The organism is Streptomyces sp. NPDC029164 (assembly GCF_055563995.1).
Genome location: NZ_JBVHWW010000014.1, coordinates 1 through 57,671 on the forward strand (window position 1 = coordinate 1; position 57,671 = coordinate 57,671).

General features: G+C 73.1%; 43 protein-coding genes (1 of these 43 running past the window's edge). 27 read left to right on the top strand and 16 right to left on the bottom strand.

The window, feature by feature from the left end:
- Together ACZ4VT_RS15405 and ACZ4VT_RS15410 are read right to left on the bottom strand one after the other, a co-directional pair.
- Positions 1-9,853, bottom strand: a 9,853-nt coding sequence (locus tag ACZ4VT_RS15405) for an SDR family NAD(P)-dependent oxidoreductase (protein WP_467949821.1), incomplete at its 3' end; no start/stop codon positions are given.
- Positions 9,854-9,962: 109 nt separating this feature from the next.
- Positions 9,963-11,153 carry a cytochrome P450 gene (locus tag ACZ4VT_RS15410; protein WP_467949823.1) on the bottom strand — a complete coding sequence of 397 codons (1,191 nt, stop codon included), beginning with the start codon at positions 11,151-11,153 and terminating at the stop codon, positions 9,963-9,965.
- Positions 11,154-11,622: 469 nt separating this feature from the next.
- Between ACZ4VT_RS15410 and ACZ4VT_RS15415 the strand changes: the two genes are divergently transcribed.
- The gene (locus ACZ4VT_RS15415) at positions 11,623-12,387 is read left to right on the top strand and encodes an LmbU family transcriptional regulator (protein ID WP_467949825.1); all 765 of its coding nucleotides are present in this window, start codon (positions 11,623-11,625) and stop codon (positions 12,385-12,387) included.
- A gap of 78 nt (positions 12,388-12,465) precedes the next feature.
- Here the strand turns inward: ACZ4VT_RS15415 and ACZ4VT_RS15420 are convergent, their stop codons facing one another.
- The gene (locus ACZ4VT_RS15420; RefSeq protein WP_467949827.1) at positions 12,466-13,173 is read right to left on the bottom strand and encodes an FMN-binding negative transcriptional regulator; all 708 of its coding nucleotides are present in this window, start codon (positions 13,171-13,173) and stop codon (positions 12,466-12,468) included.
- Positions 13,174-13,347: 174 nt separating this feature from the next.
- On the opposite strand from ACZ4VT_RS15420, the gene ACZ4VT_RS15425 reads away from it, so the two are divergent.
- On the top strand, positions 13,348-14,706 hold the full coding sequence (locus tag ACZ4VT_RS15425) for a lysine N(6)-hydroxylase/L-ornithine N(5)-oxygenase family protein (RefSeq protein WP_362799787.1): 1,359 nt from the start codon (positions 13,348-13,350) through the stop codon (positions 14,704-14,706).
- Positions 14,707-14,816: 110 nt separating this feature from the next.
- Here the strand turns inward: ACZ4VT_RS15425 and ACZ4VT_RS15430 are convergent, their stop codons facing one another.
- Positions 14,817-15,053: an MbtH family protein gene (locus tag ACZ4VT_RS15430; RefSeq protein WP_327416917.1), complete on the bottom strand. Its 237-nt coding sequence runs from the start codon at positions 15,051-15,053 to the stop codon at positions 14,817-14,819.
- 418 nt (positions 15,054-15,471) lie between these two features.
- Here ACZ4VT_RS15430 and argB point away from each other — a divergent pair, with 418 nt between their 5' ends.
- Together argB and ACZ4VT_RS15440 are read left to right on the top strand one after the other, a co-directional pair.
- A complete protein-coding gene (gene argB / locus ACZ4VT_RS15435; protein WP_362799784.1) occupies positions 15,472-16,380 on the top strand; it encodes an acetylglutamate kinase in 909 nt (302 codons plus the stop codon).
- A 438-nt stretch (positions 16,381-16,818) separates the two neighbouring features.
- Entirely contained in the window at positions 16,819-19,068 is a 2,250-nt protein-coding gene (locus tag ACZ4VT_RS15440; protein ID WP_467949830.1) for an MMPL family transporter, read from the top strand.
- Positions 19,069-19,293: 225 nt separating this feature from the next.
- Here ACZ4VT_RS15440 and ACZ4VT_RS15445 read toward each other — a convergent pair whose 3' ends face one another.
- A complete protein-coding gene (locus ACZ4VT_RS15445; RefSeq protein ID WP_030722766.1) occupies positions 19,294-19,752 on the bottom strand; it encodes an Lrp/AsnC family transcriptional regulator in 459 nt (152 codons plus the stop codon).
- Between the two features lie 139 nt (positions 19,753-19,891).
- Between ACZ4VT_RS15445 and ACZ4VT_RS15450 the strand changes: the two genes are divergently transcribed.
- Positions 19,892-20,893: an asparaginase gene (locus tag ACZ4VT_RS15450; RefSeq protein WP_467949833.1), complete on the top strand. Its 1,002-nt coding sequence runs from the start codon at positions 19,892-19,894 to the stop codon at positions 20,891-20,893.
- Positions 20,894-21,073: 180 nt separating this feature from the next.
- Here the strand turns inward: ACZ4VT_RS15450 and meaB are convergent, their stop codons facing one another.
- Genes meaB through ACZ4VT_RS15465 form a run of 3 tightly spaced genes read right to left on the bottom strand, consistent with a single transcriptional unit; the run spans position 21,074 to position 26,113 of the window.
- Positions 21,074-22,057, bottom strand: a complete 984-nt coding sequence (gene meaB, locus ACZ4VT_RS15455; RefSeq protein ID WP_467949836.1) for a methylmalonyl Co-A mutase-associated GTPase MeaB — start codon at positions 22,055-22,057, stop codon at positions 21,074-21,076.
- 10 nt (positions 22,058-22,067) lie between these two features.
- Positions 22,068-24,251: a methylmalonyl-CoA mutase gene (scpA, locus tag ACZ4VT_RS15460; RefSeq protein ID WP_467949838.1), complete on the bottom strand. Its 2,184-nt coding sequence runs from the start codon at positions 24,249-24,251 to the stop codon at positions 22,068-22,070.
- The gene (locus tag ACZ4VT_RS15465) at positions 24,248-26,113 is read right to left on the bottom strand and encodes a methylmalonyl-CoA mutase family protein (RefSeq protein WP_467949840.1); all 1,866 of its coding nucleotides are present in this window, start codon (positions 26,111-26,113) and stop codon (positions 24,248-24,250) included. The genes scpA and ACZ4VT_RS15465 overlap by 4 nt, the downstream gene beginning before the upstream one ends.
- A gap of 398 nt (positions 26,114-26,511) precedes the next feature.
- On the opposite strand from ACZ4VT_RS15465, the gene ACZ4VT_RS15470 reads away from it, so the two are divergent.
- Complete coding sequence (locus ACZ4VT_RS15470; protein WP_467949842.1) at positions 26,512-27,009, top strand: hypothetical protein; 498 nt, start codon at positions 26,512-26,514, stop codon at positions 27,007-27,009.
- Positions 27,010-27,046: 37 nt separating this feature from the next.
- Here ACZ4VT_RS15470 and ACZ4VT_RS15475 read toward each other — a convergent pair whose 3' ends face one another.
- Entirely contained in the window at positions 27,047-28,153 is a 1,107-nt protein-coding gene (locus ACZ4VT_RS15475) for a DNA polymerase III subunit beta family protein (protein ID WP_467949844.1), read from the bottom strand.
- Between the two features lie 1,347 nt (positions 28,154-29,500).
- On the opposite strand from ACZ4VT_RS15475, the gene ACZ4VT_RS15480 reads away from it, so the two are divergent.
- The 7 genes from ACZ4VT_RS15480 (at position 29,501) to ACZ4VT_RS15510 (ending at position 35,834) form a co-directional block, all read left to right on the top strand.
- Positions 29,501-30,439 carry a TauD/TfdA dioxygenase family protein gene (locus tag ACZ4VT_RS15480; protein ID WP_467949846.1) on the top strand — a complete coding sequence of 313 codons (939 nt, stop codon included), beginning with the start codon at positions 29,501-29,503 and terminating at the stop codon, positions 30,437-30,439.
- Positions 30,440-30,567: 128 nt separating this feature from the next.
- On the top strand, positions 30,568-31,125 hold the full coding sequence (gene ssuE / locus ACZ4VT_RS15485) for an NADPH-dependent FMN reductase (protein WP_467949848.1): 558 nt from the start codon (positions 30,568-30,570) through the stop codon (positions 31,123-31,125).
- 40 nt (positions 31,126-31,165) lie between these two features.
- A complete protein-coding gene (locus tag ACZ4VT_RS15490; protein WP_467949850.1) occupies positions 31,166-32,200 on the top strand; it encodes an ABC transporter substrate-binding protein in 1,035 nt (344 codons plus the stop codon).
- Between the two features lie 17 nt (positions 32,201-32,217).
- Positions 32,218-33,012, top strand: a complete 795-nt coding sequence (locus ACZ4VT_RS15495) for an ABC transporter ATP-binding protein (RefSeq protein ID WP_467950072.1) — start codon at positions 32,218-32,220, stop codon at positions 33,010-33,012.
- Complete coding sequence (locus ACZ4VT_RS15500) at positions 33,009-34,250, top strand: ABC transporter permease (RefSeq protein WP_467949852.1); 1,242 nt, start codon at positions 33,009-33,011, stop codon at positions 34,248-34,250. The genes ACZ4VT_RS15495 and ACZ4VT_RS15500 overlap by 4 nt, the downstream gene beginning before the upstream one ends.
- A 73-nt stretch (positions 34,251-34,323) precedes the next feature.
- Entirely contained in the window at positions 34,324-35,658 is a 1,335-nt protein-coding gene (locus ACZ4VT_RS15505) for an LLM class flavin-dependent oxidoreductase (protein ID WP_467949854.1), read from the top strand.
- Positions 35,655-35,834: a hypothetical protein gene (locus ACZ4VT_RS15510; RefSeq protein ID WP_467949857.1), complete on the top strand. Its 180-nt coding sequence runs from the start codon at positions 35,655-35,657 to the stop codon at positions 35,832-35,834. Before ACZ4VT_RS15505 ends, ACZ4VT_RS15510 begins: the two co-directional genes overlap by 4 nt.
- 43 nt (positions 35,835-35,877) lie before the next feature.
- On the opposite strand, the gene ACZ4VT_RS15515 is transcribed toward ACZ4VT_RS15510, so the two are convergent.
- Positions 35,878-36,798, bottom strand: coding sequence for an NADP-dependent oxidoreductase (locus ACZ4VT_RS15515; RefSeq protein WP_467949859.1), 921 nt, complete (start codon positions 36,796-36,798; stop codon positions 35,878-35,880).
- 37 nt (positions 36,799-36,835) lie between these two features.
- Positions 36,836-37,543 (bottom strand): DUF2470 domain-containing protein, encoded by a 708-nt coding sequence (locus tag ACZ4VT_RS15520; protein WP_467949861.1) that lies wholly within the window; start codon positions 37,541-37,543, stop codon positions 36,836-36,838.
- Between the two features lie 157 nt (positions 37,544-37,700).
- Between ACZ4VT_RS15520 and ACZ4VT_RS15525 the strand changes: the two genes are divergently transcribed.
- From ACZ4VT_RS15525 to ACZ4VT_RS15540, 4 genes are all read left to right on the top strand, one after another.
- Complete coding sequence (locus tag ACZ4VT_RS15525) at positions 37,701-38,096, top strand: cell division protein SepF (protein ID WP_030721444.1); 396 nt, start codon at positions 37,701-37,703, stop codon at positions 38,094-38,096.
- Between the two features lie 385 nt (positions 38,097-38,481).
- Entirely contained in the window at positions 38,482-39,663 is a 1,182-nt protein-coding gene (locus ACZ4VT_RS15530) for an AAA family ATPase (RefSeq protein WP_467950073.1), read from the top strand.
- Entirely contained in the window at positions 39,660-40,073 is a 414-nt protein-coding gene (locus ACZ4VT_RS15535) for a nucleotide pyrophosphohydrolase (RefSeq protein WP_467949863.1), read from the top strand. The genes ACZ4VT_RS15530 and ACZ4VT_RS15535 overlap by 4 nt, the downstream gene beginning before the upstream one ends.
- 123 nt (positions 40,074-40,196) lie before the next feature.
- Entirely contained in the window at positions 40,197-40,682 is a 486-nt protein-coding gene (locus tag ACZ4VT_RS15540) for a DUF6099 family protein (protein WP_467949865.1), read from the top strand.
- A 67-nt stretch (positions 40,683-40,749) separates the two neighbouring features.
- Here the strand turns inward: ACZ4VT_RS15540 and ACZ4VT_RS15545 are convergent, their stop codons facing one another.
- A complete protein-coding gene (locus ACZ4VT_RS15545; protein WP_362799813.1) occupies positions 40,750-41,004 on the bottom strand; it encodes a hypothetical protein in 255 nt (84 codons plus the stop codon).
- A gap of 202 nt (positions 41,005-41,206) precedes the next feature.
- Between ACZ4VT_RS15545 and ACZ4VT_RS15550 the strand changes: the two genes are divergently transcribed.
- The 9 genes from ACZ4VT_RS15550 to ACZ4VT_RS15590 all read left to right on the top strand — a co-directional run bounded on the left by ACZ4VT_RS15550 (position 41,207) and on the right by ACZ4VT_RS15590 (position 53,495).
- On the top strand, positions 41,207-42,133 hold the full coding sequence (locus tag ACZ4VT_RS15550; RefSeq protein ID WP_467949868.1) for an LLM class F420-dependent oxidoreductase: 927 nt from the start codon (positions 41,207-41,209) through the stop codon (positions 42,131-42,133).
- An 11-nt stretch (positions 42,134-42,144) separates the two neighbouring features.
- Positions 42,145-43,077 carry a homocysteine S-methyltransferase gene (gene mmuM / locus ACZ4VT_RS15555; protein ID WP_467949870.1) on the top strand — a complete coding sequence of 311 codons (933 nt, stop codon included), beginning with the start codon at positions 42,145-42,147 and terminating at the stop codon, positions 43,075-43,077.
- 18 nt (positions 43,078-43,095) lie between these two features.
- Positions 43,096-44,574, top strand: coding sequence for a 3' terminal RNA ribose 2'-O-methyltransferase Hen1 (locus tag ACZ4VT_RS15560; RefSeq protein WP_467949872.1), 1,479 nt, complete (start codon positions 43,096-43,098; stop codon positions 44,572-44,574).
- The gene (locus tag ACZ4VT_RS15565) at positions 44,571-47,207 is read left to right on the top strand and encodes a polynucleotide kinase-phosphatase (protein ID WP_467949874.1); all 2,637 of its coding nucleotides are present in this window, start codon (positions 44,571-44,573) and stop codon (positions 47,205-47,207) included. The genes ACZ4VT_RS15560 and ACZ4VT_RS15565 overlap by 4 nt, the downstream gene beginning before the upstream one ends.
- Before the next feature lie 178 nt (positions 47,208-47,385).
- Positions 47,386-47,892: a hypothetical protein gene (locus tag ACZ4VT_RS15570; protein WP_467949876.1), complete on the top strand. Its 507-nt coding sequence runs from the start codon at positions 47,386-47,388 to the stop codon at positions 47,890-47,892.
- A gap of 46 nt (positions 47,893-47,938) precedes the next feature.
- On the top strand, positions 47,939-49,165 hold the full coding sequence (locus ACZ4VT_RS15575) for an arginine deiminase (protein ID WP_467949878.1): 1,227 nt from the start codon (positions 47,939-47,941) through the stop codon (positions 49,163-49,165).
- Positions 49,166-49,305: 140 nt separating this feature from the next.
- Complete coding sequence (argF, locus tag ACZ4VT_RS15580; protein WP_467949880.1) at positions 49,306-50,325, top strand: ornithine carbamoyltransferase; 1,020 nt, start codon at positions 49,306-49,308, stop codon at positions 50,323-50,325.
- 85 nt (positions 50,326-50,410) lie between these two features.
- The gene (locus ACZ4VT_RS15585) at positions 50,411-51,238 is read left to right on the top strand and encodes an enoyl-CoA hydratase family protein (RefSeq protein WP_467949882.1); all 828 of its coding nucleotides are present in this window, start codon (positions 50,411-50,413) and stop codon (positions 51,236-51,238) included.
- 4 nt (positions 51,239-51,242) lie between these two features.
- The gene (locus ACZ4VT_RS15590) at positions 51,243-53,495 is read left to right on the top strand and encodes a bifunctional salicylyl-CoA 5-hydroxylase/oxidoreductase (protein ID WP_467949884.1); all 2,253 of its coding nucleotides are present in this window, start codon (positions 51,243-51,245) and stop codon (positions 53,493-53,495) included.
- Positions 53,496-53,766: 271 nt separating this feature from the next.
- Here the strand turns inward: ACZ4VT_RS15590 and ACZ4VT_RS15595 are convergent, their stop codons facing one another.
- Genes ACZ4VT_RS15595 through ACZ4VT_RS15610 form a run of 4 tightly spaced genes read right to left on the bottom strand, consistent with a single transcriptional unit; the run spans position 53,767 to position 57,529 of the window.
- Positions 53,767-54,606 carry a GNAT family N-acetyltransferase gene (locus ACZ4VT_RS15595; protein ID WP_467949886.1) on the bottom strand — a complete coding sequence of 280 codons (840 nt, stop codon included), beginning with the start codon at positions 54,604-54,606 and terminating at the stop codon, positions 53,767-53,769.
- A 41-nt stretch (positions 54,607-54,647) separates the two neighbouring features.
- Positions 54,648-55,049, bottom strand: a complete 402-nt coding sequence (locus tag ACZ4VT_RS15600) for a hypothetical protein (protein ID WP_467949888.1) — start codon at positions 55,047-55,049, stop codon at positions 54,648-54,650.
- Between the two features lie 25 nt (positions 55,050-55,074).
- Positions 55,075-55,875, bottom strand: coding sequence for a PaaX family transcriptional regulator (locus tag ACZ4VT_RS15605; protein ID WP_467949890.1), 801 nt, complete (start codon positions 55,873-55,875; stop codon positions 55,075-55,077).
- A 4-nt stretch (positions 55,876-55,879) separates the two neighbouring features.
- Positions 55,880-57,529 (bottom strand): AMP-binding protein, encoded by a 1,650-nt coding sequence (locus tag ACZ4VT_RS15610; protein WP_467949891.1) that lies wholly within the window; start codon positions 57,527-57,529, stop codon positions 55,880-55,882.
- Positions 57,530-57,656: 127 nt separating this feature from the next.
- Here ACZ4VT_RS15610 and ACZ4VT_RS15615 point away from each other — a divergent pair, with 127 nt between their 5' ends.
- Positions 57,657-57,671, top strand: the start of a protein-coding gene (locus ACZ4VT_RS15615) for an acyl-CoA dehydrogenase family protein (protein ID WP_467949893.1). Its footprint extends 1,179 nt past the window's final position; the window shows 15 of its 1,194 coding nt (coding positions 1-15); the start codon lies at positions 57,657-57,659; the stop codon falls past the right edge of the window.

A 57,671-nucleotide genomic window follows, 5' to 3' on the forward strand; every position in this document is an offset into this window, starting at 1 on the left:
GGTGGGTGGGGAGGGTGTGCAGGATTTCGGTTTCGGTGGCCTCGATGGCGATCATGGCGCCGCCGGTGGGGGCGGACTGCATCAGCCGGCCACGGGTGGCGACGAGGAGAGCCGCGTCGCCCAGGGTGAGGACCCCGGAGACGTGCGCGGCCGTGAGTTCCCCGAGGGAGTGGCCGAGCAGGTAGTCGGGGGTGAGGCCGTGGTGTTCGAGGGTGCGGAAGAGGGCGACCTCCGTGGCGAACAGCGCTGCCTGCGTCCACATCGTCTGGTGGAGGGGAGAGGTGGCGGGGTCCTCGTCGCTGAAGAGGAGGGACTTGAGGGAGACGTTCTGCTGGAGGTGCTCGTCGAGGTGGGCACAGACCTCGTCGAGGGTGCGGGCGTAGACGGGGTGGGTCTCGTACAGCTCGCGGCCCATGCCGGGACGCTGGCTGCCCTGACCCGTGAAGAGGAACGCGGTCTTGCCACCGCCACGGCCCGCCGGCGGACCGGCGATCACCTCCGGCGCTTCCTCACCGGCGGCCAGCGCGGCGAGCGCCCGCAGAACGCCGTCGCGGTCCTCCGCGACGACGGCCGCGGAGTGCGCCAGCAGCGCGGGCACATCGGCCAGCGACCGGCCGATGTCGGCCAGTGAGACCTGCGGCCGACCGGCCGGATCGGGCTGCTCCGCACGCTCGGAGACGAAGGAGAGCAGCCGGCTCGCCTGGGCCCGCAACGCGGCCTCGGTGTGCCCCGACAGCAGCCAGGGCGCCGACGGCAGGGGAGCCTGGACCTCGGTGACGGCCGTGGGCTCGGCCACGGGGGCCTCTTCGAGGACGACGTGGGCGTTGGTGCCGCTGATCCCGAAGGAGGAGACACCGGCCCGGCGCGGCCGGTCCGTCTCCGGCCACGGGGTCGCCTCCGTGAGGAGCGACACCGCTCCCGTGCTCCAGTCCACGTGCGAGGTCGGCCGGTCCACGTGCAGGGTGCGGGGGAGCGTGCCGTGGCGCATGGCCATGACCATCTTGATGACGCCGCCGACGCCGGCGGCGGCCTGGGAGTGCCCGATGTTCGACTTGAGGGAGCCGAGGTGCAGCGGACGCTCCGTGTCGCGGTCCTGGCCGTAGGTGGCGAGGATGGCCTGGGCCTCGATGGGGTCGCCGAGGGTGGTGCCGGTGCCGTGCGCCTCGACCGCGTCGACGTCGGAGGGTGAGAGTCCGGAGGCGGCGAGGGCCTCGCGGATCACCCGCTCCTGCGAAGGACCGTTCGGCGCGGTGAGACCGTTGCTCGCGCCGTCCTGGTTGACGGCGGAGCCGCGGACGACGGCGAGGACCTCGTGGCCGTTGCGGCGGGCGTCGGAGAGCCGCTCCAGGAGCAGGACGCCGACACCCTCACTCCAGGCTGTGCCGTCCGCCGCGTCCGCGAACGACTTGCAGCGGCCGTCCGTCGCCAGCCCGCGCTGGCGGCTGAACTCCACGAACAGATCGGGCACCGCCATCACGGTCACGCCGCCCGCCAGAGCGAGGGTGCACTCGCCCTGGCGCAGGGCGTGCGATGCCAGGTGCAGGGCGACGAGGGAGGAGGAGCATGCCGTGTCGACGGTGAGGGCCGGGCCCTGGAGGCCCAGCGTGTACGAGACCCGGCCGGAGGCCACGCTCAGCGTGTTGCCGGTCGTACGGTAGGCCTCCACGGCCTCCGGCGCGTTGCGCAGGTGGGAGGCGTACTCGCTGTACATGGCACCGCTGAACACACCGGTACGGGTGCCGCGCAGCGTGGCCGGGGCGATGCCCGCGTTCTCCACCGCCTCCCAGCTGGCCTCCAGCAGCAGGCGCTGCTGCGGGTCCATGGCCGCGGCCTCGCGCGGGCTGATCCCGAAGAACTCGGCGTCGAACCGGTCGGCGTCGTAGAGGAACCCGCCATTGCGGGCGTACGAGTGGCCGGCGCGGTCCGGGTCGCCGTCGAAGAGCCGGTCCAGGGCCCAGCCGCGGTTGGTGGGGAAGGGGCCGATGGCGTCGGTGCCGTCGGCCACGAGCCGCCACAGGTCCTCGGGGGAGCGGGTCTCGCCCGGGTAGCGGCAGGCCATGCCGACGATCACGATCGGGTCCTCGTGATCGGAGGTGCTGCGCACCGCGATCGGCCCGCCAGGACGCACGACTTCGATCTCGCCCGCCAGCTTGGACAGCTCGCCCGTCAGGAACTCGGCGAGGGCGGCCGGGGTGGGGTGGTCGAAGACGGCCGTCGCCGGCAGGGTGACCCCGGTGACCGCCACGACCCGGCGGCGCAGCTCCAGGCCGGTCAGCGAGTCCATGCCGAGGGTCTTGAACGCCGTGTCCTCGTCGACGGCGTCGGGGCCGGCGAGGCCGAGGACGGCGGCGACGGTGGTGCGCACGAGCTCACCGACGGTACGCCGGCGGTCGGCCGAGGGGAGCGCGGCGGTGCGCTCGGCCCATGAGGAACCACCCGTACCGGAGACGGCGGTGGCCGCGGCGGCGCGTCGGCGGGGGGCGCGGACCAGGGTGCGCAGCAGGGCGGGCGCGGACTGGTCAGGGGAGCGCAGGGTCGGCAGGTCCAGATCGGCCGCGGCGAGCAGCGGCTCCGGCGAGACGAGGGCCGCGTCGAAGATCTCCATGCCGCGCTCGGCGGAGATCGGCAGCACGCCCTTGCGCGCCCACCGCTTGACGTCGAGCTCGCTGAGCCCGCTCGTCATCGTGCTCGCGGTGTCCCAGAGTCCCCAGGCGAGGCTGGTGGCGGGGAGGTGGTGGTGGTGGCGGTGGTGGGCGAGGGCGTCGAGGTAGGTGTTGGCGGCGGCGTAGTTGGCTTGGCCGGGGTTTCCGATGAGGCCGGCGATGGAGGAGAAGAGGATGAAGTGGGTGAGGGGGAGGTGGTTGGTGAGTTGGTGGAGGTTCCAGGCTGCGTCGGTTTTGGGGTGGAGGACTTGGGTGACGTGGTGGGGGGTGAGGTTGTCGAGGGTGGCGTCGTTGAGGGTGCCGGCGGCGTGGATGACGGCGGTGAGGGGGTGTTCGGTGGGAATGGAGTCGAGCAGGTGGGTGAGTTGGGTGGGGTCTGCGGTGTCGCAGGCGGTGATGGTGATGTGGGCGCCGGCTGTGGTGAGTTCGGCGGCGAGTTGGGTGGCGCCGGGTGCGTGGGGGCCGGTGCGGCTGGTGAGGAGGAGGTGTTTGGCGCCGTGGTGGGTGACGAGGTGGCGGGCGAGGATGTGGCCGAGTCCTCCGGTGCCGCCGGTGATGAGGATGGTGCCTTCGGGGTCGAGGGGTGTGGTCTGGGTGGGGTTGGTGGGGGTGTTTTCGAGGCGGGGGGTGTGGAGTTGGCCGTTGCGGAGGGTGAGTTGGGTGTCGGGGGTGGTGGCTGCGGTGTGAGCGGCGGCGGCCAGGTTGTCTGTGGTGCTGATGTCGAGGTGGGTGAGGCGGCCGGGGTATTCGTTTTGTGCGGTGCGGATGAGTCCGGTGAGGGCTGCGGCGGGGAGGTTGTGGATGTCCTCGTCGGTGGTGAGGGCGGTGGCGCCCTGGGTGAGTACGACGATGCGGGTGGAGTCGAGGGTGGTGTCGGCGAGGAGTTCCTGGAGGGCGGCCAGAGTGCCCTGAACCGCCGCGTGCACCTCGGTGAGTTCTTCTGACAGGGCAATGAACGACGGCAGTTGGGCGCCGTCGCCCAGCGCGGTCCGCAGTTCGGCGACGTCGGCGTACGTGTCGCCGGAGACGGCCGCGGCCAGACCGTGCGGGTCCGAGCCCAGTACGGCCCAGAGCCCGGCCGTGGTCTCCGCGGCCGTCTGCGGCAGGGGCTTCCAGCCCAGCCGGTGCAGCCCGGAGTGCCGGCCCGCGTTCGTGGCCGCGCGGAGGTCGCCGGCCGGGCGCAGAGTGAGGGAGTCGACCGTGATGACGGGCTGTCCGTCGGGGTCGGTGGCCGTCAGCGAGGCGCTGTGGGCATCGGTGGGCACCACGTGCACCCGCAGCGCGGTGGCACCCGTGGCGTGCAGGGTGACCCCGTTGAAGGAGAACGGGATGGCCAGCTCGGTGCCGTCGCCGAGCAGCATGGCGTGCAGGGCCGCGTCGAGGAGCGCCGGGTGGAGGGCGAAGGCGGTGGCGTCGGCGTGCTGCTCCTCGGGGAGGGAGACCTCCGCGAACCGCTCCTCGCCCGTCTGCCAGACCCGGCCGAGGCCCTGGAAGACCGGCCCGTACTCGTACCCGCGGTCGGCGAGCCGGTCGTAGGTGTCCTCACGGGTGACGGACCGCGCGCCCTCCGGCGGCCAGGTCCGCGTGGCGGCGGGCACCGGGTGTTCACCGGTGGCCAGCAGGCCCGAGGCGTGCCGGGTCCACTCCTCCTCCGCCGCGCCCTCGGGACGCGAGTGGACGGTGACGGAGCGGGTGCCCGACTCCTCGGCGGGGCCGAGGGCGACCTGGAGGTGGATGCCGCCTTCCTCGGGGACGAGCAGCGGTGCCTCCAGGACGAGCTCCCGGAGCTGGTCGTATCCGAAGCGGTCGCCGGCGGAGACGGCCATGTCGACGAGGGCGGTGCCGGGCAGCAAAACCGTACCGACGACCGCGTGGTCGACGACCCACGGGTGGGTGCGCCGGGAGACGCGGCCCGTGAACAGCACGCCCTCGCGGTCGGCGAGGCTGGTCATCGCGCCGAGCAGCGGGTGCTCCGCGGAGGCGAGGCCGAGGCCCGCCGGGTCCTCCGCCGTGACCGGGGTGTCGAGCCAGAACCGGCTCCGCTGGAAGGCGTACGTCGGCACCTGGACCCGTCGGGCGTCGGTGGCGTCGAACGCGGCGGACCAGTCGACGCGGACGCCGTGGCAGTGGGCCTCGCCGAGCGAGAGCAGCAGGCGTGCGGCCTCGTCCTCGTCGCGGCGCAGGGTGCCCAGGGCGGTGCCCCGCGTGCCGGCCTCGTCGAGGGCCGCCTGCACGCCGATGGTGAGGACCGGGTGCGGGCTGACCTCGATGAAGGTGTGGTGGCCGGCGGCGAGCAGCTCGCCGATCGCCTGCTCGAACTGCACGGTCTCGCGCAGGTTCTGGTACCAGTACCCGGCGCCCATCAGGCCGGTGTCGGCCAGCAGTGCGCCGGTCAGCGAGGAGTACACCGGGACTTGGCCGGGGCGCGCCTCGATTCCTTCGAGGACCCGCGCCAACTCGCCTTCGATTTCCTCGACATGGGCCGAGTGGGAGGCGTAGTCCACGTCGACGAGACGGGCCCGCGCCCCCTCCTCCTTGGCCTGGGCGAGGAACTCGGCGAGGGCCTCCGGATCGCCGGAGACCACGGTCTGGGACGGGCCGTTGACCGCGGCGATCGAGATCCGGCCCTCCCAGGCGCCGATCCGCTCCCGTACCCACGCGGCGGGCTGGGCCACGGACATCATTCCGCCCCGGCCCGACAGCACGGTCAGCGCGCGGCTGCGCAGGGCCACGACCCGGGCCGCGTCCTCGACGCTGAGCACGCCCGCCACGCAGGCCGCGGCGATCTCGCCCTGCGAGTGGCCGACGACCGCGGCCGGTTCGACGCCCAGCGAGCGCCAGACCTCGGCCAGGGACACCATCACGGACCACAGCACGGGCTGGACGACGTCCACCCGCTCGAAGCCCGGAGCGCCCTCGGCACCGCGTACGACGTCGAGGAGGGACCAGTCCACCAGCGGCTCCAGGGCCGCGGCGCACTCGGCCATCCGGCGGGCGAACACCGGGGAGGACTCCAGCAGGCCGGCCGCCATGCCCACCCACTGCGCGCCCTGACCGGGGAAGACGAACACGGGACGGGCCGCGGGCCGGCTCTGCCCGGTGACCAGGCCGCGGTCCGTGGCGCCGTCGGCCAGGGCCCGCAGGCCCTGCTCCAGACCCGCGAGGTCCTCGGCGACCACGGTGGCCCGCCGGTCGAAGTGGGCGCGGCCGACGGCGAGCGAGTACCCGATGTCCGCGAGGCGGTCGCCCGGGTGGTCCCGGAGGCGGTCGAGCAGCTTGCCGGCCTGGGCGCGCAGCGCCTGGTCGCTCTTGGCGGAGAGGAGGAAGGGGACGGGCGCGGGCGCCCGCGTTCCGGCCGGCGCGGGCTCGGCCGGTACGGGCTCGGCGGCCTGCTCCAGGACCAGGTGGGCGTTGGTGCCGCTGACACCGAAGGAGGAGACACCGGCCCGGCGGGGACGTTCGGTCTCCGGCCACGGGGTGGCCTCGGTGAGCAGCGAGACCGCGCCGCCGGCCCAGTCCACGTGCGAGGTCGGGGCGTCCACGTGCAGGGTGCGCGGCAGCAGGCCGTTGCGGATCGCCATGACCATCTTGATGACGCCGCCCGCGCCGGCGGCGGCCTGGGTGTGCCCGATGTTCGACTTGAGGGAACCGAGGAACAGCGGGCGGTCGGCCGTGCGGCCCTGACCGTAGGTGGCGAGCAGGGCCTGGGCCTCGATGGGGTCGCCGAGCCGGGTGCCCGTACCGTGCGCCTCGACGGCGTCGACGTCGGCCGCCGACAGCCCGGAGGCGGCGAGGGCCTCGCGGATCACCCGTTCCTGCGAAGGGCCGTTGGGGGCGCTGAGCCCGTTGCTCGCGCCGTCCTGGTTGACGGCCGATCCCCGGATGACCGCGAGGACCTCGTGGCCGTTGCGGCGGGCGTCGGAGAGCCGCTCCAGGAGCAGCATGCCGACGCCCTCGCCCCAGCCGGTGCCGTCGGCCGCCTCCGCGAAGGACTTGCAGCGCCCGTCGACGGACAGGCCGCGCTGGCGGCTGAACTCCACGAACATGCCGGGGGTCGCCATCACCGTCACACCGCCGGCCAGGGCCAGTTCGCACTCGCCGGCGCGCAGCGCCTGCGCCGCCATGTGCAGCGCCACCAGCGAGGCCGAGCAGGCGGTGTCGACGGTGACGGCGGGACCCTCCAGGCCCAGGGTGTAGGACGCACGGCCGGAGACCACGCTGGTGTAGGTGCCGGTCAGCAGGTACCCGCCGACGCCCTCGCCCGCCTCGTGCAGGCGCGGGCCGTAGTCCTGCGCCATGGCGCCGACGTACACGCCGGTGCCGCTGCCGCGCAGCGCGGCGGGATCGATCCCGGCCCGCTCCACGGCCTCCCACACGGTCTCCAGCACCATGCGCTGCTGCGGGTCCATGGCGGTGGCCTCGCGCGGGCTGATCCCGAAGAACTCGGCGTCGAACTGGTCGACGTCGTGCAGGAACCCGCCCTGCCGGGTGTACGAGCGGCCCGCGCGGTCGGGGTCGCCGTCGAACAGGGTCTCCAGCGCCCAGCCGCGGTTGCCGGGAAACTCGGTGACGGCGTCCCGCTCCTCCACGAGGAGCCGCCACAGGTCCTCCGGGGAGGCCACGCCACCCGGGAAGCGGCAGGCCATGGAGACGATGGCGATGGGCTCGTCGGAGCCGGGAACCCGGCGCGCGACCGCGCGGGAGACGGGCTCGTGCGCGGAGACGGCCCCGGAGAGCTCGGCGAGCCGCGCGACCAGCTTCTCGGGGGTGGGCCGGTCGAAGAGGAGGGTGGTCGGCAGCTTCAGCCCGGTGGCGGCGGCGAGCCGGTTGCGCAGTTCCACGGCGGTCGCCGAGTCGAAGCCGAGTTCCTGGAAGGAGCGGGTGGGGTCGATGTCCCCGCCCTTCTCGCGGCCGAGGACGAGGGCCACCTCGGAGCGCACCAGATCCATGAGGAAGCTGGCCGTCCGCTCGGGGTCCCCGCCGGTTCCGAAGGGGTCGGTGGCGGTCGCCCCGGGGGCGCCGCGCCGGAAGGCGTACGTGGGCAGGGCGACGACCGCGGCGTCCGCCGGGAAGACGGGGCTCCAGTCCACGGGGGCGCCGTGCACGTACGCCTGTGCCACGGAGGACAGGAAGCGGTGCGGCCCGTCCGCGCCGCGGCGCAGCGAGCCGACGACGAGCGCGGTGGAGTCGGTGGTCTCCAGGGTCTGCTCGACGGGCAGGGTCATCACCGGGTGGGGGCTGATCTCGACGAAGAGGTCGTGGTCGGCGAGGCAGCGGATCGAGCTCTCGAACAGCACGGGCTCGCGCAGGCTGCGGAACCAGTACGAGGCGTCCAGCGAGCGGGTGTCGAGCAGGGCGCCCGTCAGCGCGGAATAGAAGGGGATGCTCCCCTTCCGAGGCCGCAACGGGGCCAGGACGGTGAGCAGCTCCTCGTGGATCTCGTCCATGTGGGCGCAGTGCGGCGCGTAGTCGATCGCGACCCGGCGGGCCCGCACCCCTTCGGCGGTGAACTCCTCCTGGAGGCGCTCGATGGCGTCGATGTCGCCGGCGACGGCGATCGACCGCGGCCCGTTGACACCCGCGACGGCCAGCTTCCCGCCCCACGGCTCCAGGCGCGCCCGCACCTCGTCCAGCGGCAGCAGCACCGAGAGCATGGAGCCCCGCCCCGCGAGCCGGGCCTGCGCCGTGCCCCACAGCGCGGAGGCGCGGGCGCCGTCCTCCAGGGAAAGCCCGCCCGCGACGACGGCCGCGGCGAGCTCGCCGATGCTGTGCCCGACGACCGCGGCGGGCTCGATGCCGAAGGAGCGCCACAGGGCGGCGAGGCCGAGCGCGGTCGCGAACAGGGCGGGCTGGATGACGTCGATGCGGTCCAGCGCGGGCGCGCCGGGCACCTCGCGCAGGACGTCCTCCAGGGACCAGTCGACGTACGGACCGAGCGCCGCGGCCGTGGCCCGGATGCTGGTGCGGAAGACGTCCGAGGTGTCGAGCAGGTCGGCGGTCATGCCGGGCCACTGCGAACCGTGGCCGGGGAAGACGAAGACGGCCCGGCCGCGCGCCGAGGCCGTGCCGCTCACGCGCCCGGAGCCGCGGCGGCCCTCGGCGAGCGCGGCCAGCTCCTCGGTGAACTCCGCCTCGGTGCCGGCCAGCAGGACCGAGCGGTGGGCGAACGCGGTGCGTGACACGGCCAGGGAACGGCCGATGCCGGCGAGGCCGGGGCGTGCGGTGCTCGCGATGCCCTCGGCGCGCTCGGCACCCGTGGCGCTCGTCGTGAGCCGGGCCAGGAGCCGCCCGGCCTGCGCGCGTTCGGCGGCCGCGCTCGGTCCGGAGATCAGCCACGGCAGCGTGCCGCCCCGGAAGGCGGCCGGGCCGGCGGAAGGTTCCCGCTCGGTACGGGGCGCCTCGGCGACCTCCACCGACCAGGTGGTGCCCTCGGCGTCGGCGGAGGAGACGCTGACCGGCTGCCCCGGGGAGGCGGGGGAGCGCAGGGCCTCGATCAGCCCGGCGGTACCGGCAGTACGGTCGGGCCCGCCCTCGGCCGGCGCGGCGGCCGGCCCGGTGCCGTACAGGACCCCGCGTACGAGGTCGCCGTCGGCCAGGGCCCGCGCCAGGGGCTTGAGTACGAGAACGGCCCCGCCCGCGGGTTCGGCGTCGAGGCCGCCGGCGAGCGCGATCCCGCTCTCGCCGGCGCGCAGGCTCTCGCACGCCAGGTGCACCGCCCGCAGCGTGGCCGGGGCGCCGCCGGTCACGGTCCGGCCCGGTCCGCTCAGACCGAGTACGGCACGGACGCCCTCGGCGCGGTCCACGTCCGGGACGGTGTCCACGACGGCATCCGCGTCGGCATCCGCGGCCGGGGCGTCGCCGGGCGCGCCGAGGAAGACGCCCGTGCGGCCGCCGCGCAGGGAGCCCGGCACGATGCCGGCCTCCTCCAGCGCCTCCCAGCCCAGTTCCAGCAGGAGCCGCTGCCCCGGGTCCAGCGACGCGGCCGCGTCCGGCGCGATGCCGAAGACCTCCGAGTCGAAGCCCTCGGAGTCCTCGTGGCCCTGGAAGCCCGCGGAGTCCTCGGAGCCCCCTGCCCCGTCGGAGCGCGCGCCCGGGTAGCGACAGGACAGCCCGATGACGGCAACGGGCTCCCCGGCATTCCCGGCGTCCCCGACGGGCTCGGCATCGCGGCGGGTGGTCTCGACAGACATGCGGATCCTCACTCCAAGTCCAAAGGTGTTCCGGGGAGCAGCACTTGAGGGGGGACGCCCGGAACACCCGGGAGGCGACCCGCCTGTACGAGCGGCCTGCGCGGAGCGGCTACCACTCCACCCGCAGCCGGGACAGCCCGCGCGTGCCGAGGCCGTCCTTCCAGACCACGGCGTCGGGGCCGGGGGCCAGGCGGAGGGTGGGGAACCGCCGCAGCAGGCGCTCCAGGACGATCTGCAGCTGGAGCCTGGCCAGCGGCGCGCCGAGACAGCGGTGCACCCCGTGACCGAACGTCAGGTGCGCGGCGTCGTGCCCCTGCGGATCCATCAGTTCGGGATCCGCGAACGTCTTGCCGTCACGGTTCCCGTGCAGCAGGGAGACGATGACGCCTTCCCCGGCCTGGACCGTGACGCTGCCGAGCGGCACCGGCTCCACCGCGACGCGGGGGAAGCTGATGGGGGTGGAGGGGGTCAGCCGCAGCAGCTCCTCGACCGTGGGGGCCAGCCGGTCGGGCTGCTCGCACAGCTCCCCGTACGCGGCGGGGTCGCGGAGCAGGGCGTGGGCCGAGGTGCCGATCTGCCCGACGACGGTCTCGTAGCCGGCCATCAGGAGGGTCAGTCCCATGGTGAGCAGCTCGCCCATGGACAGGTCGCCCTGCTCGTGCGCCCCGATCATGGAGGTGAGCAGGTCGTCCTCCGGCCGGCGGCGCTTGCGGTCGATCAAGTCGGCCATGTAGTCGATGAGTTCGAGCCGGCGTCGGGCCTTCTCCTGCGGGGTGCTGGCGGAGATGTCGAAGAGCACCTCGACCCAGTCGCGGAACCGGGCGCTGTCCTCGGGCGGAACGCCCAGCAGCGAGCACAGGACGGCCAGCGGCAGGGGCGCCGCGAGCGCCTCGATCAGATCGGTGCCCGGGCCCGACGCGGCCATGGCGTCGAGGTGCCGGTCGGCGAGCTCCTCGACGGCCGGGGCCATCGCGCTGGTCCGTCCGGTGGTGAACGCCCGGGTCACGACGCGCCGCAGCCTGGAGTGATCGGCCCCGTCCATGCTCATCATCGAATTCGGCACGGGCTGGGCGTCGTTGAGCTTCGGGGCGTGCGGCGTGACGGCCTCGGCCCGGCTGAACCGCTTGTCCGTCAGGACCTTGCGGGCCAGCGCGTAGTCGCACACGAGCCACATCTTGTCCCCGGCGGGCGTGAAGAACGGGACGACGTCGATGCCGTCCGGGACCTGCCCCTCCCCGGCCATGTACTGCCCAAGGAACTCCGGAAGCGGGCCCAGCGGGCCGGCGCTGCGGTGCTTCATGCGTGTCCTCCCCGTGGTGTTCGGCGGTCAGGTGATCAGAAGCCGGTGCCCGGCCCCGCGCTGCGTCATTTCCGATCCTCCTGCTCCTGCTGAATTGACTGGATGAGCTGAATGGGGGGAGGCGCGGTGCAGGCGCGTGGATATACGGACAAGACCGCCCCGCTTTTACCTCTGAATGCCTCGCGAACAAGCCGAGCCGGCGGCGGTGGGAATTCTGATGTGCCGCAGCGAAGAAACTCTGGCCGAGAATGAACATACCCTCCGCCGGGGAGGCGGAGAACAGAAAGCAGCCGACAACGTCCGGCGGCTGTTCAATTGTTCGATGGACTCCGTGACGCCGTCCCGTCGACGGGACGGCCCGCAGGGCCCGCGCCGGCGGGACGGGCCGTCGTCCGGCCGCTTTGGCCTGCCTTTAGCACGGGCTGGGAGCCTCCACACCTGTTCTGTGGACCCTTCACATGGAGGCATGATGGCGATTCAGGCCAGCGACATCGAGGGATCGAGAATCGGGCAGATCCGTACGAGCCCCGACCTGGCGCCGAGGCAGCGGCGGGCCATGGGCGAGGATCCGCGTCGTGGCCAGGTGCTGACCACGAAGGTGGGCCTGCAGATGCCGGCGGGGATGTCCTTCGACGACTGGGAGAAGGCCGGACGCCAGCTGTCCGGAATCGTTGATTCCTCCTCGTGGTGGCTGGGCGACTGGCTCGTGTACGGCAAGGACCACTACACCGACCGCTATCAGCGCGGCATCCGCGCCGCCGGGCTGCAGTACCAGACCCTGCGCAACTACGCCTGGGTCTCCCGCCGGTTCGACTTCAGCCGGCGGCGGGGCGCCCTCAGCTTCCAGCACCACGCCGAACTGGCCTCCCTGCCGCACGAGGAGCAGGAGGCCTGGCTGGACCGGGCCGAGCAGCGGAAGTGGACGACCAAGCAGCTGCGCAGCGCCATCCGCGCCGCGCGCGAGGACGAGGCGCAGGTCAGGATGCCCGCCGAGCCGACGCGGCGGCTGGAGGTGCCCGGCAGCAGGCTCCAGTGGTGGCACAAGGCCGCGGAGCAGGCGGGCGTCGACTTCGAGCGCTGGGTGCTGGTGACCCTGGACAGCGCGGCCAAGGAGGCCTTGGAGGCCCTGGAGGAGCTCGGGGAGCGGGAGGGCGGCCATGGGTCCGCGGAACTCGAAGGGACGGCGGAGCCCGTCGGACCGGCGCGGTCCGACCGGCCGGCCATCACCGCCTGACCGCTTCGGCGGTGGGCGTCACAGGGCCCGCACTCCGTCAGGAGTGGGGGCCCTGAAGGCTGGGGCCGGCCGTGCCGGTCAGGGCAGCTGGCGCATCAGGTCGGCCGTGTCGCGCTGCCGGGTGCAGGGGCTGTGCGCGAACGAGTCCAGTACGCGGCCACGGACCTCGGAGGGCTGCTCCTGGCTGAGCTTGAACATGCCCTCGGCCCCCGAGACGATGACCCGGAAGGCGCCGACGGCGGGCACGATCTGCCGGAAGTAGCCGATGGAATCGGACATGTCCCAGCCGGTGCCGAACTTCGAGCCCTCGAAGGCGCGCACGGTCGCCTGCACCACTCCCATCGACTCCTCGATCGAGTCGATCTTCTCCACCACACCGCGCACGTGCACCGAGGTGAAATTCCACGTCGGAGCGGCCGGCGACTTCTCGTACACCGTCGGCGAGACATAGGAGTGCGGGCCGGTGAAGGTCAGCAGGACCAGGCTTCCGCTTTCCAGCGCGGCCCAGTGCGGATTGGCCCTGTTCATGTGCCCGAGCAGAATGCCGCCGGACAGGTCGTCCGCCCATTCCTCATTCGCCTGCGGGTCCGCGATGACCGGCAGGTGTGTGGCGAAGGGGCCGTCTTCCGCCGTCCCGTTGGTCACCGCCATGGCCAGTGGATTGTCTCGTATCAGATCGGTCATCCACGAACCGTCCGGTTCGCGATAGTTACTGGGGACGAACATCCGGAATTCACCCTTTCGGTCGGCGCAATGCGCGAGGACATGGAAATCCGGACCGACCATACCGCTGTCCCGTCGGCCGGGACAGGGGCATTCGGTATTCGGCCCGCACAGGGCCCCCGGGATCGTCTTCTTGACGTCTTCAGGTTGGCGCCGGGGCGTTCTCCGGCGCAATACTGAATAGAGGTCTCCCGGATCACCGGTCGAGATTCCAAGACGCTAGCGGGAGAATTGTCTATGGGTACAACGGGTACGCATAACCACGAGATATACGACGTGGTCGGCATCGGCTTCGGCCCGTCCAACCTGTCGCTCGCGATCGCTCTGGAAGAGCACCGGGCCAATGTTCCGGAGCATCCGGTCAAGGCCGCGTTCTTCGAGCGGCAGGCCGCCTTCGGCTGGCACCGCAACATGCTGCTGCCGTCGACGACGATGCAGATCTCGTTCCTGAAGGACCTGGCCACCTTCCGCAATCCGGTGTCCCGGTTCAGCTTCGTGTCGTATCTGCACGCCGCGGGCCGACTGGTTCAGTTCGTGAACAACCAGGACTTCTTCCCGACCCGGCAGGAATTCCACCAGTACCTGGAATGGGCCGCGTCGGGCCTTTCCGACCGCGTCTCCTACGGCTCCGAGGTCACCGCGATCCGGCCTTCGCACGACGACGGGTCCGGCACCCCCGAGCACCTGCGGCTCGAGGTCCGCGACGCGGCCGGCGGCGTCCGCCACGTCCGCGCGCGCAACGTGACCATCTCGACGGGCCTGGTGCCGCGCATGCCGGCCGGGGTCGCGCGCGACGAGCGGGTGTGGCACAGCTCCGAGTTCCTGGAGAAGTTCCACGCCCTCGACCCCGAAGGGCTGAGGAGCGTGGCGGTGGTCGGCGCCGGCCAGAGCGCGGCCGAGATCACCAGGTTCCTGTACGACAGGCTTCCGCACGCGCGCGTCTCGGCGGTCATCCCGTCCTACGGGTACTCCGTCGCGGACGACACGCCCTTCGCCAACCAGGTGTTCGACCCGGCCGCGGTCGACGAGTACTACTTCGGCACCGACCAGGCGCGGGAGGCCTTCTGGCACTACCACCGGAACACGAACTACTCGGTGGTCGACGACGAGGTGATCCGCGACCTGCACCAGCGCTCGTACGAGGAGGAGGTGCGCGGCAGCAAGCGGCTGCACTTCCTCAACCTCACCCGGGTCGCGGAGGTCACCCGGGCCGGCAGCGACACGCGGATCACCCTGAACTCACTGCTCGACAGCGAGCCCCAGGAACTGCACGTCGACGCGCTCGTCTTCGCCACCGGCTACGAGGGCATGGACCCGGCCCGCCTGCTCGGCGACTTCGACCGCCACTTCCTGCGGGACGTGAGCGGCCGCCACCGGGTGGAGCGCGACTACCGGCTCGTCACCGCGACCGGACCGTCCTGCGGGATCTACCTCCAGGGCGGCACCGAGCACACCCACGGGCTGTCCTCGTCCCTGCTGTCGAACATCGCGGTGCGCAGCGGCGAGATCGCCGACTCCATCGTGCTGCGGCGGGCCGAACAGGAGCAGGCCCTGGCCCGTACCGTCGAGGTCGCGGGCGCGGCCGGCCGGGCCTGACCCCGCGTTCCGCCCCACCACGCCGAAGGGTGGGCCCCGGTGCTGTTCGTCCAGCACCGGGGCCCACCCTTCGTCCGTCTTCGGCCATTCCGTGGAACGCCGCAATCACCTCACGCGGCGCCGGCGGAAACCGAGTCGGCGGCCATCGCGTCGCGCAGGCTCTTCGGGCGCAGATCGGTCCAGTTCGCCTCGACGTGCTCCAGGCACTGCTGGCGGCTTTCCTCGCCGAATACGATGCGCCAGCCGGCCGGGATCTCGGCGAACGAAGGCCACAGCGAGTGCTGCTCCTCGTCGTTGGCCAAGACGTAGAACCGGCCGTCGGCGTCGTCGAACGGGTTGCTGCTCATGAATGCACTCCAATTCAAGCCGTTCACGATCCGTTTCCCGGCCGGGAAACGGATCGTCATCCGTTAGTGGGGATGGAGTTGGCGAGACCGCCATGCCCGATCATGGCATCTTTCGGACGCCCCGTGGAGACCGCTGCGCCCATGAGGCGCTCCACCGGCCGTCGATGCTCTTCCCCCCGCCGTCCTGTTGACGGGACAGCGGTAACACACTGCCCCGAATCTTCTCCGTTCTGCACCGAGTTCCGCGGAATGGGCTTCCGGTGGGCCCTTCCGCCGCGCGATGCTGGGCCGGTGACCGCGGCCTGTACCCGCGGGAATTCACGTTTTCCGGGAGCACTGAGTCCTCCACAGAAGGAGTTGTGCCGATGAGCGTCACCAACGCGGCCTGCGTTCTCTTCACCCTGCGCGCGAGGTTCTCATGACGACCCGTCTGCATCCCGCCCTGGCCAAGGCGCAGTCCGTGGGCGATGCGCTGCCCTGGCTGACCAGCCGTCAGGACCGGACGGTCGTCATCAAGCTGGGCGGGCACGCCATGGTCGACGAGGCGCTGACCGCCGCCTTCGCCCGCGACGTGGTCTTCCTGCGCTATGCCGGACTGAAGCCCGTGGTCGTCCACGGAGGCGGCCCGCAGATCGGCGCCGAACTCGAACGGCGCGGCCTGGCCAGCGAGTTCAAGGCGGGGCTCAGGGTCACCTCGACGCCCGCCATGAACGTGGTCCGGATGGTGCTCGCGGGGCAGGTGCAGCGCGAACTGGTCGGCCTGATCAACGCGTACGGCCCGCTCGCCGTCGGCATCACGGGCGAGGACGCGGACACCCTCACCGCGACCCGGCACGTGCCGTGGATCGACGGGGAACCGGTGGACATCGGCAGGGTCGGCGACATATCTCGGGTGGACACCGGAGCCATCGAGGCCCTGCTGGCGGACGGCCGCATTCCGGTGGTCTCGCCCGTGGCCCGGAGCGCGGAGGACGGTCACGTCTACAACGTCAACGCCGACACCGCGGCCGCGGCGCTCGCCACCGCCCTGGGCGCCCAGGAGCTGATCATGCTCACCGACGTCGAGGGCCTGTACGCGGGCTGGCCGCTGAGCGACGAGGTCATCGACCGGCTCACCGCCCGCGAACTGGAGAAGCTGCTGCCGGAACTCGCCGACGGCATGGTCCCCAAGATGACCGGCTGCCTGCACGCGGTGCGGGGCGGCGTCGAGATGGCGCGGGTGATCGACGGGCGGGTCCCGCACGCGGTGCTGCTGGAGATGTTCGCGGACGAAGGGGTCGGCACGGTGATCGTGCCGGACCTGGAAGAGGCGGAGGTACCGCTGTGAGCCGCTCGATGGCGCCATGGTGGCGCCACTCCGGCTGGGCCGGTGCCACTGCCCCCGGCCGGAGGGCCGGATGGGCGCCGACCTGAACGTGATGGCTCGTAGGGCCCTGCCCGTACCGGGATGTGGGGCCGGCGCCGACCGATGCGGCCCAGGTGGGCGCGGTGCGGGTGGGCGCGCCGGAGGATCCGCCACCCGACCGAACGGGCAGCGCATTTTCGGCCAGACCGCCGCTCTGGCTCAGATGTGGCGCGACAGTGGCGCCATGTGTGTGCCATGATGGCGTCATCGATTCGGCGTCGCAGGAACCGCGCCGCTGACGCTTCGTCTTCCTCGCCTTCCTCGCCTTCTTCGTCTCCCTCGCACTGACCGGCTGTCCGTCCCCACCGGAAACACCCGCCGCCGCTCGCGGTACCGATTCAAACAGGAGTTCTTTTCGCTATGGCCACCTTCCTTTACAAAGTGGGCCGATTCGCCTTCAGGCGACGAGGCCTGGTGACGCTGCTGTGGCTCGCCGTCGTCGTCGGGGCCGGTTTCGCGGCCTCCGTCGCTCCGCCGCCGCCCACCGATACGTTCTCGATGCCGGGTACGGAGTCGCAGAAGGCCTTCGACCTGCTGAAGGAGAAGTTCCCGGCCATGAGCGTGGACGGCGCGACCGCCCGCGTGGTGGTCCGTGCCCCCGCCGGCGAGAAGCTCACCGATCCGGCCCAGAAGGCCAAGGTCGAGAGCCTGGTCGGCGCGCTCGCCAAGGCGCCCGACGTCGTCGCCGCCTCCGACCCCTTCAAGACCAACACCGTCAGCCAGGACGGCACCACGGCCTACGCCGTGGCCACCTACAGCGTCACGGCCCTCAAGGTGAGCGACGAGGCGCACGACGGCCTCGACAAGGCACTCGACGACTCCCGGGCCACCGGCCTGACGGTCGAGGCCGGCGGTGACGCCGTCAAGGTGGACGGAGCCCCGGGCGGTGGTGCGGAAGGCATCGGCATCCTGGTCTCGGCGATCGTCCTGGTCCTCACCTTCGGCTCGATGATCGCGGCGGGCATGCCCCTGCTCACGGCCATCTTCGGCGTGGCCATCGGCGGCGCGGCCATCACCGCGCTCGGTACCACCTTCGGTCTCTCCAGCACCACGTCCACCCTCGCGCTGATGATCGGCCTCGCGGTCGGCATCGACTACGCCCTGTTCATCGTCTCCCGCTACCGCTCCGAGATGGCCGAGGGCCGCGAGCGCCAGGACGCCGCGGGACGGGCCGTCGGCACGGCCGGCTCGGCCGTCGTCTTCGCCGGTCTCACCGTCATCGTGGCCCTCGCCGGTCTCAGCGTGGTGAACATCCCGATGCTCACCAAGATGGGCCTCGCAGCCGCCGGCACGGTCGCCGTCGCCGTACTGATCGCCATCACCTTCGTCCCGGCGCTCCTCGGCTTCGCGCCGATCAAGGTCATGCCCCGCAAGGAGCGCAAGAAGTACTACGGCAAGCCGCTCTCCGAGCGTCAGCAGCGCAAGGCCGACAAGCGGGCCGCCCACCAGAAGCCGAACCTGGGCACCCGCTGGGCGCGGTTCGTCGTACGCCGTCCCCTGGTCGTCCTCCTCTTCGGCGTCGTGGGCCTCGGTGCCATCGCGGTACCCGCCGCCAGCCTCCAGCTCGGCCTGCCGGGCGAGGGCACCATGGCGCCGGACACCACCCAGCGCAAGGCGTACGACATGCTGTCCGAGTCCTTCGGGGCCGGCTTCAACGGACCGCTGACGGTCACCGTCCAGGCCAAGGACGCGGCGACCGCCGCCGCAGGCGTGGGCAAGGAGCTCGGCACCGTCGAGGGCGTCGCCACGGTGACCCCCGCGACACCCAACGACAAGGGCGACACCGCGGTCCTCACCGTCATCCCGAAGACCGGTCCCACCGAGACCGAGACCGAGGAACTGGTCGCGCACATCCGGGAGATCGCCGGAACCCTCGGGGCGGCCAACGGTGGCGCCGAGATCCTGGTGACCGGTCAGACCGCCCTGTTCATCGACTTCTCGCAGACCCTCGACGACGCGATGCTGCCCTACCTGGGCCTGGTCGTCGGCCTCGCCTTCCTGCTGCTGGTGCTCGTCTTCCGGTCGCTGCTCGTCCCGCTCAAGGCGGCCCTCGGCTTCCTGCTCTCCGTGAGCGCGGCCCTCGGCGCGGTCGTGGCCGTCTTCCAGTGGGGCTGGCTCGGTGACTTCTTCGGAGTCGAGCAGCCCGGCCCGATCATGAGCACCCTGCCGATCTTCATGATCGGTGTGGTCTTCGGTCTCGCGATGGACTACGAGGTCTTCCTCGTGACCCGGATGCGGGAGGCCTACGTCCACGGGGCGCAGCCCTCCGAAGCCGTGGTCACCGGATTCCGCTACGGCGGACGGGTGGTCGGCGCCGCCGCGATCATCATGGTCAGCGTCTTCTCCGGCTTCATCATGGAGGACAACGTCTTCGTCAAGATGGTCGGCTTCAGCCTCGCCATCGCCGTCCTCTTCGACGCCTTCGTCGTCCGCATGGCCCTCGTGCCCGCCCTGTTCGCCCTGCTCGGCAGGTCGGCCTGGTGGCTGCCCCGCTGGCTCGACCGGCTGCTGCCGAACATGGACGTCGAGGGGGAGAAGCTGAACCACGTGCTCGGCGCCCCGATCCCGTCCCAGCAGCGCCGGGAGCAGGAGGTCCACATCTCCGGCTGATGACCGTCCGACCCGAATCCCGTACGCCGACGGCCCCCAGAGCCGCCGGCGTACGGGCGTTCGCGCCTCCGCCGGCCCCGGCCGGGCGGCCTACGCCGTCGGGAGGGCCCCCCCGGCCGTCGTCCCGGCCGAAGTGGCCGAAGTAGACCTTGCCCACGCCGCCCTCGCCGAGCACGCCGCGGACGCGGTACGGGCCGAGCCGGATGGGGTCACCGGCGCCGAGGGTCAGCGGAAGTCGACGGGCAGGCCGTTCGGTTCCTTGATGCGCTTCATGATGATCTGCGAGTTGACCTCGGTGATGCCGGAGAGGGCCGTCAGCTTCTCGATCCACAGCCGCTCGTACGCGCGCAGGTCCGCGACGGCGATGCGCAGCAGGCAGCCGGGGCTGCCGAAGAGGCGGTAGGCCTCGATGACGTCGGGAATGTCCTGGAGGGCGGCCTCGAAGGCCTCGACCGCTTCGCGGTCGCGGCGCACCTCGATCGAGACGAGCACCTCGAAGCCCCGGCCCACCGCCTCGGGGGAGATCACGGCGCGGTAGCCCTGGATCACCCCGTCCTGTTCCAGCTGGCGCACCCGGCGCATACAGGGGGAGGGGGTCAGTCCCACGCGCTGGGCGAGCTCCTGGTTGCTGAGGCGACCGTCGGCCTGGAGCTCGCGCAAGATATCCCTGTCAATGGCGTCCATGACGCAATTATCACCCACGCTGTGTGACAGGTCGGGCGGAAGACGCAATCACATTGCGAGTAGATCGCTCTATCATTGCTGCTTTGAGCACATATGTGCGAGTGACCATGAGTGAGTACGAGAAGGGCGGCCACGGCCAATGGGACGGATCGTCGTCATCAGCACCGGCGGAACGATAGCCAGCCGCTGGCAGGGCTCCGGCTTCGCCGCGGACGCCGACGGGAGCGAGGTCATCGCGACCGCGCCGCTGCCCGAGGGCGTCACGGTCGAGGTCGTGGACCTGTTCAGCGTGAACAGCCCCCGGCTCACCACCGCCCACCAGCTCACGCTGCTGCGCACCGTGCACGAGGTGCTCGCCGACCCCGACGTGGACGGCATCGTCGTCACGCACGGCACCGACACCCTGGAGGAGTCGGCGTTCCTCGTCGACCTCCACCACCACGACCCGCGCCCCGTCGTGTTCACCGGATCGCAGCGGCCCATGGGCACCGCCGACGGGGACGGGCCGGGCAACCTCTACGACGCCCTGCTCACCGCCGCGAACACCCGCGGCCTCGGCGTGCTGATCGCCTTCGCCGGGCGGGTCCACGCCGCGCGGGGCACCGTGAAGACCCAGGCCGTGGAGCTGGACGCGTTCGCGGACCCCTCGAAGGAACTGCTCGGGAAGATCGGCTTCGGCAAGGTCACCATCCTGCGCACCCCGCAGCGCCCGGCCCCGCTCCCGCTGCCCGCGATGCCGGAACTGCCGCCGCGCGTGGACGTCGTGGTCCACCACGCCGACGGCGACCCGCTCCTGCTGAACGCCGCCGTCGAGGCGGGCGCGCGCGGCATCGTCCTCGTCGGCACCGGTGCGGGCAACGCCACCCCGGAGATCGTGACCGCGGTCGAGGCCGCCGTCGCGCGCGGGGTGCTGGTCGCGCTGAGCACGCGGGTCATGGCCGGGCCGGTCACCGAGATCTACACGCACGGCGGCGCGGTGGACCTGGTGGCCGCGGGAGCCGTCCCGACGGGCACCCTCCGAGCCGGCCAGGCCCGCATCGCGGTCCTCTCCGCCCTCCTCGCCACCGACAACCCGGTGGAACAGACCCGCATCCTCCGCCTCGCCCTCAACGCGGCAAGCCCGATCCTGGCCGAGGTCTAACCCCGCCCCCGCCTGCCGGTGGCCGCCTGCGGCTGCGTTTCCCGGGGCTCCGCCCCAGACCCCGCGCCTCAAACGCCGGCGAGGCTGAAATTGCGCTCCGGCCAAATCCAGCCCCGCCGGCGTTTGAGGCGCGGGGGTTCGGGGGCAGCGCCCCCGCAACGGCGCCGCACGCCCGCACGGTCAGGCCCGGCCGAACGCCGCCAGGATCTGGTCCGCCGCAGACGTGGCCGTGACCGTGCCCGCGCGGACCGAGGCTTCCAGGGCCGGGGAGACATCCCGTACGGCGGGATCCGCCCGCAACCGCTCCAGCAACTCCTCGCGCACCATCGACCACGTCCACTCCACCTGCTGCGCAGCCCGCTTCGCCGCCAGCCGGCCCCCCGCGTCCAGCAGGGTCCGGTGCTGTTCGAGGCGGTTCCACACCTCGTCCAGCCCGGCCGACTCCCGCGCACTGCACGTCAGGACCGGCGGCGTCCAGGCCGCGTCCACCGGGTGCATCAGCCGCAGCGCGCCCGACAATTCCCGCGCCGCCGCCTTCGCGTCGCGCTCGTGCGGGCCGTCCGCCTTGTTGACCGCCAGTACGTCGGCCAGTTCCAGGACGCCCTTCTTGATGCCCTGCAACTGGTCGCCCGTACGGGCCAGGGAGAGCAGCAGGAAGGAGTCGACCATGCCCGCCACCGTGGTCTCCGACTGGCCCACGCCGACCGTCTCGACGAGGACCACGTCGTAGCCCGCCGCCTCCATCACGATCATCGACTCGCGGGTGGCCTTGGCGACCCCGCCCAGCGTTCCCGCCGAGGGCGACGGCCGTACGAACGCCGCCGGGTCCACCGCCAGCCGCTCCATCCGGGTCTTGTCGCCCAGGATGGAGCCGCCCGTACGCGTGGACGACGGGTCCACCGCGAGGACCGCGACCCGGTGGCCCAGGCCCGTCAGCATGGTGCCGAACGCGTCGATGAAGGTGGACTTGCCCACCCCCGGGACACCGCTGATGCCGATCCGGCGGGCCCGGCCCGCGTGCGGCAGCAGCTCCGTCAACAGCCCCTGCGCGAGCACCCGGTGAGCGGGGAGGGTGGACTCGACGAGGGTGATCGCGCGGGCGATGAACGCGCGCTTCCCGTCGAGCACCCCCTTCGCATAGGCCTCGATGTCGATCTTCGGCACCGGCGGCCGCCTACAGCTCGTGGCCCAGGTCCGCGGCCAGCCGCGTCACCAGGTCGTGGGCCGCGTCCGGGATCACCGTGCCGGGCGGGAACACGGCCGTCGCGCCCATCTCCAGCAGCGTCGGGACATCCGCCGGCGGGATCACCCCACCCACGACGATCATGATGTCCTCGCGGCCCTCCTCCGCCAACTGCTCGCGCAGCGCCGGTACGAGGGTCAGGTGGCCGGCCGCCAGCGACGAGACGCCCACCACGTGGACGTCCGCCTCGACGGCCTGGCGGGCCACCTCCGCCGGGGTCTGGAACAGCGGGCCGACGTCCACGTCGAAGCCCAGGTCGGCGAAGGCGGACGCGATCACCTTCTGGCCGCGGTCGTGCCCGTCCTGGCCCATCTTGCAGACCAGGATGCGCGGACGGCGGCCCTCCGCCTCCTCGAACCGGTCGATGAGCGCACGGGTGCGCTCCAGGGACGGGGACTCGCCTGCCTCGGTGCGGTACACACCCGAGATCGTACGGATCTGGCTCGCGTGCCGCCCGTACACCTTCTCCAGTGCGTCCGAGATCTCACCCACCGTGGCCTTGGCGCGCGCCGCGTTCACGGCGAGGGCCAGCAGGTTCCCGTCCCCGCGCTCGGCCGCGTTGGTCAGCGCCCGCAGGGTGTCCTGGGTGACCGCCTCGTCGCGCTCCTCGCGCAGCCGCCGCAGCTTGGCGATCTGCTGGGTGCGCACGGAGGAGTTGTCGACCTTCAGGACGTCGATCGCCTCGTCGTTCTCCACGCGGTACTTGTTCACGCCGATCACCGGCTGCCGCCCGGAGTCGATGCGCGCCTGCGTGCGCGCCGCGGCCTCCTCCACGCGCAGCTTCGGGATGCCCGCGTCGATGGCCTGCGCCATGCCGCCGGCCGCCTCGACCTCCTCGATGTGCTGCCACGCCCGCCGCGCCAGGTCGTACGTCAGCTTCTCGACGTACGCGCTGCCGCCCCACGGGTCGATGGACCGGCAGGTCCCCGACTCCTGCTGGAGCAGCAGCTGGGTGTTGCGGGCGATGCGCGCCGAGAAGTCCGTCGGCAGCGCGAGCGCCTCGTCGAGGGCGTTGGTGTGCAGCGACTGGGTGTGTCCCTGGGTCGCGGCCATCGCCTCGACGCAGGTGCGCGTCACGTTGTTGAAGACGTCCTGCGCGGTCAGTGACCAGCCCGAGGTCTGCGAATGCGTGCGCAGCGACAGGGACTTGGCGTTCTGCGGATCGAACTGCTTGACCAGGCGCGCCCACAGCAGACGGGCCGCGCGCAGCTTCGCGACCTCCATGAAGAAGTTCATGCCGATCGCCCAGAAGAACGACAGGCGCGGTGCGAACGCGTCCACGTCCAGGCCGACCGCCTGACCCGCCCGCAGGTACTCCACGCCGTCGGCGAGGGTGTACGCCAGCTCCAGGTCGGCCGTGGCCCCGGCCTCCTGGATGTGGTAGCCGGAGATGGAGATCGAGTTGTACCGCGGCATCTTCTGCGAGGTGAAGGAGAAGATGTCGGAGATGATCCGCATCGAGGGCTTGGGCGGATAGATGTAGGTGTTGCGGACCATGAACTCCTTGAGGATGTCGTTCTGGATGGTCCCGGCGAGCTTGTCGGGGGAGACGCCCTGCTCCTCCGCCGCCACGATGTAGAGGGCGAGGACGGGCAGCACCGCGCCGTTCATCGTCATCGACACCGACATCTTGTCCAGCGGGATCCCGTCGAACAGCTGCCGCATGTCGTAGATCGAGTCGATCGCCACGCCCGCCATGCCGACGTCACCCGTCACGCGCGGGTGGTCGCTGTCGTAGCCGCGGTGCGTCGGCAGGTCGAAGGCCACCGACAGGCCCTTCTGACCGGACGCCAGGTTGCGCCGGTAGAAGGCGTTCGACTCCTCGGCCGTGGAGAAGCCGGCGTACTGCCGGATCGTCCAGGGCTGGTTCACGTACATCGTCGGGTACGGGCCGCGCAGGTACGGGGCCACGCCCGGGTACGTCTGCAGGAAGTCCAGGCCCTCCAGGTCCCGTCCGGTGTACAGCGGCTTGACCCCGATGCCCTCGGGGGTCTCCCACAGCAGGTCGGCGGCCGCGGTGCCGGTGGACTCCTTCACCGAGGCGCGCCACTGCTCCTCGCAGACCCGGGCGGCGGGGGAGCCGAGCGCCAGCTCGGAGAAATCGGGGATGCTCAAGACGGCACTCCCATTCGGTCGAGTACGGAGGACAGCACGGCGACGGCGTCACAGCCGGCGAAGACGTACTCGTCCACGGAAGCCCCTGCGGTGCCCGGCCGGCCGGCGAGGAAGACGGTCGTGGCGCCCGCCGCACGCAGGGCCCCGGCCACTGCCGCGGCCTGCTCCTCGTACAGCGCGTCGCTGGAGCAGATCACGGCCATGCCGTCGGCGCCGCTCGCGGCGTAGGCCTCGGCGGCCGTCGCCGGGTCCACCGACACCGGGTCGTGCACGGGTGTGATGCCGCCCGCCTGGAACAGGTTCGAGGCGAAGGTGGCGCGCGCGGTGTGCGCGGCCGCCGGGCCCAGCGCGGCGAGGAAGATCGTCGGCCGGGCGCCGGTGGCCGCCAGGTGCGCGTCGCTGCGGGCGCGCAGGGCCTCGTAGGCCTCGTCGCGCCGCACGCGCGGCAGTCCGCCGGTGGGTCCGGCGGGAGCGGGGTCGCGGACGACAGGCTTCTCCGACAGCAGCGGGAACTCGCTGACGCCGGTGATCGGTTCGCGGCGCTTGGCCAGCTTCTTGGAGCGCTCGGCCCAGGTGGCGGCGAGCCGCTCGGCGACCAGCCCGGAGCGCAGGGCGGCGGCCTGGCCGCCGGCCTTCTCCACGGTCCGGAAGAACTCCCAGGCCGCGTGCGCCAGTTCGTCGGTGAGTCGCTCCACGTAGTACGAGCCGCCGGCCGGGTCGATGACCCGGGCCAGGTGTGACTCCTCCAGCAGGATGGTGGAGGTGTTGCGGGCGATCCGGCGCGCGAAGGCGTCCGGCAGGCCCAGCTCGTGGTCGAAGGGGAGCACGGTGACCGAGTCCGCGCCGCCCACGCCCGCGGCCATGCAGGCCACGGTGGTGCGCAGCATGTTCACCCAGGGGTCGCGGCGGGTCATCATCACCGGCGAGGTCACCGCGTGCTGGAGCTGGGCACCCGCCTCCGGGGCCCCCGAGGCCTCGGCGATACGGGCCCACAGCCGGCGCGCGGCGCGCAGCTTGGCGATGGTGAGGAACTGGTCCGCGGTGGCGGCGTAGCGGAACTCCAGCTGCCCGAGGGCGGCTTCGGTGCTCAGTCCGGCCTCGGTGAGGGTGCGGAGGTAGGCGACGCCCGTGGCCAGGGACAGGCCCAGCTCCTCGGCGGCGCTGCCGCCGGCCTCGTGGTACGGCAGGGCGTCCACGGTCAGGGCGCGCACCCCGGGCCAGCCGGCGGCGGCCTCCCGGGCCAGCTCCACGGCGGCGGCAGGGTCCAGTGCCTCCCCGGTCCGGGCCTCGTGGCCCAGCGGGTCGGCGCCGAGCGAGGCCCGCGCGACCTCGGGGGCCACCGCGCTCTCGGTGAACAGGCGCAGCAACGCGCGGGCGGCTTCGGCGTATTGGGCTCCCGCGTCGAGGGAGACCGGGGCGAGGTCCAGGTAGACCCCCTCCAGCGCCCGCGCGAGGCCGTCGACCGGGAGGCCGCTCCGGCCCACGGTGAACCAGAGGGAGGTGACCCCGTTCTCCAGGTCGGCGAGGGCCGCTTCGTTCACGCGCGCCGGATCGGTGCCCGCGATGCGCTGGCGCACGTCCCAGCCGTTCGCGGTGGTGCCCTCCGGCTTGCCTCCGCGTACGAAGGGGGCGAAGCCGGGCAAACCGATGTCGGGAGCCGTCCCGTCGGGCGGCGCGGTGTAGAGCGGGCGGGTGGTGAGCCCGTCCTCGAGAGGGGTGGACAACGCATCTTCTGCGGCCTCGCCGGAGGCTTCCTTGCCCGACTTGCGCAGTACGCCTTGTACAAGGCGCTGCCACTGCTCATGCGTCGCGTCAGGGAACTCGGCGGCCAGGGAGAGCCCGTCGTCAGGCAGGACCGTCATGGCTCGAATGCTAGGGGCGGGCGCTTAAGGCGCACCATACCGTCCGGTGTGATCTCGCCCTCTCGTGAGATCCGACATGGATCTTGACTGCCCGGCTGAGCAGCACCGTTGCCGCCGCCCCGGAGGGTCCGGCCGGACCCGCGCGCGTTACCACGATCCGTCGGAGATCTCCACGGACGGGCGAGCGCTCCTTCGCGGCGGCCCCGCTCCCCCGTGGAGTTCTCCCGTGCGGGACGCCCGCCCGCGCGCCCACGCCGCGACCGCCCGATTGAAGACTTCCGACAGAAGCGCCGGTCCCGGGCGTGTCTGCGGTGGTCCGTTGCGCCCGGGCGGTACGGGTGGGGGTGGGCGTGCCGGTGGCGCGCGTGGTGCGAGGGTGCGAGTGGCGGGAGCCGGTTGTGGCGATGGTCGGACTGTTCTGGGTCACTCCGGACGCGGTGTACGTGGGGTCGCCGCCGAACGCCGTGGGGGGCTGCGTGCGGCTGACGGGCGCCGGGCCGGAAGCGGTGGACCCCGACGGCTCCCGTGCGTGGACGTGGGAAGGACTGCGTTCCGCGGTCGTCGAGGACGTGCCCGTCGAGAGCCCGTCCGGCCGCGCCTCGAAGTTCCTCGGAGCGGTGGTCTCGGCCGCGGTGGGCGCCTTCACCGGCGAGGGGCCGCCCGAGATGACCCTGCGGCTGGAGACGGAGAACGGGCCGGAACAGGTGACGGTGTACGCCGCGGTCGCGGGCTACGGAGCCGGGGAGACGGCCCTCTCCCAGGAGCTGCTCGCCCGTTTCGTCGCGGGAACCGCGGACCCGCGCACCCTTGAGGCCTGGGGCCGCGACCACGCCCCAGAGGGCACCCCCAAGCCGCCCGAGCGGGAGGCGCTCCTGCGCGCCTGGGCCCGGGCCTGAACGAGCCCGGATGATCGGTCCTGGTGGGTCCTGGTGGTCAGTCCTCCAGGCTGACGGGCATCAGCAGCGAGAAGGTGTCCTCGGTGTCGGTCCGGCGGATCACCAGGGGCGCGGTGGGGGCGCCGATCTCCAGGACCAGCTGGTCGCGGGCTCCGGCGGCGGCGAGGGCGTCCAGCAGGAACTCACGGTTGACGGCGACGCGCTCCGGGTCGTCGTCGCCGTCCTCGCATACGGTCACCCCGCCGCCGGCCGTCACCTTGAGCACGCTGAGGTCACAGGCGCCACCCTCCGGCGCGGGCGCCTCACTCGCACGGACGGGGCCGGTCTCCACCGCCTTCCGGAAGGCCGCGACGTCGACGAGGGCCCGGCGCCCCGCCGGCAGCCGGACGAGGCGACGGTAGTCGGGGAACCCGTGATCGACGCACCGGCCGGCCGTCTGACGGTCCGCCGCCTCCAAGGTCACGCGGTCCCCGTCCACGGCCAGCCGGACCGGGGCGTCGCCGGTCAGCAGCGCCCGCATCGCGTCGGCGAGCGGGGACGGCACGACGGCCTGCACGCGGGGCCCGCCGTAGCCGGTGGTGGCGGCCCGCGCGACCGCCATCCGGTACCGGTCGGTGGCCACGACGCGGAGGGCGTCGCCCTCGATGTCGAACAGGACGCCGCCGAGCATCGGCAGGTCCGGATCGGTGCCGGCGGCGAAGCGGACGGCGTCCAGCGCGGCGGCCAGCGCGGGGGCGGAAACGGCCGGCTGGGGGGCGCCGGTGGCGGCCGGGGAGGCGGTGCGGGGCACGGTCATCGGGTCTTTCTCCCTGCGGTCGAGGAGGGCTCGGACGGTGGAGAACGCGCCGCGGGCATCGGACAGGCCCCGTTCGAGACGGCGCAGATGCGCCTCCAGCAGCTTTCGCACCAGGCCGGTGTCCGCGCCGGACCAGCCGGCCAGCACCAGCCGGATGTCCGCCAACGGCATGCCGGCCCGCCGCAGCCGGGCCAGCAGGCCGGCCTCTTCGAGCTGTTCGGGTCCGTACCAGCGGTAGCCGCTGACCGGATCCACCCAGGCCGGGACCAGCACGCCGGCCCCGTCGTAGAACCGCAGGGCGCTGACACTCAGTCCGCTGTCCCGGGCCATCTCGCCAATGCTGCGCATCTCGCTCTCCACACCCAGAACTCTGCGCCCTCCACCAGGTCGAGGGTCAACCGTGGCGGCGGCGTTGCGGGGTCGTGAAATCCGGCCATGGATTTTCGGCCGCCGACGGCCGTGCGGATGATCTGCCGGCCCGGCGGAACACGCAGGTCACAGCAGCTGTACGGAGTCAGGTGAGGGGTTCGTTCCGGCCACCCCGGGGAGCCGTGGGAGGGGGTTGACCGGCGGCGGGGGCGCTGACAGTCTCCGAGGCATGTCCGCGACCGAACCTCTCGCCACGCGGCTCCACACCCCCGGCCTCTGTACCGAGCCGGGCGAGTGTCCGGGCCGCTGTCCGGCCCCCACGGCCTGACCCCCGCCCGCACGCCCACCCGGACCCCACCCCGGGCCGCGCCATCCCCCCGGGGGCCGGCCGCCGGGCCGCGCCCTCCCGGACCGCCCCAACGGACGGCTCCTGCGGCCGCGGGCCGGCTCCGGGACGCGCTCTCCCCGGGCCGGCGCCCACCAGGACCCGCCTTCCCCAGTCGACGCGCCACCGGACCGGTGCCCGAGGCGGTCCCCGACCCGGCGTCGCCCCTGACCGGGGCGCCCGGCCGGGGCGGCGCCCGTCACCGCTGACCCACCGGGGACGTCCCCCGGGACGGTCCCCAACGGCTGCCCCACCGGACCCACCGAGACGTCTCCGCACCGGAGCCGTCCACCCGGGACGGCCCCCAACCAGGGGAACCCGTCCCGGTACGACCGCTCACCGGCCCGGCGCCCCCAGGCGCGATCCCGCGGACGGAGCCCAACCAGGGCCACCGCTCCGGCAGGACCGCCCGGGCACGGCACGGCACCTACGGCGAGTACCCCCGGGAACCACCGGGGCGCCCTCGCACCGGAGTTGTCCCACGCGAACGGCACCCCACCCGGGGCCACCGCTCCGGCAGGGCCCGCTCCGGCGTGGTGGCCACGGCGGGCGCCCCACCGGAACCCACCGGTGGCGGCCTCGCGCCCGGGGTGTTCCGGGGGCGGTCCCCGACCAGGGGTGCCGTTCCCGCGGGGGTGCCCCGGCGAGGCCCCAGGGGTGCTCTCGCACCGGGGTGGCTCGCCGCGGTGCGCCCGCGGCGGGCGTCCGGTGGGGCGGCTCGCGACGGCTCTCCCCACCGGAGGTCTTCGGCCGGGACGGCCGGGGCCCTGCCGTCGGAGGGCGCGGCGGCGGGGTGGCCGGGCTCCCGAGGGGCCTCCGCGCCCTCGGGGGCCGCTGCCGCAGCCGTACCGCCCGCACCACGTCACGTCACGTCACGTCAGTCCGTTTCCGCCGCCGCGGCGACCAGCCAGCCCGCGGCCAGTCCTCAGCAGGGAGCTCCCATGGCCACCACCCTTCCCGCCCCCACCGTCACCGTCACCAAGACCGGCGGCCGCATCGGCGCCGAGATCGGCGGCGTACGGCTCGGCGGCGACCTGCCCGACGGCACCGTCGCCGAGATCCGCGCCGCCCTCCTCGCGCACAAGGTCGTCTTCTTCCGTGGCCAGGCCCACCTCGACGAGGCCTCCCACGAGGCCTTCGCCGAGCTGCTCGGCGCACCCGTCGCGCACCCCACCGTCCCCTCCGCGGACGGCCGTTACGCCCTCGGCATCGACTCCCACCACGGCGCCCGCGCCAACCAGTGGCACACCGACGTCACCTTCGTCCCCGCCTACCCCGCCTTCTCCGTCCTGCGCGCCGTCACCATCCCCCCGTACGGCGGCGACACCCTCTGGGCCAACACCGCCACCGCCTACGCCCACCTCCCCGAGCCGCTCCGCGCCCTCGCCGACAGCCTGCGCGCCGTCCACTCCAACGAGTACGACTACGCCGCCCTCAAGCCCGACGCCCTCCCCGAGGCCCTGGCCCAGTACCGCGAGGTGTTCACCTCCACCACGTTCCTCACCGAGCACCCGGTGGTCCGCGTCCACCCCGAGACCGGCGAACGCACCCTGCTGCTCGGCAACTTCGTCCAGCGGATCAAGGGCCTCACCGGCCGCGACTCCCGCGTCCTCCAGGACCTCTTCCAGTCGCACATCGAGAGCCCCGAGAACACCGTCCGCTGGCAGTGGCAGGCCGGCGACGTCGCGATCTGGGACAACCGCGCCACCCAGCACTACGGCGTGGACGACTCCGACGACCACGAGCGCACGCTGCGCCGCGTCACCGTCGACGGCGACGTCCCGGTCGGTCCCGACGGCGAGTCCTCCCGCCTGATCAGCCCGGAGACCGTCCCGGACCCCGCCTTCGGCATCCCGTCCGGCGCCTCGACCACCGCCTGACCGCCCCGCCTCCCCTTCGCCTGACCGCCCCCGCCTCCGCCCGATCGACCCCGTTCCGCCCCGCCCCGTTCCGCACCGCCCCGCCCCGCCCGCCCCGACCGCTCCCGTACGTCACCCAAGGAGCCCCCGTGCCCCACCTGCTCGCCATCACTGGCAGCCCCTCCGCCCACTCCCGTACCGCCGTCGTCGCCGACCACGTGCTGCGCCGCCTGTCCCACTCCGGCTTCGGGACCGCGCACCTGGCCGTGCGCGAGCTCCCCGCCGCCGACCTGCTGGCCGCCCGCCGCGGCGAGCCCGAGATCCGCCGGGCGCTCGAAGCCGTGGCCGAGGCGGACGGCCTGGTCATCGCGACCCCGGTCTACAAGGCCTCGTACACCGGCCTGCTCAAGGCCTTCCTCGACCTGCTCCCGCAGGACGGCCTCGCCGGCAAAACGATTCTCCCGCTGGCCACCGGCGGCAGCCTCGCCCACGTCCTGACCATCGATTACGCCCTGCGCCCGGTGCTCGCCGCCCTCGGCGCCCGGCACGTCACCGCCGGCCGGTTCGTCCTCGACTCCTCCGTCGAGCGCGGCGCCGGCCCCGACCGGCTGCGGCCCGAGGCCGAGCTCGACCTCTTCCAGGCGGTCGACGAGTTCGCCGAGGCCCTGCGCACCGCGCCCGCCGCCGCCCTCACCACCGCCCCGTAACACGACGCCACCACGCAACCGCACCGACAAGGACGCCGCCATGCCCGCAGGATTCACCTCGACCCGCACCTCCCGACGCCAGTTCCTGACCCTGCTCGGCATCTCGGCGGCCGCGGTGAGCTGCGGCACGGCCACCGCCACGGGCGGCGGATCCGGCTCGCAGGTCAAGACCCTGAAGTACCAGGGCTCGGTCGGTGCGGTCACGCTCCCCGAACTCGCCGCCGACCTCGGCTACTTCGAGGACGTCAGGCTCGAATGGGTCGGCAACACCATCAGCGGCCCGCAGGACATCCAGTCCGCCGCCACCGGGCAGACCCACTTCGGCAGCGCCTTCAACGGCGCGGTCATCAAGCTCGCCGCCGGCAAGGCGCCGATCAAGGCGGTCATCTCCTCCTACGGCTCGGACCAGTACTCCTACGCCGGCTACTTCGTCCTGGAGGACAGCCCGATCCGCTCCGCCCGGGACCTGATCGGCAGATCGGTCGGCATGAACACCCTGGGCGCCCACTACCAGGCGCTGCTCGACACCTACCTCAGCCGCAACGGCCTGTCCAAGGCGGACGCGGCCAAGGTCGAGGCCCTGGTGATACCGCCCGTCAACACCGAACAGGCGCTGCGCGCCCAGCAGATCGAGGTCGGGGTGCTCACCGGCATCCTGCGCGACAAGGCCGTCGCCGCGGGCGGCATCCGCCCGCTGTTCACCGACGTGGAACTGCTCGGCCCGTTCAGCGCGGGCACCTACATCATGACCGAGCGCTTCATCAAGCAGAACCCGGACACCGTACGGACCTTCGTGACGGGCGTGGCCAAGGCCATCGAGTGGTCCCGCACCACCCCGCGCGAGGAGGCCGTCGCCCGGATGACCGAGATCGTCAGGAAGCGCGGCCGCAACGAGGACACCACCGCCCTGCAGTACTGGCGCTCGTACGGGATCGCCGAGACGGGCGGCCGGATACCCGACCAGGAGTTCCAGCTCTGGCTCGACTGGCTCGGTGAGCGGGGCGACATCAAGCAGGGGCAGTTCAAGCCGTCCGACCTCTACACCAACGAGTTCAACGCATACGGAAAGGGGTGACGGCCGTGACGGCCACCATGACGAAGATCGTGTTCGAGGGAGTGCGCAAGACCTTCGGGGACTTCACCGCCCTCGACGGCATCGACCTGGAGATCCGCAGCGGGGAGTTCCTCGTGGTCGTCGGCCCCAGCGGCTGCGGCAAGTCCACGCTCCTCGACCTCCTCGGCGGCCTGGCGGCCCCGACGGCCGGGCGGATCCTGCTCGACGGGAAGCCGGTCACCGGGCCGGGCCTGGACCGGGGCATCGTCTTCCAGCAGTACGCGCTGCTGCCGTGGCGCACCGCCCAGGGCAACGTCGAGTTCGGCCTGGAGGCCACCGGTGTGCCGCGCCGCCAACGCGCCGCCCGGGCCAAGGAGTTCCTGGACCTCGTCGGACTGACCGGCTTCGAGGACCGGCACCCGCACCAGCTCTCCGGAGGCATGCGCCAGCGCGTCGCCATCGCCCGCGCACTGGCGTACGACCCGGACGTGCTGCTGATGGACGAGCCGTTCGCCGCGCTCGACGCGCAGACCCGCGAGTCCCTCCAGGACGAGCTGCGCCGCATCTGGCGAAGCACCGGCAAGACCGTCGTCTTCATCACGCACGGCATCGAGGAGGCCGTCTACCTCGGGCAGCGGGTGGCCGTCATGACCTCCCGGCCCGGCCGGGTCAAGGAGGTCGTCCCGGTCTCCTTCGGCGACCGCGACGGACTGCTGGGGGAGGCCCTGCGGTCCAGCCCGGAGTTCGCCCGCTACCGGCACGAGATCTGGAACCTCCTCCACGACGAGGTGGCCCGAGCCCAGCAACTGGAGAAGGAGGCGGCAGCCGCATGAGCACCGGAACCGACACCACCGCCCCGGCGGCCTCGGCCCCCACCACCCCGGCCGAGTCCGTCCCCACCCCCGCCCCGGCCCCCGCCGAGTCCGCCCCGAGCGGGGGCCTCGCTCCCGGCCCGGCCGAGTCCGTCCCGCCGACGGGGCCCGCCGCGGCCACTTCCGGGACCGCCCCTGCCGGATCCCCGTTCCTCAAGACGCCCGCCCCGGTGGACCCCGCCAAGGTCCCGGCCCCGGCCCCCGCCGAGTCCGCCCCGAGCGGGGGCCTCGCTCCCGGCCCGGCCGAGTCCGTCCCGCCGACGGGGCCCGCCGCGGCCGCCTCCGGGACCGCCCCTGCCGGTGTCCCGGTCCTCAAGACCCCGGCCCCGGCCGGCCTGGCCCCGGCGGCCGACACCGACGCCTCCCCCGGGCCGGGCCGGGCACCCGCCGCGCCCGCAGCCCCGGCCCCCGTCCGGACGAGGACCGCCGCACTGGTCGTCGTACGCGCCCTGAAGGCCGTCGTCCTCCGGACCGCCGCGATCCTCGCCCTGGTCGCCCTCTGGGAGTTCGCCCCCCGCGCCGGCCTGGTAGACGCCACCTTCCTGCCGCCCGTCAGCGAGGTGGCCGTCGCCTGGTGGGAGCTGGCCGGCGACGGCCAGCTCGCCGACCACACCCAGGCCAGCCTGCTCCGCTCCTTCGGCGGCTTCGGCATCGCCGTGGCCGTCGCCGTCCCGCTCGGCCTGCTCATCGGCTGGTACCGGCCGCTCGCCGACTTCCTCGGCCCCCTGCTGGAGGTCTTCCGCAACACCGCGGCCCTCGCGCTGCTCCCGGTGTTCGTCCTGCTCCTCGGCATCGGCGAGACCTCGAAGGTGTCGATCGTCGTCTACGCCTGCCTCTGGCCCGTCCTGCTCAACACCATCAGCGCCGTCCGCAACGCCGACCCCACCCTGATCCGGCTCGCCCGGTCGATGGACCTCTCCACGCCCCGCCTGTTCCAGAAGGTGATCCTGCCGGCCTCCGTACCGGCCATCTTCACCGGGATCCGGCTGGCCGGCGCCGTCTCCATCCTCGTGCTGGTGGCCGCCGAGATGATCGGCGCCAAGGCCGGCCTCGGCTATCTGATCAACGCCTCGCAGTTCAACTTCGCCATCCCGCAGATGTACGCGGGCATCGTCACCATCTCCGCCATCGGCGTGGCCTTCAACCAGCTGCTGGTGACGATCGAACGCCGCCTCAGCACCTGGCGCGTCCCGGCCTGACGGCCCGTGCCCGGGTTCCGACACCCGACGGCCCCACCCCCGCTTCGCGCCACCTGACACACAAGGAACAGTCATGACCACCGCCCCCCGGACCCTCCACCTCAACGCCTTCCTCATGAACGCCGGGCACCACGACGCCGCCTGGCGCCACCCCGACAGCACCCCCGAACGGGTCACCGACCTGCGGTACTTCCAGGAACTGGCCCGCACCGCCGAGCGCGGACGGCTCGACTCCATCTTCTTCGCCGACGGGCTCGCCCTCTGGGGCAAGGCCCGCTACAACGCCCTCGGCGGCTTCGAGCCGCTCACCCTGCTGTCCGCCATCGCCGCCGTCACCGAGCACATCGGGCTGATCGCGACCGTCTCCACCACCTTCAACGAGCCCTTCAACACCGCCCGGAAGTTCGCCTCCCTCGACCACATCAGCGGTGGCCGCGCCGGCTGGAACATCGTCACCTCCGGCACCGTCGACGAGGCCCGCAACTTCAACCGCGACGAGCACCTGGCGCACCACCTCCGCTACGACCGCGCCCGCGAGTTCCTCGACGTCGCCACCAAGCTCTGGGACAGCTGGGAGGACGACGCGATCGTCCTCGACAAGGAGGGCGGCATCTACGCCGACACCGACAAGCTCCACCCCGCCGCCCACCGCGGCGAGTACTTCGGTGTCGCCGGACCGCTCAACGTCCCGCGCTCGCCCCAGGGCCACCCGCTCCTCGTGCAGGCCGGCTCCTCCGAGGACGGCAAGGAGTTCGCCGCCCAGTACGCCGAGGCCGTCTTCACCGCCCAGCAGACGCTCGCCGACGGCCAGACCTTCTACAAGGACCTCAAGTCCCGCCTCGCCAAGTACGGCCGTACCGAGGGCGACCTGCTCGTCCTGCCCGGCATCGCCCCGGTCATCGGCTCCACCGAGGCCGAGGCCAAGGCCCTGGAGCAGCAGCTCACCGACCTCCAGGTGCCGGAGTACGGTCTCGCCCAGCTCTCCGGCATGCTCAACGTGGACCTGACCGGCCTGCCGCTCGACGGCCCGCTGCCCGACCTGCCCGAGGAGCGGGACGTCAACGGCAACAAGAGCCGCTTCACCCTCGTCGCCGAGCTCGCCCGCCGCGACGGCCTCTCCCTGCGCGAGCTGATCGCCCGCCTCGGCGCCGGCCGCGGCCACCGCACCTTCGCGGGCACCCCCGAGCAGATCGCCGACCAGCTGGAGGAGTGGTTCACTCAGGGCGCCGCCGACGGCTTCAACATCATGGCGCCCGTCCTGCCCACGGGTCTGACCGGCTTCGTCGACCACGTCGTGCCGATCCTGCAGCGGCGCGGCCTGTTCCGCACCGAGTACACCGGCCGCACCCTCCGCGAGAACTACGGCCTGGCCCGGCCGGCCAACCGCCACACCAGGGGGAGCGCATGACCGATCACGTCACCGACGTCCTCGTCGTCGGCGGCGGACCGGCCGCCACCTGGGCCGCCCTCAAGGCGGCCCGGGCCGGGGCCCGGGCCGTCCCCGGGGACAAGGGCCGCACGCCCGGGGCGCTCAGGGCGATCGGGCCGCCGCTGGGAGGAGACCTGCGGCCGATCACGTCCTGAGGTCGGGGGGCGGGGCCGGGCCCCGGCCCTGCCGGTCCTCGCGTCAGACCGTCAGGACGATCTTGCCGCGCGTGCGGCCCGCGGCGCTCAGCTCCCAGGCCTTGGCCGCCTCGGCGAGCGGCAGCGCGTGCTCCACGTTGACGGTGAGGCTGCCCGCGTCGGCCAGTTCCGCGAGGAAGGTCAGATCGGCCGTGTCGGGGCGCACCCACAGCTGGTGGGCGCCCTTGGCGGCCGCCTCGTAGTCGGCGATGGAGACGACCCGGCCGGGCTCCTTGACCAGGGACTGCAGCGTCTCCACGACGTCGTCCCCGTAGAAGTCCAGGGCCGCGTCGACGCCTTCGGGCGCCAGCTCGCGGATCCGGTCCGCCAGGCCCTCCCCGTACAGCACCGGTTCGGCGCCGAGCCCGCGCAGGTAGTCGTGGTTGTGCGCGCCGGCGGTGCCGATGACCCGAAGGCCGAGCGCGACGGCGATCTGCACGCCGAAGGAGCCCGTGCCGCCCGCCGCGGAGTGGATGACGACGGTCTCGCCGGCCTTGACGCCCACGCGGGTGAGGGACTGGTAGGCGGTGAGGCCGGCCAGCGGGAGGCCCGCGGCCTGCTCGAAGCTCAGCGCGCGGGGCTTTCGGGCGAGGGTGCGGACGGGGGCGGAGACCAGTTCGGCGTAGGTGCCGAGCTCCACCCACTCCTTGCGGACGTAGCCGTACACCTCGTCGCCCACGGCGTGGTCGAAGGTGTCCGGGCCGACCTCCTCGACGATCCCGGCGACGTCCCAGCCGGGTATGACGGGGTAGCGGACTTCGAGGATCGGGTCGAGGTATCCGGCGGCGAGCTTCCAGTCCACCGGATTGACCCCGGCGGCCTTGACGCGGACGAGGACCTCGCCCGGTCCCACCTTCGGCTTCGGTACGTCAACGAGCGTGAGGTCCTGGGCAGTTCCGTATGCGCTGTACGTGATGGCCTTCATGATCGTTCCCAACAGGGTCCTGCCGGGCCCTATTCCCTCACGCGGGCAGGGTGTTGCGGTGCGAGCTCCGGCGGGCCGCGGCGAAGAGCGCCTGGATCTGCGTACCGGACTGCTCGACGTCGTCGAGGGGGGAGGGGAAGGGCAGCGTCACGTCCCGGTGGCCGCGCCGCTCCTCCAGCCGCAGCGTGATCCCGTACCGGTCCACGGCGACCGGGAGCGCGCGCACGACGGCGGAGGTGGGCAGCGGACGGACCAGGCGCAGCAGCAGGGTGACGAGGTCGTGGTGGTCGTCGAGGAGGTGCGTGAGCATGCCGGCCTCGTACGGGGCGAGCGGGTCGGGGTGGGCCGCCTCCAGCTCTTCCAGGCCGGCGTACGCAATGCCGTGCTCGGTTTCCAGGACGGCCTGGCCGAACTCCACGCAGGTGGAGCCGGCGGCCCCGTCCGAGTACGGGGTGAGCAGGCGGCCCCGCACGGTGACGCGGGCGCGCACCCGGTCGCGTACGGGGGTGGGGGCGATGTCGGTGAATTCCAGCCGGATCGTGGGCCGGTACTCGTCGTCGCCGCCCGGTTCGGCGGGGTGCAGGTGCAACCGGCCCATCGGGTCGCCGCCGTCGAGGTGGCGGACCTCGGTGCGCCGTTCGCCGGTGATCAGGGTCATGGAGTGGGCGGCGGCCAGGATCGACCGGATTCGCTCGGCGTCGGTGGGCCGGGCGGCCGGGGTGGCGGGGGCACCGGACATGCGCATGCGGATCTCTCCATCGTCCGAGTAAGTTAGGTATGCCTAACCTAACTCATCCTGGGCTCCGGGGGTACTCGGCGTGGTTCGTGTCGCTGTTGGGCTGAACGGGTGAAACGCGAGAGGATGGGGGGATGCACAAGAAGCGCGCGGCCGAGGCGGCCCGGTGAGCAGGTACGACGTCACCGACGAACAGTGGGAGGGGCTCGCGCAGGTGGTCCCCCTGCGCAGTCGCAACGAATGGCCCTCCCGGGTGGACCACCGCACGATTCCCAAGGCGCCCGGAGCGTCGGTGGCGGAGCAGCGGCGCTTCGTGGTGATCAGAGTTCAGATCTTCGCGGACGCGCGGGAGGTGGCGGAGTACCTGATCGCGCAGATCCCGGTGCTGCTCGACCTCACCGGCGCGGACAGCGAAGTGGCCAAGCGGATCCTGGACTTCAGCAGCGGCGTGGTCTTCGGACTGGGCAGCGGGATGCACCGGGTGGACCGGAACGTCTTCCTGCTGGCGCCGGTGGGGACCGAGGTCGAGGGCATCGCGGCCGCGGCCGTCCCCCGATCGTAGGAAGGTCCCCGCGAGGGAACGGTTCGCCGGGGCCACGGAGGGCCCGGCGGCCCGTACCGTCCCGCGCATGGACGCCACCTTGGACGCGGCGGTGGGCCCCGCCCCCGCCGCACTCGCCCCCGACGCCGCCCCCGACGCCGCCCCCGCCGCCGACCCCGACGCCGCGTTAGCCGAGGCCGCTCCGGCCCACGGCGCGTCGGCCGACACCCCCACCGTCCCCGCACAGGCCGCGCCGACGCGCGCCGGCCGCGCCGCCCGTGCGCGGGCCGGTGCCGCCCCGGCGACCGGGGCCCGGGCCCGGTCTGCCGCTTTCGCGGCACCGGCCGCCTCCGCGGGTGGGGGGCCCGTCTCCTCCGCACCGGCCGGACCGGCCGATGGCGCGGCCGTGCCGACGTACCCCGAGCCCGACGGCTCCGGACCCCCCGCCGGGCCCGCGCAGCGGTATCCGCGGCCCGTCGTCACCGAACTGCGGCTCTCCGCCTTCGGGCCGCACCGGACGGCGGCCTTCCCGCTCGGACCCGTCACCCTCTTCGCCGGGCCGAGCGGCAGCGGCAAGTCCCAGGCCCTGGCCGCCTACGAGGCCCTGGCGGGGCTGGGTTCCGGCGCCACGCTGGAGGAGGCCTTCCCGGACCCGCGCGCCCGCATCCCCGACCTGGCCGTCCCCGACGCCCAGCGGCGGCGCGGATTCCGCCTCGGCTGCACGGTCGACGGCCCGGCCGGCCCGGTCCGGCTCGACCTGGCCGTCCAGGCCGAGCCCACGCTGCGGATCGTCGGCGAACGGCTGTCGCAGGACGGGCAGATCCTGCTCGCCACCGCCCTGCGCGACCCCGGCCGGCGCTCCGTGCAGGCCGCCTGGCTGACCGGCGGCGCCATCGGCGTCACCCGGGCCCCGCTGCCCGACGACCGGCTCGGCACCGCACTCCTCCCGCTGCGCGTCGCCGGCTCCACGGCCGGCCAGCGACAGGTCCTCGCCGCCGCCGAACAGGTCGTCGTCGCCTTGCGCTCGGTGTTCCCCTGCGACCCCAGTCCGGACCGGATGCGCGCCGCCGTCCCGCCCGGGGAGGGCCGGCTGCTCGGCGACTGCGCCAACCTGGCCGACGTACTGCGCCGGACCCGCCACGAATGCGGCACCCGCCACGCGCTGCTGGCCGGGGCGGCCCGCACCGGCTGCGCCGGGCCCGTCGCCGGCCTCGGCGTACGGGCCCCCGCGGGCGGCGGAGCGGTCACGGCCGTACTGGACCGCGGGCCCGCCCGGCCCGCCACGGAACTGGCCCGCCTCGGCGCGGGCGAACTGCGCTTCCTCGCACTGGCACTGGTCCTGCTGACCGGGCCGGGAGTGCTGGCCATGGACCCGGCCGCCGAACTGCTCTCCGCGCAGCAGGCCCTGACCGTGCTGGCCGACGGCTTCGACCGCGGCCTGGACCGGCGCCAGAGCGCCGAGCTGCTGCGGCTGGCCCTGCTGTCCGGGGCGCGCGGCCACATCCGGCTGGTGGCGGCCGTGGGGGAGGACACCGCGGCTGCCGCCCGCCTCCTCCCGGGCGTCGCGATGGTAGACCTGACGGCATGAACGAGACCCAGGGGCCGCGCCCCGAGCCGCGCCCCGGACCGCGTCCCGAGCAGCGCCCCGACGAACGGCTGGACCGACTGCAGCGCCGGCTCGCGGAGTTCGCGGCCGCGCGCGGCTGGGAGCCGTACCACACGCCCAAGAACCTGGCCGTCGCGCTGAGCGTGGAGGCGGCCGAACTGGTCGAGATCTTCCAGTGGCTGACGCCGGAACAGTCGGCGAAGGTCATGGAGAAGCCGGAAACCGCCCACCGCGTGGCCGATGAGGTGGCCGACGTGCTCGCGTATCTGCTGCAGTTCTGTGAGGTTCTCGGGGTGGATGTGCTGGATGCGCTCGCCGCGAAGATCGAGAGGAACGAACTCCGCTTCCCTGTGGCCGATACACCGACACCGAATCGTCACTCTTCGGAGTGATGGACTCATCCACAATCACGTTTGTGTCCACATTTTCCGAATACCCCTGGCTTTACTGGCTCGTTGCCCTCACTCTGGGTAGTGGTGAGGACGGCGGGATGTCGTGCGGACGGGGGACGGCATATGGATGCGGTACGGCTCATCGCGGCCGGCCGGCACGCGCTGGCACAGAGTGGGGCTGCGTGGGACATCGTGGGCGAGGCCTGGCAGGCCCAGGCGCTCGCGCAGGGGATCGGGAGCCATCTGGCGGTCACCGGGCCGCCGGAGCTGAGATCGGAGGCACGGGGACTGGGGGAAGCGGGAGGCAGAGGATGCGGGGTGCTCGACAGAGCCGCCCTGCGCGGCGAGGGCAGTGCGCCCGAGTATCCGCCGCGGGCGGCGCAGCTGAGCAAGGTCTCGGATGTCCGCCAGGCGCTGCTCGGGCTTCAGGCGCTGCTGGGCGAAGTGGGGATAGCCCTGGTCGGGGTGGCCTGCGGGACGGACGAGGAGACCCTGTACTGGCAGTGCATAGAGTCGATCGACGCGGCTGACGAGTCGAGCGACAGGGTACGGGCGATCCTGCGCCGCATGGTGGTCCGCGAGCGGGGATCCGCCTCGGGCGTGGCCTGAGCGGACGCCTTCGGCGGCGGCGGGTGCGGCGAGTGGGGTCCCGCCGTGCGCGGCGGGACCCGCACGGTCAGGACGACCGGTAGGACGGGCGCTCGCCCTCGGCGGTGCGGTCCGTGGAGGACTGGAGATCGGCGTCGAGCTGGGAGAGGTCGGCGTTCAGCGCCGCCATCAGCTCTTCCATCTGCTGGAGCAGCCCCTTCGGCGCGCCGCCGCCCTGGGCGGGTACCACGGGCTCCTGCGGTGCGTACTCGTGTGCTGCCTGTCCGGCCGGTCCGTTCGGTCCGGTCTGTCGGGGGGTCTCCGGCACGGCCTCGTGGGACATGGCGGCCTCCTCGGCCCTGGCCCTTCCAAGGCGGAAGGGGGCGGTGGACGCGCCGGGGGGAGTCCGCCGGCGCGCGGGCCGGGCGGTCCGGCTCCGTCCGAGGAAACGATCCCCATCCGGGCTGGTCACTGGCGGCGTCCCGGGTGGACCGTCCGGTTGACGCAGATTCACCCTGCCGGGGTGGGAAGGGCAGGATGGGTACATGGATCTGCGCATTTTCACCGAGCCGCAGCAGGGTGCGAGCTACGACACCCTCCTGACCGTCGCCAAGGCCACCGAGGATCTGGGCTTCGACGCCTTCTTCCGTTCCGACCACTACCTGAAGATGGGATCCGCCGACGGCCTGCCCGGCCCCACCGACGCCTGGATCACCCTCGCCGGCCTGGCCCGCGAGACCAAGCGGATCAGGCTGGGCACGCTGATGACGGCCGGCACCTTCCGGCTGCCCGGCGTCCTCGCCATCCAGGTGGCGCAGGTGGACCAGATGTCCGGCGGCCGTGTCGAACTGGGCCTGGGCGCGGGCTGGTTCGAGGAGGAGCACAAGGCCTACGGGATCCCCTTCCCCGCGGACCGGATGTCCCGGCTGGAGGAACAGCTGGCCATCGTCACCGGCATGTGGGCCACCGAGCCCGGCGCCACCTTCGACTTCGCGGGCCGCCACTACCAGGTGGAGAACTCGCCCGCGCTCCCCAAGCCAGCCCAGGCCAAGGTCCCCGTCCTCATCGGCGGCCACGGCGCCAAGCGCACCCCGCGGCTCGCCGCGCGCTACGCGTCCGAGTTCAACATGCCGTTCGCTTCGGTCGCCGACAGCGAGCGGCAGTTCGGCCGCGTCCGGGAGGCGGCCGAGGAGGCCGGCCGCAAGCCCGACGACCTCGTCTACTCCAACGCCCTCGTCGTGTGCGTGGGCAGGGACGACGCGGAGGTGGCCCGCCGGGCCGCCGCCATCGGCCGGGACGTGGACGAGCTCAAGGCCAACGGCCTGGCCGGCTCCCCGGCCGAGGTCGTCGAGAAGGTCGGCGCCTACGGAGCCGCCGGCTCCTCCCGCGTCTATCTCCAGCTGCTCGACCTCGACGACCTGGACCACCTGGAGCTGATCTCCGCCCAGGTGCTCTCCCGGCTCGGTCAGTAGGAGGCGCCCCCGTGCCACGCGCGTCCGGCCCGCTCGCCGAGGCCCTCAGCCGCAGGACCGTGATCCTGGACGGCGGCCTGAGCAACCAGCTCGCCGACCAGGGCTGCGACCTGTCCGGCGGCCTCTGGACGGGCCGGGTGCTCGCCGAGCGGCCGGACCAGGTGGAGGCCGCCCACACGGCGTACGCGCGGGCCGGCGCCGAGGTGCTGATCACCGCCGGCTACCAGGTCGGCTACGAGGCCTTCGCCGCCCACGGGTACGACCGCGCCGCGACCACCGCCCTGCTGCACCGCGGCGTCGCCCTCGCCGTCCGCGCGGCCGAGGCCGCCGACCACGAGGTGTGGGTGGCCGCCTCGGTGGGCCCGTACGGGGCGGTGCTCGCGGACGGCTCCGAATACCGCGGCCGGTACGGCCTGAGCGTGCGCGAGCTCGCCGCCTTCCACCGCCCCCGCATCGAGGCCCTGCTCGACGCCGGCCCCGACGTCCTCGCCGTGGAGACCCTCCCCGACCCGGACGAGGCCGAGGCCGTGCTCACCGTCCTCGCGGAAACCGGTGCCCCGGCCTGGCTGAGCTACACCGTGGCCGGCGGCCGCACCCGCTCCGGCGCGCCCCTCCCCGCGGCCTTCGCCCTCGCCGCGGACGCCCCGGAGATCATCGCGCTCGGCGTCAACTGCTGTGACCCGGCCGAGGTCCTGCCCGCCCTCGACGCGGCCGCCGCCACCACCCGCAAGCCGCTCCTGGCCTACCCCAACGACGGCTCCGTCTGGGACGCCGCCACCCACACCTGGCACACCCCCGAGACCCCGGCCCCCTGGCCGACCCGCGCCTGGCAGCGCGCCGGCGCCCGCCTCATCGGCGGCTGCTGCCGCATCGGCCCCGCCGGGATCGCCGCCCTGGCCACCGCCGCGCACCCCCGGAAAACGAGAGGCGCTCAGGGACGGTGACCAGCAACAATCGGTCGTGTGTTCCTGACGATCTCCACCACCGGCTCCCCTGAACGATCCGCCACCGACCTGGGCTACCTGCTGCACAAGCATCCCGGGAAGACGCAGGCGTTCTCCACCTCCCACGGCACCGCCCACGTGTTCTACCCCGAGGCCACCGCCGAACGGTGCACGGCGGCCCTGCTGCTGGAGGTGGACCCCGTCGCACTCGTGCGGCGCGGTCAGGGCAAGGGCCGGGGCGGAGCCCCCGACGCCGCGCTCGCGCAGTACGTCAACGACCGCCCGTACGCCGCCTCCTCGCTGCTCGCCGTCGCGCTCAGCGGAGTCTTCCGCACCGCGCTCAAGGGCCAGTGCGCCCTGCGCCCGGAACTCCCGGAGCGGGCGCTGCCGCTGCGCATCGAGATCCCGGTGCTGCCCGCACGCGGCGGGGCCGCGCTCGTGCACCGGCTGTTCGACCCGCTCGGCTGGGACCTCGTACAGGCCGGGGCCCTGCCGCTCGACGAGCAGTTCCCCGAGTGGGGCGACTCGCGCTACGTACGGCTCGTCCTGGAGGGCGAGCTGCGCCTGGCCGACGCCCTGCGCCAGCTCTACGTGCTGCTGCCGGTGCTCGACGACGCCAAGCACTACTGGATCGCCCCCGACGAGGTCGACAAGCTGCTGCGCGCCGGAGACGGCTGGCTCGCCGCCCACCCCGAGAACGGGCTGATCAGCTCCCGCTACCTGGCCCGCCACAAGCGGCTGACCCAGGACGCCATCGAGCGCCTGGAGCTGGTGCGCCTCGCCGAGGCCGACGGCAGCGAGGTCGAGGAGCTCGACAACGCCGTGGACGAGACGCGGGACACGGAGGAGCGGCCCGTGCCGCTCGCCGTGCAGCGGCGCGAGGCGATCCTCGCCGCGCTGCGCGCCGCGGGCGCCCAGCGGGTGCTCGACCTCGGCTGCGGACAGGGCCAGCTGGTGCAGGCCCTGCTCAAGGACCCCGCGTACACCGAGATCATCGGCATGGACGTGTCCGTACGGGCCCTGAACACGGCCGCCCGGCGGCTGCGCCTGGAGCGGCTGGGCGAGCGGCAGAGCTCGCGCGTGACGCTCCTGCAGGGCTCGCTCGCCTACACCGACAAGCGGCTGGCCGGTTACGACGCGGCCGTGCTGAGCGAGGTCATCGAGCACCTGGACCCGGAGCGGCTGCCCGCCCTGGAGTACGTGGTGTTCGGCTCGGCCCGCCCCCGCACGGTGCTCGTGACCACCCCGAACGTCGAGTACAACGTCCGCTGGGAGACCCTGCCCGCCGGGCACGTCCGGCACGGTGACCACCGCTTCGAGTGGACCCGCGAGGAGTTCCGCGCCTGGGCCGGCTCCGTGGCGGCGCGCCACGGGTACGAGGTCGCGTACGTCCCCGTCGGCGACGACGACCCCGAGGTCGGCCCGCCGACCCAGATGGCCGTCTTCACCCAGACCGACACCACCACCGACACCCCGAAGGAGGGCGAGGCAGCATGACCAACGAGACCGAGACCGAGACCGAGACCGGGACCGAGACCGGGACCGAGACCGAGGCCGGGACCGGGACCGGGACGGAGACCGGGGCACAGACCCACCGCACCCGCGTACTTCCCGTCACCGACCTGTCCCTCGTCGTCCTGATCGGGGCCACGGGATCGGGCAAGTCCACCTTCGCCCGCAAGCACTTCAAGCCGACCGAGGTCATCTCCTCCGACTACTGCCGCGGCCTGGTCTCCGACGACGAGAACGACCAGAGCGCGAGCCGCGACGCCTTCGACGTCCTGCACTACATCGCGGGCAAGCGCCTCGCCGCCGGCCGCCTCACCGTCGTCGACGCCACCAGCGTCCAGGCCGACGCCCGCCGTCAGCTGGTCCGGCTCGCCCGCGAGCACGACGTCCTGCCCATCGCCATCGTCCTGGACCTGCCCGAACAGGTCTGCGCCGAGCGCAACGCGGCCCGCCCCGACCGCGCCGGACTGCCCCGCGCCGTCATCCAGCGCCACCGCCGCGACCTGCGGCGCTCGCTGCGCGGCCTGGAGCGCGAGGGCTTCCGCAAGGTCCACGTCCTGCGCTCGGTCGAGGAGGCCGAGACCGCCGAGGTGGTCCTGGAGAAGCGCTTCAACGACCTCACCCACCTCACCGGCCCCTTCGACATCGTCGGTGACATCCACGGCTGTTCCTCCGAGCTGGAGACCCTGCTCGCCAAGCTCGGCTACGAGGACGGCGTCCACCCCGAGGGCCGCACGGCCGTCTTCGTCGGCGACCTCGTCGACCGCGGCCCGGACAGCCCCGGCGTGCTGCGCCGCGTCATGGGCATGGTGAAGTCCGGCAACGCCCTGTGCGTGCCCGGCAACCACGAGAACAAGCTCGGCCGCTACCTCAAGGGCTCCAAGGTCCAGCGGACCCACGGCCTCGCCGAGACCATCGAGCAGCTGGAGCAGGAGCCGGCGGAGTTCGTCGAGGAGGTACGGGAGTTCATCCGCGGCCTCGTCAGCCACTACGTCCTCGACGGCGGCAAGCTGGTGGTCTGCCACGCCGGCCTGCCCGAGAAGTACCACGGCCGCACCTCCGGCCGGGTCCGCTCGCACGCCCTGTACGGGGACACCACCGGCGAGACGGACGAGTTCGGCCTGCCCGTGCGCTATCCGTGGGCGGAGGACTACCGGGGCAAGGCCGTGGTGGTCTACGGCCACACCCCGGTCCCGGACACCGCCTGGATCAACAACACCATGTGCCTCGACACCGGAGCCGTCTTCGGCGGGAGGATGACCGCGCTGCGCTGGCCCGAGCGCGAACTGGTCGACGTACCGGCCGAGAAGGTCTGGTACGAGCCGACGCGCCCGCTCGCCGCCGAGGCGCCGGGGGGCCACGACGGGCGTCCGCTCGACCTGGCCGACGTGCACGGGCGCCGGGTCGTGGAGACCCGGCACCTGGGCAACGTCAACGTGCGCGAGGAGAACGCGGCGGCTGCCCTGGAGGTCATGAGCCGCTTCGCGGTGGACCCGCGGCTGGTTCCGTACCTGCCGCCGACCATGGCGCCGACGGCGACCTCGCGGGAGGGCGGCTACCTGGAGCACCCGGCCGAGGCCTTCGCGCAGTACCGCGCGGACGGCGTCGCCCAGGTCGTGTGCGAGGAGAAGCACATGGGCTCCCGCGCCACCGTCCTGGTCTGCAAGGACGCCGGCGCGGCCCGCGACCGCTTCGGCGTCGAGGGCCCGACCGGTTCCGTCTACACCCGCACCGGGCGGCCCTTCTTCAAGGATCCGGCGGTCACCGAGGAGGTCCTCACCCGGCTCCGCTCGGCGATCAGTGACGCCGGCCTCTGGGACGAGCTCGGCACGGACTGGCTGCTCCTCGACGGTGAACTGCTGCCCTGGTCCCTGAAGTCCGGCGGACTGCTGCGCAACCAGTACGCCGCCGTGGGCGCCGCCTCGGGCGCCGTCTTCCCGGACGCGATGGCCGCCCTGGAGGCGGCCGCCGCCCGGGGCGTCGACACCGGGGAGCTGCTGGAGCGCCAGCGCGGCCGGGCCGCCGACGCGGCCGCCTTCACCGACGCCTACCGCCGCTACTGCTGGACCACCGACGGGCTGGACGGCGTTCGGTTCGCGCCCTTCCAGCTGCTGGCGGCGGCCGGGCGGTCGCTGGCCGCCGTGCCCCACGACGAGCAGCTGTTCTGGCTGGACCGCCTCGTCGCCGCCGACGAGGCCGCGGGCACCGGGTTGCTGCGCCGCACCGGCCGGATCCTGGTGGACACCGCGGACGAGGACTCCGTACGGGCGGGCACCGAATGGTGGCTGGAGCTGACGGCCGCCGGCGGCGAGGGCATGGTGGTCAAGCCCCTCCAGGCGTACGCCCGGGACGGGAAGGGCCGCCTGGTGCAGCCCGGGGTCAAGGTGCGCGGACGCGAGTACCTGCGGATCATCTACGGTCCGGAGTACACCCGTCCGGACCACCTGGAGCGGCTGCGCGAGCGCTTCCTCGGGCACAAGCGCTCGCTCGCCCTGCGCGAGTACGCGCTCGGCCTGGAGGCGCTGGACCGGCTGGCCGCGGAGGAGCCGCTGTGGCGGGTCCACGAGGCCGTCTTCGCGGTGCTCGCCCTGGAGTCGGAGCCGGTGGACCCGCGGCTCTGAGCGGACGGGACGGGGGACGCGTCAGCACGACCCGTAAAGGCGTGGCCCCCGTACGGCCGCTAATTAGGTCGTATGGGGGAACTTTCACGGGGAACTCCGGGAAAACCACCGGCGGGATCGTTCAACCAGGGCAGCGGAATGTCCGCGACCCTGGAAGGACGGAACGTCACTTATGAAGATGACCGCGCGCGGAAGCATTGCGGCGCTCATGACCTGTATGGCCGCGGCCGGTGCGGCCACCCCGGCCGCGGCGGACTCGGTGCCGGTCGGTGTGCCGCTGGACGCCGTGAAGACCACGCTGGGCGTGGACACCCCGCGCGTGGGCACGGGCGTGCCGGTGCCGGTCGTGGGAGCGCCCGAGGCGCCCCGCTTCCACAAGGGGGACATGCTCCCGACCCCACTGCTCCCGGTGGTCCCGATCGGCACCGAGCTCGGCAGCACCCTCGTCACCTCCCCGGTGCCGAACCTGCTGGGCAAGCCGGAGACGGACGGCGAGGGTTCCGTGGAGGCCCCGGCCACCGGTCTGCTCGCCCGGACCCCCGGGCTGGTCGCCGGCGGTCTGCTGACCATGCCGGACGCCTCCAACTCCGGGATCCCGAACCTGGCCGCGCCCGAACTGGGCCTGACCGCCCCGGAACTCACCGGCGCCCCGTCGGCGCTTCTCGGCCTCGGCACCCCCCGCTGAGCGGACGCCACGTCAAAAGGCCGCCCGGTCTGCGAACGTGTACGGCATGGGATTCCATGTCGACTCCGAGACCGGGCGGCTTCGCCGCGTCATCCTCCACCGGCCCGACCTGGAGCTGAAGCGGCTCACACCGAGCAACAAGGACGCGCTCCTCTTCGACGACGTGCTGTGGGTGCGCCGGGCCCGCCAGGAGCACGACGGCTTCGCGGACGTGCTGCGGGACCGGGGCGTGGAGGTTCACCTCTTCGGGGACCTGCTGTGCGAGGCCCTCGAGATCCCGGAGGCGAGACACCTCGTACTGGACCGGGTCTTCGACGAGAAGGAGTACGGGCCGCTCGCCACCGACCACCTGCGGTCGGTCTTCGACGGACTGCCCTCGGCCGAGCTGGCGGAGGCGCTGGTCGGCGGGATGACCAAGCGGGAGTTTCTGGAGCGGTACGCCGAGCCGGTGTCCGTGCGCTTCCACGCCCTGGACACCGACGGCTTCCTGCTCGGGCCGCTGCCCAACCACCTCTTCACCCGTGACACCTCCGCCTGGATCTACGACGGGGTGTCCATCAACGCGATGCGCTGGCCGGCCCGGCAGCGCGAGACCGTCCACTTCGAGGCGATCTACAAGCACCACCCGCTCTTCACCACCTCCGGTGCCTTCCACTACTGGTCGCAGGGGCAGGCGGACTACCCCTCGACGATCGAGGGCGGGGACGTGCTGGTCATCGGCAACGGCGCGGTGCTGATCGGGATGAGCGAGCGCACCACGCCCCAGGCGGTGGAGATGCTGGCGCGGGGCCTGTTCGCCGCCGGCTCGGCCACCACCATCGTGGCGCTGGACATGCCGAAGAGCCGGGCCTTCATGCATTTGGACACGGTGATGACGATGGTGGACGGAGATACGTTCACTCAGTACGCGGGGCTCGGCATGCTCCGTTCCTACACGATCGAGCCGGGCGCCGGTCCGCAGGAGCTGAAGGTGACCGACCACCCGGCGGAGCACATGCACCGGGCCATCGCGGCGGCGCTCGGCCTGGACTCGATCCGGGTGCTGACCGCGACGCAGGACGTGCACTCGGCGGAACGCGAGCAGTGGGACGACGGGTGCAACGTGCTGGCCGTGGAGCCGGGGGTGGTGGTCGCCTACGAGCGGAACGTGACGACCAACACGCACCTGCGCAAGCAGGGCATCGAGGTGATCGAGATCCCGGGCAGCGAACTGGGGCGGGGCCGGGGCGGTCCGCGCTGCATGAGCTGTCCGGTGGAGCGGGACGCGGTCTGAGGCCCGGGGCGGCCACCGGCCCGGGAGAGGCGGGCAGGGGAGAGGGGCGGGCGAGGGCGGGGGAAGGGGCTCTGTATACCAATACAGAGCATCGTATAGACTTCCAACATCCCCTGTCACCGTGACGCTGGAGCGACCCCATGGCCACCGACCTCGCCGGCCGCAGTTTTCTCAAGGAGCTCGATTTCACGGCCGCCGAGTTCCGCGGCCTGATCGAGCTCGCCGCCGCACTGAAGGCGGCCAAGAAGGCCGGGGTCGAGCAGCGCCTGCTCCAGGGCAGGAACATCGCACTGATCTTCGAGAAGACCTCGACTCGGACCCGCTGCGCCTTCGAGGTCGCCGCCGCGGACCAGGGTGCCCACACCACCTACCTCGACCCCGCCGGCTCCCAGATGGGTCACAAGGAGTCGGTCAAGGACACCGCGCGGGTGCTGGGCCGGATGTTCGACGGGATCGAGTACCGGGGTGACAGCCAGCAGGCCGTCGAGGAGCTCGCCGCACACTCGGGCGTCCCCGTCTTCAACGGCCTCACCGACGACTGGCACCCGACCCAGATGCTGGCCGACCTGCTCACCATGACCGAGCACACCACCAAGCCGCTGGACCGGATCGCCTTCGCCTACCTCGGCGACGCCCGCTTCAACATGGGCAACTCGTACCTGGTGACCGGCGCGCTGCTGGGCATGGACGTGCGGATCGTCGCGCCCAGGGCCTACTGGCCGGCCGAGCCGGTGGTGGCCGCGGCGCGGGAGCTCGCGGAGGGCAGCGGCGCCCGGATCACCCTGACCGAGGAGGTCGCCGAGGGGGTCGCGCAGGCGGACTTCGTGGTGACCGACATCTGGGTCTCCATGGGCGAGCCCAAGGAGATCTGGGACGAGCGGATCGCGGCCCTGTCCCCGTACGCCGTGACCATGGACGTGCTGCGGGCCACCGGGAACCCGGACGTGAAGTTCATGCACTGCCTGCCGGCCTTCCACGACCTCGGCACCAAGGTGGCCCGGGAGATCCACGAGCGGCACGGGCTCGAATCCCTGGAGGTGACCGACGAGGTGTTCGAGTCGGCGCACTCCGTCGTCTTCGACGAGGCCGAGAACCGGCTGCACACCATCAAGGCCGTGCTCGTCGCCACGCTCGGCCGGTCCGGCCGCGGTGACGCATAGTCATACGCCGGCCGGGCGGGCCGCCGCGCAGGCGCGTGTCGCGTTTCTCTGACGGAAGTCAGGAACTGCTGATACCGTCGGTCGTGTGAGCCCCTTCACCGGTTCCACAGCAGCGACCGAACGGTGGCACCACCTCCGGGTGACCCGGCAGGACGGCGTGGCCACCGTCACCTTCGACCGCCCCCAGAAGCTGAACGCGCTCACCTTCGGCGCCTACGCCGACCTGCGCGATCTGCTCGCCGAACTGTCCCGCGAGCGTTCCGTGCGCGCCCTCGTCCTGGGCGGCGAGGGCCGCGGCTTCTGCTCCGGCGGGGACGTGGACGAGATCATCGGCGCCACCCTCGCCATGGACACCGCCCAGCTCCTCGACTTCAACCGGATGACCGGCCAGGTGGTGCGCGCCATCCGCGAATGCCCCTTCCCGGTGATCGCCGCCATGCACGGCGTGGCCGCCGGCGCCGGCGCCGTCCTCGCGCTCGCCGCCGACTTCCGCATCGCCGACCCCACCGCCCGCTTCGCCTTCCTCTTCACCCGCGTCGGCCTCTCCGGCGGCGACATGGGCGCCGCCTACCTGCTGCCCCGGGTCGTCGGCCTCGGCCACGCCACCCGCCTCCTGATGCTCGGAGAGCCCGTACGCGCCCCCGAGGCCGAGCGGATCGGCCTGCTCAGCGAGCTCACCGAGGAGGGCAAGGCCCACGTACGGGCCGCCGAACTCGCCGCGCACCTGGCCGCCGGCCCCGCCCTCGCCTACGCGCAGACCAAGGCGCTGCTCACCGCCGAGCTCGACATGCCGCTGGCCGCGTCGGTGGAGCTGGACGCCGCCACGCAGGCCCTGCTGATGAACGGCCAGGACTACGCGGAGTTCCACGCGGCCTTCACCGGGAAGCGGCCGCCCGCCTGGAAGGGCAGGTAGCCGGATGGCTCCGGGCGCCATGCGGGTCGCGGTCGTCGGCGGGGGACCGGGCGGGCTGTACACCGCCGCGCTGCTGGCCCGCCAGGGCCACACCGTGGAGGTCTGGGAGCGGGGCGCCCCGGACGACACCTTCGGCTTCGGCGTGGTCCTCTCCGATGAGACCCTCGGCGGCATCGAACGGGCCGACACCGTCGTCTATGCGGCCCTGAGCGCCGAGTTCGTGCGCTGGGACGATGTGGACGTCGTGCACCGGGGCCGGATGCTGACCTCCGGCGGCCACGGCTTCGCCGCCATCGGGCGGCGCCGGCTGCTGCAGATCCTGCACGAGCGCTGCGCCGGGCTCGGCGTCCGGCTCCGCTTCCGCACCGCGGCCCCCGACGTGCGGGACCTCGCCGCCGCGTACGACCTGGTGGTCGCGGCGGACGGGGTGCACAGCGCGATCCGGGAGGCCGGGGCCGCGCACTACGGGCCGACGCTGACCCCCGGGCGCTGCCGCTACATCTGGCTCGCCGCCGACTTCGCCTTCGAGTCCTTCCGCTTCGAGATCGCGGAGACCGAGCACGGGGTCATGCAACTGCACGCCTACCCCTACGCGGCGGACGCCTCCACGGTGATCGTGGAGATGCGGGAGGAGGTCTGGCGGGCGGCCGGCCTCGACCTCTGCGACGAGGACGAGTCCGCGGCCCGCTGCGCCAAGATCTTCAGCGAGGCCCTGCGCGGACGGCCCCTGCGCGGCAACCGCTCGGCATGGACCCGCTTCGACACCCTCGTCAACGCGCGCTGGTCACACGGCAACGTGGCGCTCCTCGGCGACGCCGCGCACACCGCCCACTTCTCCATCGGGTCCGGCACCAAGCTGGCCGTCGAGGACGCGCTCGCGCTCGCCGAAGCGGTGGCCGGCGCGGAGGGCGACGTACCGGCCGCCCTCGCCGCGTACGAGGCGGCGCGCCGCCCCGCGGTCGCCAGCACCCAGCGGGCCGCGGCCGCGAGCCGGGCCTGGTTCGAGGAGGTCGCCGGCTACGTCGACCAGCCCGCCCGGCAGTTCGCCTTCAACCTGCTCACCCGCAGCCGCCGGGTCACCCACGACAACCTGCGGCTGCGCGACGAGCGCTTCGCCCGGGCGGTGGAACGGGACTTCGGCTGCCCCGACGAGCACACCCCGCCGATGTTCACCCCCCTCACCCTGCGCGGCCTGACCCTGCGCAACCGCGTCGTCGTCTCGCCGATGGACATGTACTCCGCCACCGACGGCGTCCCCGGGGACTTCCACCTCGTGCACCTGGGCGCCCGGGCCCTCGGCGGGGCCGCCCTGGTCATGACCGAGATGGTCTGCGTCTGCGCCGAAGGGCGGATCACCCCCGGCTGCGCCGGCCTCTACACCCAGGAGCAGGCGGCGGCCTGGCAGCGGATCACCGACTTCGTCCACACCTCCGCACCCGGCACCGCGCTCGGCGTCCAGCTCGGGCACGCGGGCCGCAAGGGCTCGACGCGGGTCATGTGGGAGGGCATGGACGACCCCCTCCCGGAGGGCAACTGGCCGCTGGTGGCCGCCTCCGAGCTGCCCTACCGGCCGGGCGTCTCGGCGCTCCCGCGCGCCCTCGGCCAGGCGGATCTGGTGGCGCTGCGCTCCGATTTCGCGGCCGCCGCCGTACGGGCCGCCGACTGCGGGTTCGACCTCCTGGAACTGCACTGCGCCCACGGCTACCTGCTCTCCGGGTTCCTGTCGCCGCTGACCAACCACCGCACCGACGCGTACGGCGGCACCCTGGAGAACCGGCTGCGCTTCCCGCTGGAGGTCTTCGACGCGGTCCGCGCCGTGTGGCCCGAGGACCGCCCTATGACGGTCCGCCTCTCGGCCACCGACTGGGCGCCCGGCGGCACCTCGCCCGAGGAGGCGGTACGGATCGCGGCCGCCTTCGCCGCGCACGGCGCCGACGCCATCGACGTCTCGACCGGCCAGGTGGTCGCGGACGAGGCCCCGGAGTACGGGCGCTCGTACCAGACCCCGTACGCCGACCGGATCCGCAACGCGCTCGGCGTCCCCGTCATCGCGGTCGGCGCCATCTCCTCCTGGGACGACGTGAACTCCCTGCTGCTGGCCGGCCGCGCCGACCTCTGCGCCCTCGGCCGCCCCCACCTCTACGACCCCCACTGGACCCTGCACGCGGCCGCCGAGCAGTCCTACGAAGGCCCGGCCGCCCCCTGGCCGGCCCCGTACCGCGCGGGCAGCCGCCCACCGGCCACCGGCCGGGGCTGAGCTCGCCGGCTTTACGAAGGACGGCGATGGCGCTACCTTGAACGTGTTCAGATTGAACACGTTCAAGGCGGTGGGGTGGTCATGGGGGGCGATTGGTTCGTTGTCTTCCTGTTCTTCGTCGGCGTGGTCTGCCCTGTGGGCGTCGCCATCGTCGTCGCCTTCGTCAAGGGGTGTCGGGAGCATCGTCGATCTCGGCTCGGGTTCCAGGGTGGGCAGGCGGCGGCCGGCGGAGGGGTCCGACCGGTTCCGCCTCCTTCTCCTCCGCCCCCGCTCACACGGGGATGACCTCGGCGCGGTCCTCGACCGGGGTGTAGCCCAGGCGCTGGTAGACGCCGTTGCTCGTGGGGTTGGCCAGGTCGGTGAAGAGGAGGACCTCCGCGGCGCCGGCCGCGTGCGCGGCCCGGGTCGCCGCGTGCGTGACGCCGGCGGCGTAGCCGCGGCCGCGGAGGGCGGGCGGGGTGTAGACCGGGCCGACGCGGGAGGCCGAGCCGATCGGACGGGAGAAGGCGGCCAGGGAGACCGGCTCGCCCCCGTCCTCCCACAGCACGGCCCCGCCGTACGAGACGCGGTCGCGCAGCGCGGCTTCGGAGGCGGCGCGCGGCTCGCCCATCTCCGTGTTGAAGGCTTCGATCCACTCCAGCAGCAGCGGGAGGTCCGCCTCGGTGGCGGGCCGCGACCGCCCGGCCGGGGCGGGATCCGGGGCGACCAGGCCGGCCAGCCGGTACAGGCGGAGCTCCTCTGTGATCCTGGTCGGCCGCCCCCAGGCCGCGGCCAGCGCCTCCGCGTCCGGGCGGCGGGCGTTGAACGCGCGGATCCCGGCGAGCAGCGGCTCGGCCGACAGCGCGGCCCCCAGCGCCCGGACCGCCTCGGCGGGCACCACGCCGAGCACCATCGGGAACGGCGGGGTGCACAGCAGCCCGCCGGCGACGGTCCCGCCGGCCCCGGTCCACCAGCCGAAGAAGGGCGCCCCGGCCCCGTAGGCGCCGCTCCCGCGCCGCTTCAGCGCGTCGGTGACGGTCAGCATGAGGGTGTCGGAGACGGGACGCGCGGCCACGGCCGGGTGGGCCGCGGCCAGATAGGCCGCCAGGTCAGAGGTGAAGGTCCAGGTCATGGCGCATTCTGGCGCGCCGGCGCCCGCCGGCGCCCGGCATTTCACGCGGGCAGCCACCCCGGCCGCCACGGCGGCACGTTGTCCGGGCCGCACTTGGACCGGTCCCCGGGATAGCCGTCGAGGGTGCCGCGTACGGCGAAGTACAGGATCGTCAGGCCGGCCGGTACGACCAGGACCGTGCCCAGTCGCAGTGCCACGGGCTGCCGGTCCAGCAGGTACGCCACGAGCAGCGCGACGACGCCGAAGGCCGCGGTCAGCGGCAGCAGGGTGAGGCCCAGCTCGAAGCGGCCGCCCGCGTCCGCGCCCGCGTCGCAGTACTCCCGGGCGCGGGAGGCCGGCGCGATGGCGAGGCAGCCCGCCGCGAGCCCGGCGAGGGTGGCGGGGACCAGGGTGAGGAGACGTTTCCGCAGGGAGGGGGCCGCGGTCGGGGCGGGTGGCGTCATACCCCGCTCGACGGCCGGGCGCCGATCACGGTTCCACGAAGGCCGCCCCGGAGTCGCGCAGCCGTGCGTGGAGTTCGGCGAAGACGGCCGCCGCGCGGTCGCCCGGCCAGCCCGCCGGGAGCAGCTCGCGCGGCAGCCCCGGGTCGGCGTACGGCAGGCGCCGCCAGGAGTCCAGCGCGAACAGGTAGCCGCGGTAGGCCTCCTCCGGCGTCGGCTCCGGCCCCGACTGGAGGGCGCGCAGGGCCGGTTCGTACAGGTCGAGGAATTCCTCGTGCTGCTTGGCCAGGGCCGCCAGGTCCCACCAGCGGGCCACCGCCTCGGCGCCCGGCGCGAAGCCGAGGTGCGCCCCGCGGAACAGCTCCACGTACGGGGTCAGGTGCAGCCGCTCCAGCGTGTGCGCGGTCTCCTCGGCCAGCCGGGCCGGGGCGATCCACACGCCCGGCGCCACCGCGCCGAAACCGAGCCGGGCCAGCCGGGAGCGCAGCAGGTGCCGCTTGCTCCGTTCCTGCTCCGGGACGGAGAACACCGCCACCAGCCACTCGTCCGACAGCCGCGGACTGCCGTAGATCCGGCGGTCGCCGTCGTCCAGCAGCTGCTGTGCCTCCTCGGAGAGCCCGTACGCCGCCGAACCGTCCGCGGCGCGCGCGGGCAGCAGGAAGCCGCGCCGCTTCAGCCGGGACACCGACGAGCGGACCGACGGGGCGTCCACGCCGACCGCGCCCAGCAGGCGGATCAGCGCGGACACCGGGACCGGGCCGTCGAAGGCCCGCCCGTAGGCTCCGTAGAACGTGACGATCAGGGATCGCGGGGTGTGCTGCTCGACCACGGTTTCACTCTAGGCCGTCGGGCCGGTCGGGCAGGTTTCCAAGATCCCGCAGCCGGAAGCGCTGCAGTTTGCCCGTCGCCGTGCGGGGGAGCGTGGGGAGGAAGACGAAGGAGCGCGGGCACTTGTGCGGGGCCAGCTCCGCCCGCATGAAGGCGCGCAGCGCCTCCTCGGTGAGGACCACGCCGTCACGCGGGACGGTGTACGCCACCACGATCTGCCCGCGTCGCTCGTCCGGGCGGCCCACCACCGCCGCCTCCACCACGTCCGGGTGGCGCAGCAGGGCTTCCTCCACCTCCGGGCCCGCGATGTTGTAGCCCGCCGAGACGATCATGTCGTCGGCCCGGGCGACGTAACGGAAGTAGCCCTCCGGATCGCGCACGTAGGTGTCACCGGTCAGGTTCCAGCCGTCCTGTACGTACTCACGCTGCCGGGGGTCCGCCAGGTAGCGGCAGCCCACCGGGCCGCGTACGGCCAGCAGCCCCGGCTCGTTGTCCGCGACGGGCCGGCCGGCCCGGTCCACCACCCGGGCCTGCCAGCCCGGGACCACCCGGCCGGTCGTGCCGGGCCGGATCTCCTCGTCGGCGGCGGAGATGAAGATGTGCAGCAGCTCGGTCGCCCCGATGCCGTTGATGATCCGCAGGCCGGTGCGCTCGTACCAGGCCTGCCAGGTGGCGGCGGGCAGGTTCTCCCCGGCCGAGACGCAGCGGCGCAGCGCGGACAGGTCGTACATGCCCACGTCGTACGGGCCCAGGGCGTCCAGCATCGTCCGGTACGCGGTGGGCGCGGTGAACAGCACCGTCACCCGGTGCTCCGCGAGCGCGGGCAGCAGCCGGCGCGGCACCGCCTCCTCCAGCAGCAGCGCGGACGCGCCCGCCCGCAGCGGGAAGACGACCAGCCCGCCGAGGCCGAAGGTGAACCCGAGCGGCGGGCTGCCCGCGAACACGTCGTCCGGGCGGGGACGCAGCACGCTGCGGGAGAAGGTGTCGGCGACGGCGAGCAGGTCGCGGTGGAAGTGCATGCAGCCCTTGGGCCGCCCGGTGGTCCCGGAGGTGAAGGCGATCAGGGCGACGTCGTCGGCGGAGGTCGGGGCGGCCTGGAAGGGCCCCTCGTGCCGCTCGGCCAGCCGCAGCAGATCGTCCCGGCCGCCGCCCCCGTACGCGGTGATCCGCAGCCCCGGCACCTCGGCCTTGACCAGGTCGTCCAGCACGTCCGCGTGGCACAGGGCGTGCCGGACCCGGGCCATCGCGCAGACCGTGGCGAGCTCCTTCGCGCGCTGCTGGGGCAGCACGGTGACCGCCACCGCGCCCGCCTTCATGACCGCCAGCCAGCAGGCGGCGAGCCAGGGGCCGGTGGGCCCGCGCAGCAGCACGCGGTTGCCGGGGACGACGCCGAGGTCGGCGGTGAGCACGTGGGCGATGCGGTCCACGCGCGCCCGCAGCCCGCCGTACGTCCACACCTCGCCCGCGCCGCTGCGGAAGGCCGGGCGGTCGGCGCCCGCGGGGCCGAACCGTTCGATGGTGGCGTCGAGCAGCTCCGCCCCGCAGTTCAGGCGGTCGGGATAGGCCAGTTCGGGCAGATCGAAGACGAGCTCCGGCCAGGCGTCGGCGGGAGGGAGATGGTCACGGGCGAAGGTGTCCGTGTGAGCGGAAGGCATGAGGTCCAAGGCGGGTCGCCCCCTGCAGCGGTCCGGAGTGGGGTGGGGCCGGCCGTGCTGTTGCCCTACGAGCGTATCGTGATGGTGACGGCAGTCAACAGGACGCGATAGATGCGGGGACATTCGGATGACCGGATTCGCG

Coding starts and splice junctions, on each gene's coding strand:
- ACZ4VT_RS15410 (WP_467949823.1), bottom strand. CDS start 11,153: ATGAAGCACCGCAGCGCCGGCCCGCTGGGCCCGCTTCCGGAGTTCCTT.
- ACZ4VT_RS15415 (WP_467949825.1), top strand. CDS start 11,623: ATGGCGATTCAGGCCAGCGACATCGAGGGATCGAGAATCGGGCAGATC.
- ACZ4VT_RS15420 (WP_467949827.1), bottom strand. CDS start 13,173: ATGGTCGGTCCGGATTTCCATGTCCTCGCGCATTGCGCCGACCGAAAG.
- ACZ4VT_RS15425 (WP_362799787.1), top strand. CDS start 13,348: ATGGGTACAACGGGTACGCATAACCACGAGATATACGACGTGGTCGGC.
- ACZ4VT_RS15430 (WP_327416917.1), bottom strand. CDS start 15,053: ATGAGCAGCAACCCGTTCGACGACGCCGACGGCCGGTTCTACGTCTTG.
- argB (WP_362799784.1), top strand. CDS start 15,472: ATGACGACCCGTCTGCATCCCGCCCTGGCCAAGGCGCAGTCCGTGGGC.
- ACZ4VT_RS15440 (WP_467949830.1), top strand. CDS start 16,819: ATGGCCACCTTCCTTTACAAAGTGGGCCGATTCGCCTTCAGGCGACGA.
- ACZ4VT_RS15445 (WP_030722766.1), bottom strand. CDS start 19,752: ATGGACGCCATTGACAGGGATATCTTGCGCGAGCTCCAGGCCGACGGT.
- ACZ4VT_RS15450 (WP_467949833.1), top strand. CDS start 19,892: ATGGGACGGATCGTCGTCATCAGCACCGGCGGAACGATAGCCAGCCGC.
- ACZ4VT_RS15465 (WP_467949840.1), bottom strand. CDS start 26,113: ATGACGGTCCTGCCTGACGACGGGCTCTCCCTGGCCGCCGAGTTCCCT.
- ACZ4VT_RS15475 (WP_467949844.1), bottom strand. CDS start 28,153: ATGCGCAGCATTGGCGAGATGGCCCGGGACAGCGGACTGAGTGTCAGC.
- ACZ4VT_RS15480 (WP_467949846.1), top strand. CDS start 29,501: ATGGCCACCACCCTTCCCGCCCCCACCGTCACCGTCACCAAGACCGGC.
- ACZ4VT_RS15490 (WP_467949850.1), top strand. CDS start 31,166: ATGCCCGCAGGATTCACCTCGACCCGCACCTCCCGACGCCAGTTCCTG.
- ACZ4VT_RS15495 (WP_467950072.1), top strand. CDS start 32,218: ATGACGAAGATCGTGTTCGAGGGAGTGCGCAAGACCTTCGGGGACTTC.
- ACZ4VT_RS15500 (WP_467949852.1), top strand. CDS start 33,009: ATGAGCACCGGAACCGACACCACCGCCCCGGCGGCCTCGGCCCCCACC.
- ACZ4VT_RS15505 (WP_467949854.1), top strand. CDS start 34,324: ATGACCACCGCCCCCCGGACCCTCCACCTCAACGCCTTCCTCATGAAC.
- ACZ4VT_RS15510 (WP_467949857.1), top strand. CDS start 35,655: ATGACCGATCACGTCACCGACGTCCTCGTCGTCGGCGGCGGACCGGCC.
- ACZ4VT_RS15515 (WP_467949859.1), bottom strand. CDS start 36,798: ATGAAGGCCATCACGTACAGCGCATACGGAACTGCCCAGGACCTCACG.
- ACZ4VT_RS15520 (WP_467949861.1), bottom strand. CDS start 37,543: ATGCGCATGTCCGGTGCCCCCGCCACCCCGGCCGCCCGGCCCACCGAC.
- ACZ4VT_RS15535 (WP_467949863.1), top strand. CDS start 39,660: ATGAACGAGACCCAGGGGCCGCGCCCCGAGCCGCGCCCCGGACCGCGT.
- ACZ4VT_RS15540 (WP_467949865.1), top strand. CDS start 40,197: ATGGATGCGGTACGGCTCATCGCGGCCGGCCGGCACGCGCTGGCACAG.
- ACZ4VT_RS15545 (WP_362799813.1), bottom strand. CDS start 41,004: ATGTCCCACGAGGCCGTGCCGGAGACCCCCCGACAGACCGGACCGAAC.
- ACZ4VT_RS15550 (WP_467949868.1), top strand. CDS start 41,207: ATGGATCTGCGCATTTTCACCGAGCCGCAGCAGGGTGCGAGCTACGAC.
- ACZ4VT_RS15565 (WP_467949874.1), top strand. CDS start 44,571: ATGACCAACGAGACCGAGACCGAGACCGAGACCGGGACCGAGACCGGG.
- ACZ4VT_RS15570 (WP_467949876.1), top strand. CDS start 47,386: ATGACCGCGCGCGGAAGCATTGCGGCGCTCATGACCTGTATGGCCGCG.
- ACZ4VT_RS15575 (WP_467949878.1), top strand. CDS start 47,939: ATGGGATTCCATGTCGACTCCGAGACCGGGCGGCTTCGCCGCGTCATC.
- argF (WP_467949880.1), top strand. CDS start 49,306: ATGGCCACCGACCTCGCCGGCCGCAGTTTTCTCAAGGAGCTCGATTTC.
- ACZ4VT_RS15590 (WP_467949884.1), top strand. CDS start 51,243: ATGGCTCCGGGCGCCATGCGGGTCGCGGTCGTCGGCGGGGGACCGGGC.
- ACZ4VT_RS15595 (WP_467949886.1), bottom strand. CDS start 54,606: ATGACCTGGACCTTCACCTCTGACCTGGCGGCCTATCTGGCCGCGGCC.
- ACZ4VT_RS15600 (WP_467949888.1), bottom strand. CDS start 55,049: ATGACGCCACCCGCCCCGACCGCGGCCCCCTCCCTGCGGAAACGTCTC.
- ACZ4VT_RS15610 (WP_467949891.1), bottom strand. CDS start 57,529: ATGCCTTCCGCTCACACGGACACCTTCGCCCGTGACCATCTCCCTCCC.